The sequence below is a fragment of the Hymenobacter sp. genome (assembly GCF_031398885.1).
GTDB lineage: Bacteria > Bacteroidota > Bacteroidia > Cytophagales > Hymenobacteraceae > Hymenobacter.
The window spans coordinates 1-57,671 of the sequence record NZ_JANNOD010000049.1 but is presented as its reverse complement, the minus strand read 5'-3'; the positions used below and the strand labels follow the sequence as shown (position 1 = coordinate 57,671).

Sequence of the window (57,671 nt, the reverse complement as noted above, 5' to 3'; positions counted from 1 at the left end):
GCGGCCGGACGGTCAACTTCAACCAGGTGGCCGCGCTAACCTACCGGCTGCCGCTCGACAAATTTCCCCTCACCGACTGGCTCAGCGCCGACACCCGCTACGCCGCCAACTACACCTGGCAGGCCGCGTCGACGGGCCAGCGTGCGCCCGTGTTCCCGACGGGTATCGACCCAACCAAGATTACGCCCGACAACCCCACGGGCGCTGACACCACCACTTACCAAATCAACCTGGGCAACACCGTGCAGAACAACCGCGAGCTGAGCGCCAACGGCCGCATCGACCTGGTGAAGCTGTACAACAAGGTGAAGTTTCTCAACATCATCAACAATGCCCCGCCGCCCACGGGCCGCCCCAAAGCCGTCCGCCTGGACCCCAAGCGCCTGATTCGGCCCGGCCAGGACTCGGCGCGTGCGAAAGCCGCCGCGCCCGCCGACACCACCCGGGAAAAAAACCGCTTCGTAAAAGCCGTGTTCCGCTCGCTGATGACGGCCCGCTCGCTCAACTTCACCTACGTGCGCTCCGATGGCACGCTGCTGCCCGGCTACCTGCCCCGCACCCACCGTTTCGGCCTCGACCAGGACCTGACTGCCCCGGGCCTGCCCTTCGTGCTCGGCGACCAGCCCGGCCTCCAAACCCTGTACGAGCGCGCCCGGGACCGCGGCTGGTACACCGGCAGCAGCGAATACCTCAACACTGCGCTGAGCGCCCTGCGCACCGAAACGCTCACCCTGCGCACGGCCCTGGAGCCGTTTCGGGGTTTCAACATCCAGGTGGACGCGCGCCGGCAGCTGGCCCGCAACCAGGAAGTGTACTACCGCAATCAGCTGGATGAAACCACGCTGCTGCCCTTTCCCGACCCTGACAACCCGGACCGCTTGAAGCTGGCGCTCAACCCGCTTATCGGCACCGGCTCGTTCCAAACTTCCACCATTACTATCCAGACCCTTTTTGGGGACTTGGGCGCTGACGGCCAGACGTCCAAAGCCTTTGACCAGTTCGTGAAGAACAGAGAAGCAGTGCAGCAGAAATTGACCGCAGCCAACAGTAGCACACCCGGCACGTACGGCTTCAACTCGCAGGAGGTGCTGGTGCAAAGCTTCATCGATGCCTACCGCGGCCGGAATTCCAACGGCTACAAGGCCAAGCCCTTTGACCCCTTCGCCCTGCTGCCCCTGCCCAACTGGCGGGTGGACTACAACGGCTTTGCGGATTTGCCCCTCGTCAAAAAGTACTTCACTTCCTTCACCCTCAACCACTCCTATTCTTCCACCTACAATGTGGGCGGCTACACCACCTCCACACAGTACGAATCTAATTTCAACCCCGATAATAATTTCCCCAATTTAACTAACAATTCGGGCCAGTTCATTCCCTACTACGTGGTGGGGCAAGTGGGCATCATCGAGCGCCTCTCACCACTAGTTGGGGTCAATTTCCAGACCGTGAGCCGGGCCACGGGCCGCGTTGAGTACCGCACCGACCGGTCCGTTATCCTGAACACCACCAACGCCCAGGTCACGGAGCTTTACACCAACGAAATCATCGTGGGCGTGGGCTACGCCACCAACAGCCTCAAGCTGCCCTTCCGGGTGGGCGGCGAGCAGCGGGTGCTGAAAAACAGCCTCACCGCCCGCCTCGACCTGAGCATCCGCGACAACATCACCATCCAGCGCAGCATTGAGGGCGTGGTGGACCCTGTCTCCACGGCTGCCGGGGAGGTGGGCCGCCCCGTGGGCCTGCTTACCAACGGCTCCAAAACCCTGCAACTGCGCCCCACCATCGACTACCTGCTCAATACCCGGCTCAACCTGCAGCTTTACTACAGCCAGACCGTTACCGAGCCGCGCGTCAAAAGCGCCTACCGCAACACCAACACCGAGGGCGGCGTGCAGTTGCGCTACAGCCTGACCCAGTGAGTGAAGGGGTGAATGAGCGAATGAAAGAACATATTTTTCCTGAATAAAAGTTATCAATAAAGGCCGTCATGCCGAGCGCCGCGAAGCATCTCGCGTGGGGTAGTGACTCAATCAATTGGTTTATCATGGCACGCGAGATGCTTCGCGGCGCTCGGCATGACGGCCTTTGTTTATTCAGGAACAAGTGTAATAACCACAGACCCGCAAGTAGCCAGCAGTTGCGCCGGGATGCCTACTTTTGAACCTCGGCGAAAGCCAGGAATTGTCCCCACGCCTCATTCACCCACTCACCCGTTGACAAAATGAACCTACCCGCCACGCTGCATTACACCAAGGACCACGAATGGATTCGCGTCGAGGGCGACGTTGCGTACGTGGGCATCACCGACCATGCCCAGAAAGAGCTGGGCGACATCGTGTACGTTGACATCGATACGGTCGACAAAGAAGTGGCCCAGCACGACGTGTTCGGCACCGTGGAAGCCGTCAAGACGGTGTCCGACTTGTTCAGCCCCATCACCGGCACCGTGCTGGAGGTGAACGCCAAGCTGGCCGACGCCCCCGAAACCGTCAATTCCGACCCCTACGGCGACGGCTGGATGGTAAAAATCTCCATCGCCAACCCCGCCGAGTTGGAAGGCCTGCTTTCCGCCGCAACCTACGGCGAGCTGGTCGGGGCCTAGCCCAACCGGGGCGGTCGTCCGCCCCCACGCCGCCCGATGCTGACTCCCGGCAAGCCCGCGCCGCTGGCCCGTCGCACCCTGTGGGCCCTCCCGCTGGGGTGGGCCCTCGGGGTGCTGGTGCTCACCCTCACGCCCGCCCAGGCCATGCCCGTTACGCCCGTGTGGGAGCTGCTGTCGTTCGACACGGCGGCCCACGCGGGCGTCTTTTTCGTGCTGGCGGGCCTGAGCTGGTTCTCGCTGCGCCGGCAGCGTGGCCGGCCTTGGCCGGCCGGGCGCGCCGGGTGGGCCGTGTTCGGAGGCAGCGTTCTGTTTGGCGGGCTGATTGAGGTATTACAGCATGCCATGCGCCTGGGCCGCCACGGCGACTGGACCGACTTGCTGAGCGACGGCCTCGGGGCGGCCCTGGCAGTAGGGGCAGCTACGGCCTGGACGGCCCGCCGGGCACGACAGGCGCGGACGGTGGTTTTCCTCGCGCTGTGGAGCACGCTGGCCCCCGGTGCTTGGAGGCCGCTCCGCGCCCAGGATACCGCCCGGGCCCGGCGCACCATTGAGCAATTGGCCGCGCCGGCCATGCACGGGCGGGGCTACGTGGGCCAAGGCGAGCGCAAGGCGGCCGCCTACCTGCGCGGTCGGTTTCGGGAGCTGCGGCTGGAACCGCTGGTGCCGGACTACACCCAGCCGTTTACGCTGGACGTAAATACGTTTCCGGGGGCAGTTGAGCTGCAGCTTGGTGCGTCTAGCGGAACTACTCTCAGCCTTGGATTACGCGCCGGTCAAGACTTCATTACCGCGCCCGAATCCAACTCCGGCAGCGTCGAGGAAGCCCAGGTTCTTTGGCTTGATTCGGCCGTTTTCACCAATTCTGAAGCGGCCCAGCAGCTACTAAGGGAGCCGGTCCGGCAGCGGGTAGTGCTGCTGCGGGCCCGCGATGCGCGGCGGCTGCCCTTGCTGGCCCCGGCCCTGCGCCAGCACCTCGACTCGGCGGCGGCCTGGATTACGCTCGTCCCCAAGCTCACCGCTGCCCTGGCCGGAAGCCAGGCGCCGCAGCCCCGGATAGAGCTGCTGGCGCCCCGGTGGGAGGAAGCCCGGCGGGCAGCCGCGGCCCCGCTGCGGGTGCGGTGCCGGGTTGACGCCGTCTTGCAACGCAATTACCAAACCCAGAACCTCGCCGCCATTGTCCGCGGCACCGCGCAGCCCGATTCTTTCCTCGTCGTCTCGGCGCACTACGACCACCTGGGCGCGATGGGCGCCAACACGTACTTCCCGGGTGCCAACGACAACGCCAGCGGCGTGGCCCTGCTGCTGGAGCTGGCCGCCCACTACGCCCGGCCCGAGAACCGCCCGGCGTATTCCGTGGTGTTCCTGCTCTTCGGGGCCGAAGAAGCCGGCTTGGTTGGCTCCCGCTATTTTGTGGCCCACCCGCTGGTACCGCTCCCGCGCATCAAGTTTCTGGTCAACCTCGACCTGCTGGGTACCGGCGAGCAGGGCGCCACCGTTGTGAACGGCCGGGTGCTGGAAGCGCCCTACCGCCGCCTCCTGGCCCTCAACGCCGCGCACCACTACCTGCCGCAACTGGCCCCGCGCGGTCCCGCCGCCAACTCCGACCATTTCCCGTTCTCCGAAGCTGGCGTGCCCGCGTTCTTCCTCTACACTCGCGGCGGCAGCCCCGCCTACCATGACATCCACGACCGGCCCGCGGCGCTGTCACTGGCGGGCTTTGCCGGCGCCTTCGGGTTGGTGCGCGACTTTTTGAACGACTTGGGCGCGGCACCCACCTCAAAAAAATAGTCGGCAGCCGAACACAGGTTCGGCTGCCGACTATTTTTGGTTGTCAGTTGTCAGCGCTCATCTATCTAAGACTGACAACTAGCAGCTGCTAATGGACAACTTGTTTTCCTTAACCTTTGGCCTTCAGCGAAAGCATGATTTGCTTGGCGATGGGCTCCCATTCGGGCTTCTGACGGTCGGCGCAGTTGAAGGTGCAAATCATCAGCTTACCTTCCACGTCGGTGAAAAATACCAGCGTGTATACCTCGTGGCCCAATTCGGGCTTCATGAATTCCATGTAGCCCACCTTGCGGTTGTTGATGTTCTTCACGCCGTCGCCAAACCACGTGGCGTCTTTGTACTGCTTGTGGTAGGTCTTGCTGAACGAACCGGCGTAGATGTCAACCATGTCCTGGTCGGCGTCGTTGTCGCTGTAGTTGAAAGCGAGGCTGATGAGGTTGTTGTTCGTGAAAATAACGCTCGGCCGGCTTTGCGCCTTGGCGTAGGCGAAGTCCATTTGCTGTTCGGTCATCACCTCAAAACCCTTGGGAATGAGGATTTCCACCCGCTCGCTGAGCACGCGTTTCTTAACGAGTTCGATTTCGGATGCGGGGCGCGCGGCCGTGAGCAAGAGCCCCAGAATACAGAGTAAAAATGTAAATTTCATGTTAGCGGGGGATAAGAGTGGGTAGCTAAACCAACGTTCGTCAACCCAAGTTAGACACAATATCTAAGCATCCAACTTTAGGACCACAAATATTACGATTTATTTTTAAACTTCAGGCTGAAACTGGCCTTGGCAGCTAATAACACCCTATCAATGGGAATGTTGTGGGCATCGGCCAGAGATGTGAGCATACAGTTCAAATATTCGACCAAAAAGCCTCTTGCAACGATAGGACTTTAAAGTTTATAGGAATAATATTATTGAATGAATATTTAATGCTGGAATTGAAGGTGTCGGGCGGTGGGTGGCACTGCCTAATCAGGCCGCAAGGCCGACTACTAAAGAATATTATTTAATTGCTCCTTTATTTTTTCCAGCTCTTCCTTCATGCCCACTACCAGGTGCTGCACTGCGGCGTCGTTGGCTTTGGAGCCGATGGTGTTGATTTCGCGGCCAATCTCCTGCGCCAGGAAGCCGAGCTTTTTGCCTGCCGCTTCGTCGGGCTGGTGTACGGCCTGCTCGAAGTAAGCCAAGTGAGCCGCCAAACGTACTTTTTCTTCGGCAATGTCCAGCTTCTCAATGTAATACAGCACCTCCTGCTCGAAGCGGGTGGCACTGAACTGCTCGTGGTTGGTGAGCTCGGCCAGGTGGGCGGCCAGGCGCTGGCGCACGTGCTCGATGCGGGCGGGGTCGTGCTGCTCCACGGCGGCCAGCTGCTGGCGAATGGTGGCCACGTAGCCCAGGATTTCGGTGCTGAGGGCGTGGCCTTCGTCCTGCCGGAACTGCTGCATGGCCGCTAGGGCCTCGGCGAGCAGCGGCTGCAGTTCGGGCCAGGCCAGCTCCTCGGCTGCGGGCTCGGCATCGCGCGCTTCGGCCGCGCTGGGAATCACACCCGGCAGGCGCAGCGCCGCCAGTAGGGTGTTTTCGCCGGCGGGCAGGCCCAGGCTTTGGGCTACGGCCCGGAGTTCGTGAAAAGCCGCCACCAACGCGTCCTTGTTCAGGGTGGCCGCGGCGCGCGCCGCGGCGGGCCGGGTAAAATCAAGGCTGAGGTTGACCTTGCCGCGCAGCAGGGCCTTGGCCACCGCGTTGCGGATTTCCAGCTCGTTTGGCAGCAGAAACCGCGGCAAGCGCAGGGTCAGGTCCAGGGTCTTGGCATTAATGGACCTGAGTTCGAGGGTAGCTGTGTAGCTGTCGGTTTCGCGGTGGGCTTGGCCGTAACCGGTCATGGAAAGGAGCATAGCGGGGGCAATTAGCGGCGCATTTCGGGCCGGGCGCGGCGCCTTGTTTTGATTGGTGCCCGCAAATAAATGGCAATTCCGCCCACCGGGCCGGGTGAACTAAGAACACGGGCAGCAGCGGTTGGCACTCACGGGCCCCGAATGGTTCCTTGGGCAACGGTTTCTCTCGTTGGTTGAAGCAGCGTGCGCCGAATTAAAAAAAGGACGCAAAAGTACTCACTGTCAATGAGTAGAAAAACACCTGGCGAGTGGCGTAACAATAGGGCAACATGGCGGCTACCTTCTCATAATAGGCCCCCGATAATTTTGCGGCATCAAACCAAGTCACTATTGTATGCGCCACATTTTACTGGGCTTTTTATTGCTGCTGACGAGTACCCTGGCCTTTGGGCAGCAGGGGACGCTGGTGGGCAAGGTAACGGATAAAAAAACCAAAGAGGGCGTCATCGGGGCCACCGTGCTGGTGACCGGCACCACCCAGGCCGCGCCAGTCGACATAGAAGGCAATTACTCCCTGTCCCTCGACCCCGGCACCTACAACATCACGGTGACCTACGTGGGCTACAAGCCGCTCACGTTCCCCGGCATCGTCATCGCCAGCGGCCAGCCCACCACCCTCAACGGGGAGATGGAGGCCAGCTCCACCAGCCTCGGCGACGTAGTGGTAACCGGCGTGAAGCAAACCGGCACCGAAGTCGCCCTAATTCAGGATTTGAAAAAGAGTGAAGTGGTGGTGAGCGGGATGAGTAACGACCAGATTGTAAAGACGCTGGACCGCGACGCCGCTGAAGTGGTGAAGCGCATTCCGGGCGTCACCATTCAGAATAATAACTTTATCGTCATTCGAGGCTTAGCAGAACGGTACAACACGGTGCTGCTCAACGATGCGCTGACACCTTCAGCTGAAGTGGACACCCGTTCCTTTTCGTTCGACATTTTACCCTCGTCAGTCATTGATCGGGTGCTCATTTTCAAGTCGGGCGCTCCAGAGTTGCCGGGTGAATTTGGCGGCGGGGTGGTGAAAGTTTACACCAAGAATAGTGTGCTCGAAAACACGACTAGCCTGACAATATCAGGCTGGAGTAGGAGCACAAATACCTTCCAAAGTGGTTATTTGTCTTCAAAACACAGTTCAACTGATTTTTTAGGTTTTGACGACAACCTGCGTGAAATACCCGGCGCGTTGAAGACTTTGACTCCTGCTACCCCTTCCGATGCCACGCAAACCCAGGCCTTGCGTAGTGGTCTACGGAACGAATTTCTTCCCAGTACCGGTACCTCGCGGCCTGATTTGCGCATCTCCCTTGGCATCAACCGCAAGTTTGAGATTGGTAAGACGTATGTAAGTAACGTGACTTCCGTATCCTATTCCAACACGCAGGAGCAGAATACGTCGGTCCGTCAACGATTTGACGCCTATAACGTCCAGACGCCTGGCGTACTACCCGACCCTGATTTGACTTACACTGACACCCGCAGCCTGTCAGCGGCCCGCCTGGGGATAATTCATAACTATCAAGTGCGGCTCAATGATCGTAACCGAGTGGAGTTCCGCAACTTTTTCAACCAGTACGGAACCGATGAGGTAGTGCGTCGCCAGGGCCTGAATTTTGAAAATTCTGACCCGCAAGAGCGGAACGACTATTCGCTGCATTATCAGAGTCGTAGTATTTACTCGGGTCAGCTTGGCGGTTCTCACGAAACGGGAAAAACCAACCGGAGCACCATTACGTGGGCAACCGGCTACAATTATGTGAACCGTGACGAGCCCGACTACCGGCAGAACCAGCAAACTCGCGACCAGACGCCAAACAATCCTGCGGACCCTAACCCCTTCCGGGTCGCCATCGACATTGTTCCGCAGACCAGTTCACGCTTTTACTCCTCGCTCAACGAAAACACTTACATGGCCAGCGGTCAGTTCGAGCGTCGTTTTGACGGCCGCGATACGCTTAGCGTGAACAAATACAAGCTGCGAATTGGCTTTTACGCCGAGGAAAAACGCCGCGACTATAGCAGCCGCTACTTCAATTACACCCGGTCCCGCAATTTCGATTTTAAACTCGCTGACTTGCCGTTGGAAACCATTTTCGACAACGCTAACCTGAATCCGGATGGGGGCTTTGTGATACGGGAAGGCACGCTGCCCCAGGACCGCTACAGGGGCGAAAACCGGTTGGTGGCCGGCTATGTCGGAGCAGTGGCGCCTTTATCAGACAAATTCAACTTGACCGGCGGCGTACGAATCGAATACAACCGCAAATACCTCGCCTCTGGAAATGTAGAAACGACTTCTTCAACGCAGGAGCCCTACGAAGAAATTCGCACGTTTGTACTGCCTTCGCTGAACGCAACTTACAACTTCAACGAACGCCACCTGTTGCGGGCCGCCACTAGCGTATCTATCAACCGGCCGGAATTCCGGGAGATTGCTGACTACACCTACTACGATTTTAGTACAACCTTCTTTGTTGCAGGTTCAGCTGCATTACGTACCGCCAGTATTTATAACGCCGATTTACGTTATGAATTTTACCCCACCCGTTCCGAGCTACTGTCGGTAGGAGTTTTCTACAAGTATTTTACCGACGCCATTGAGCAAGTAACCCGCTCTTCCTCCAACGTAATCCTAACCTACCAGAACGCCGACAACGCATACGATGTGGGCGTGGAACTGGAAGCCCGCAAATCACTCGTTGGCCTGTCTCAGAGCGCCTTCTTGCAGCGCTTTTCGTTCGTAGTTAATACTTCACTGATTCGGAGTCGGGTGCAGCTCGACACCCTCAGCGCGCTGAACAAAGGCTTCGCCCTCACTGACCGGCCGCTGCAAGGACAATCGCCTTACGTGGTGAACGTGGGGGTATTTTACCAGGATGATGAAGGTCGCTGGCAGGTATCAGCGCAATATAACGTGGTTGGCCCACGCATTGCCTTCGTTGGCGACCGCACCCAAACCTACAGCGTGTTTGACCTCCCCCGGCACGTGGTCGACCTGGCTTTGACCAAAGGTGTTGGTTCGCATTTTGAAGTACGAGCCGGGGTGCAAAACTTGCTGAACCAGGAGGTAAGGCAGTACTACGACATTGACCGCAACGGTGAAGTCAACGGGTTTGAAAGAGGCGCTTCTTTCGCCCGTTACCGGCGTGGCGTTTACTCGACTCTCGGGCTCACCTACCGCTTCTAAAGGTCTGCGCCACGACAGCGTTGCCAACGAAAGCGTAACATTAAAACCGACGAACCATAACATCGCCCCTGCTTGAAGGGCGTATAACGGTTCCGAACCTTTGCACCACCCTAACCAACCCATTCTTTTTCATGAAAAAGCTTGTACTCACGACTCTGCTTGCGGTAGCCGCAGCGGCTTCACCCTTGGCGTCTTACGCCCAGACCCCTTGCCCAACCACGTCCACAAATGTAATTCGGGTGGGCACGGGTACGCCCACTAAAGACCCAGGATTTCAAATTACCGCCGACGTTACCTGGACTCGCGGGAACATCTATATACTTGATGGCGTGGTCTATGTCAACAGCGGTGCCACTCTAACGATTGAGTCGGGCACCCTCATCAAGGGCAGCTTTGCTAACCAAGGCGCGCTGGTCATCCGTCCGGGTGGGCGCATCCTCGCCGCTGGTACGGCCGCTCAGCCCATTGTCTTCACTTCGGAGAAACCTGCTGGGCAGCGCGCGCCGGGTGACTGGGGTGGCATCATCATCACGGGTAACGCCCCCACTAACCGCACCAGCGCCACACAAATTGAAGGCGGCGTTCAGGCTTTTTACGGTGGCCCCACTGCCACGGTCGCCAATGATAACTCGGGCGTTTTGCAGTATGTGCGCATCGAGTATCCGGGTATTCCTTTCCTGCCTACCAATGAGATTAACGGCCTTACCTTGGGTGGGGTAGGCAGCGGTACTACCATTGACCACATCCAGGTAACGGGTTCCGGAGACGACTCCTTTGAGTGGTTTGGCGGCACGGTGAACGCTAAGTACCTGATTGCACTGGCCGGTACCGACGATGACTTTGATACCGACTTTGGCTTTTCGGGCCGGGTGCAGTACGGTGTAGCGGTACGCGACCCCGCGCGCGGCGACTTTGGCACCAACGGCGTTTCCAACGGCTTCGAAAGCGACAACGATGGTCAGAACAGCACGCTTACGCCCCTGACCTCGGCGGTTTTCTCCAACTTCAGCGTGTTTTTGCCCACGGTGCCGGCCGCAGCCACTCCTTTCGCCAATTCCGCTGGCGCACTGATTCGCCAAAATTCGTCGCAAAGCATCTTTAATAGTTTGTTCGCCGGCCGCCGTTCGGGCCTCGAAATCAATGGCGGCGGCGCTGGCACTACGCAGGCCAACGCTACATCGGGGGGGCTCGCTTTTCAGAATAACGTGTTAGCCGGTTATAGCCCCCGCGCTGGTCGGCTGGGCGGAACTACTGCTACCACCCCGGCCTTTGATATCAAGGCCTTCGTGGGTGGAAATGGCAACGACACGACTCGCACAGTAGCGGCCTTGGGCCTGAACGCTGACAACTTCAACTTCGAAGGTAATTGTTCTGGTAACAAGCAGTGCGTGCCGGATTTTGCCTTGACGACCGGCTCTATTCTGGCCACCGGTGCTGCCTTCACCAATGCCAAGCTGACTGGCGCCGGCAACGGCGGTCCGAACAGCACTTTCGACGTGGTGACTTACCGCGGTGCTTTTGGTGCCACTAACTGGGCTGCCGGTTGGACTAACTTCAACCCCCAACTCACGTGCTACAACGTGGCTGGCGATGTACTAGCCACCCGCAACGCCATCAATTCCCCCCTGCAGGCCCTCTCGGTGTCGCCGAACCCGACCGAAGGCGCCGCTGCCCGCCTGAACTTCGACGTGAAAACCGCTACCACCGCCACCGTGCGCGTGGTGGACGCCCTGGGCCGCCAAGTGGCCACGGTGCTGAACGCTGGCAAGCTGGCCGCCGGCTCGCAGAGCCTGAGCCTGCCCACCACCCTGACTCCCGGCGTGTACGTGGCCACGGTGACCACGCGCGACGCCGTGCAGTCGGTTCGCTTCGTGGTGACTAAGTAAGCGGCGGACTCGCTTCGTACCCAAGGAAAGCCTGCTCCCGCAACGGGGCAGGCTTTTTTGTGTCTCAGAGGTTCCGCCAAAAGGAAATAGATTACGGCGAATACTTGAGTAGTTGTGTACAAGTAAGCGTGCAGGGGGCCGAGCCGCCGGTCCGACCGTCCTAAGCGGTCCGACCGGTTGTCGCACAGGCGAAATCGGTTCGACAGCGGCCGGTCGGACCGCCCAAGGTAGGCGGACCGGAGGATGCAATTACTTACTTAAAAATAACGTTCCAGTTGGCGCTTGTATTTTGGCTGAGCGCCCCCTCATTGTGATATGGAAGGCGGCTCGTAAGGACGTCAGAAAAGTTTTTTATGTAAGTAGAAAGGGGCAGGAACATTATTTTCAAATACTGCGGCTTGCTCACCTACTTCATGATATATAAGTAAAATTGCTATGACGGCGGATGTCACAAATTGGCATTTTGAGCCAATTTGAACAAGCTATTCAATCAAATTTTAATGAAGCATATGCTTCAAGGTCATACTTTTAGATACTTAATATAATGATAATAAAGTAAATTATAATATTATTTACTTTGTTTATTCAAGTCTAGAATAGCGCCCTTGTTTCCTTTTTCGTCTGCTGCAGCCATTTGAAATTTGTCTATCCTTTCACTAACTGCTTACACGCATGATGAATACATACAACAAGCTCATAGGAGCGCGCTACTTGGCTGTATCGGGCATTTTTGCTTGCTTACTAAGCAATCCATGGAATGCCAAAGCACAGGTTAGCCGTCCTGTCGTCCTACCTCCAACAAAGGCAGCAACTACTGCGACAACAGGAGCATCCGCTTCGACGGCAGCCCCACAAATTTCTAACAGAATTCAGTTTCACGGACAAGTTCCAGACAACCAAACTAACTACCGGGCTAATCCATTAGACCTATGCCCAAATGTGGTCGACTCCAACGGGTTCAACTACATTGTTCAAGGCCAACCATATCAATTTGAGTTTGAAAGTAACTGTCAGGGCAACAGCGGTTCGACGGAGTGCCGTTACCGACCAAATTTCATTTGGACCATCAGGTATACTACCGAGTCCGGTAACGCTTACACGGAACAGTGGCAGGACCAAACCGCTGGTGATTTCTCAAAGATTCGCCTTTACATGTATGACCGGGTGCCGGGTTTCACAACGGCTACTAATGGACAAGCAACTCAGGATGGCGGCAACTCTCAATTCTCGGCAGTGCCCTATCCCAATGCGGGCTGTTTGAATCCGCCAAACAATACGGCTCAACCTGGGGAACTGATTGTCGGAGTGAGGTTGGAATGTACCGGTTACTCTTGTGGGTTTACTGAGGCTGATGACGACGACGAAATTGAAATTCGATACTATAATCGTCGGCCTGGGTCTATTACGGTGACAAATGCCCCGGCTCAATTATGCCGCGATGCATCGTACACTCTCAGCACCGGTGCACTTTTTGATGCGAACCAATACTTGTGGTCCGCCACCAGCGGCGCGGTCGTTTCATCCAATGGCACCACTGCCACCCTTAGTCTAGCCAACGTACCCGTCAGCGCCACCAGCGTGAATGTAACAGTGGTATCCTTTAACTCGCCCGGCCGTTGCGGTAGCAACTACAGTGCGGCCCGTACCATAACCCTGCCCATCGCGCAAGGCCCTGCCCAACCCCAAAACCTTTCCTTGTCGAACGGCCCGTGTCCCACCACAGGCAATGACACGAAAACGGCCTCCATTTCTCCTGGCCCGCAGGGAACAATTTATTCCTGGACGGTAAGCGGGGCGGGAGCCGCCATTTTGGGTGCGTCAGAAGGAGCTAACCTCACCTTCGTAACGCTAACCACGCCTCAACCTGGCCAAGTGACTATCACTACCAAGGCTAAAACCTCTGAATGCGGTGGTTACAGTTCGACGTTGTTGCAGAATTTTCAAATTGGGAATACTGCTCTTACACCACCTGCTGGAATACAAAAGATTGACGGCTTCTACTCTCCTGCTAGACTATGGTGCACCGACCATGGAAACACACTCTCCGTGGTGAACCCTCAGCCGGGTCTCAGCTATTACATGTCATTGAGTGATGTAGTGCCAGCCGAAAGCCCAACGTTGCCTTCAAATCAGCGAACTGCATTGCTCCAACCTGGTGTAGGAACTCCTACCTGTGACGTTTACATTCTCAATGAGTTCGTGACAAGCTTTCGGATTAATATCACGACTGTCAGCGACTGCCCTAGGGCTTCCGATTTCCGTTCTTTCATTGTAAATATCAACCAGGCAATCAATTGCGATGCAGACTTGCGAACCAGTGGGCCAAGTACAGGGCCCGCAGGAGGAGCGTCAGCAGACGAGGCGCCTCGTCCCGTGCTGTACCCAAACCCCACCAATGGCATAGTCAACATCGCCTCACAAGGAAATACGCGTTACGAATGGGTAAAAATACTTGACGTGCAAGGGCGAGTAGTGAGCGAATCGCGTGAGAGTAATGCCCTCGGGGTAAAATCATTTGACTTGAAATCTTTGCCAACGGGTCTATATCAGGTACAGCTATTCGACGGCAAGCATCTTGTCAAGGAGCGTTTAGTAAAACAGTAAATCTTAATTTCTGACAAAAGGCCACGGGGTTACTCGTGGCCTTTTTACATTTTAGGCTATGGCAGAGGGGGCCCAGGATTTCAAAAGTCACCGAAAAGTGTGCCCCATCCAGAGGGGGGCACACTTTTTTTGCTAGGTCCACGTTCTGGGCCCCCTTCTCACCCAGTCAATTTCCTTATGAGTGAAGCCAGTGACTTACGCACCGTGCGGGCTTGGCTTGGTCTGACCCAGGCTGAGCTGGCTAAATGGCTGGGCGTGTCTCGGGAGCGGGTGGCAAAGGCCGAAATCGAGCAGCGGCCCCTGCCCTTTGCCGCTTGGCCCCGCCTGACGCAGCTCACCCTGGGCCGGGCGGCGGGGCCAGCCGTGCCGCCCGAAGCCCTGGCGGCTGCCACCGCCTACCAGGCGCCGCTGCGGGCCCGGCTGCGGGAGTGCCGCTACCAGGCGGCCCGGCTGCGCCAGGCGCTGGCCGTCCTGCGGGCCCGGGCCGAGCCGCTGACCCAGCGCCTGGCCGCGCTGCCCGGGCTGGCCACGGCGCTGCCGGCCGGGGCCGCTGGGGAAGACCGCCGCCGCTGGCTGGCCCGGCTCGTTGCCGAAGCCACCGACGGGCTGGCCGCCGAGTGCGGCCCGCTGCCCCAGGCGCTGCTGGCGGCCCGCATCGCGGCCTACGAGCACGAGGCTGCGCTGCTCGAAGCGTGGCCCGCTCCGGCCGGGGACCAGTGACGCGCACCCGGGGCGGGCCCGCCCGCTTATTTTTTAAGCGCCACAATACGCGGGGCCAAACCCCGTTCGCCTGGCGGCAAGCAGCGAGTAGACTTCTATATCGCTGCCCCGTAACATTCACCCTTCACCCTTTTTTCTGATGGCTTACTCAGTTAATTTTCTGACCACGCGGGCCGAGTGCGACGCCGCCCTCAAGCAAGCCGGGGACATCCGCGAGCGGCTTGATTTCCGCCTCACAGTATTCAGCCGCTCGCAGGACCTGCGGGCCGACTCGGCGGGCGACATCACGGCGAACCTCGCCGTGGCCAATGCTCAGATTACGGCGCTAACCGCCATTATCCCCACGCTGCCCGCCGAGAGCCAACCGGAGCGCGAGCTTGAGAAGCGCAAATATGAGCGGGAGCGGGACGCCTTGCTCGACCGGCAGCAAGCGGTTGGGTCGGTAGCCCTGCTTAGCCGCGAGCTGGAGGTGGTCCTCATCACCTTGCAACTGGCCGAGGTGGACGCGTACCTCGGCGTGGTGAATGCGCACAAAGCGACGCTGGCAGCCTAGGGCCCGTCCGCAATGTGAAGGGAGCTTTCAAGCCCCCGGGCAAAACGTGAAACGAACCCCGCGGCCACTGGCTGCGGGGTTTTTTGCTGTCGTCTGTTGCGGGCGGTATGGGTGGCGTCTGGTTTCTTTACCGGGCAATTCGGTGTACGCCCCGCGGTCGGAACGAACGGACCCCTGCTTACCATTCTTCCTAATATTGAGAACCCTGCACCTACCCAAGTGGTACCCGCACCGCTACGACGACCAGGACGGCGACTTTGTGGCGCGGCACGTGGCGGCCATCGCAGCGCACGGGGATGCGGCGGGGGCGGTGCTCTTCGCCGCCGTGGCGCGGGGGCCGTTGGTGGCCCTCATCGAGGCCGAGGAGGATTTCAGCGGCCCGTGGCCGGTGCTGCGCTACTACTACCGGGCCGCGCCTACCGGCTTGGTCCTGCTCGACAAGCCGCTGAAGCTGCTGCTGTATTTCTGGTGTCTGGGGCGGGGCTACCGGCGGCTGCGGCGGCATTGGGGTGGGCAGCGGCCCGCGCTGGTGCATGTGCACGTGCTGCTGCGCACGGGGCTGTTTGCCTGGGCGCTGCGGGCGTGGCAGGGCATTCCCTTCGTTGTTTCGGAGCACTGGACGCTGTACCTGCCCCAGCGGGCGGGGAGCATCACGGGGCTGCGGCGGGGGCTGACCCGGGCCGTGGTGCGGCGGGCGGCGGCGCTGCACACCGTGTCGGAAGGCCTGCGCGATGCCATGGCCGCGCTGGGAATTGCCAATGCCAACCCGGTTGTCATTGCCAACGTGGTGGACACGGCGCTGTTCCGGCCGGCGGAAGCTGTTGGAAATGAGAAAGTAGTGCTTGATTCTCACGGAACTCAGACCGGCCTGGTCCACGTTGCGGCTCCCCCCACGCTGTTGCACGTCTCCGCGTTTCACGACCAGGTGAAGAATTTGTCCGGGGTGCTGCGCGTGGTGGCGCGGCTGCGGGATGCTTGGCCCGGGTTGCGGCTGCGCATCGCCGGCTACGGTCCCGATGAATACCGCTTGCGCGAATACGCAGCAGAGCTCGGCTTGCTGGCCGACGGCACCGTGACCTTTCTGGGCAAGCTGCCGCACGCGGCGGTGGCCGCCGAAATGGCCCGCGCCACCGCCCTGGTTTCCTTCAGCCGCGCCGAAACGTTTGGCTGCGTGCTGCTGGAGGCACGGGCCTGCGGCTGCCCGGTGGTGGCCACCCGCACGGGCGGCGTGCCCGAACTGTTCCGGCCGGAAAATGCCTTTGGCTTGTTGGTGGAGCCCGACGACGAGCCGGCCCTGGCCGCGGCGCTTACGGCCGTGCTCAGCGGTGCCGTTCACTTCGACCCCGCCCGGCTGCGGGCCGACGCGGCGGCGCGGTGCGCACCCGCGGCCGTGGGCGCGGCCTTCGGGCGCCTATACCGGCGGGTGCTGAAAGGTGATGAGGGGATGGGGTGATGAGGACAGGGCGAATCCCCATATCGCGCGCCGCAGCTCGTCCGCGCCGCGTGTCAGGCTCATCATCTGGCGTCCGCCCCGCGAAGCATTCTCTCATGAGTGAATGGTGTTGAAGCACGAGATTACTTCGCAGGGTTAGCACGGGCCAGGTGATTAAGTTGCTGCCCCAGCCTAACGGCTTCAGCGAGCCGGCCCTGGACGAAGCACAGCGTTCTTTCCCCATCACCTCATTCCCCCATCACCCCATCACCCCCCCCATGATAAAGCGCATTCTCCTCCATTTCGCGGCGCGGGTCCTCACGGCGGGGCTGAGCTTTGCGGTGGTGTGGCTCACGGCGCGGTACCTGGGGGCGGCGGGGCGCGGGCAGGTCAGCCTGTTCTTTACCGACACGGCGGCGCTGGTGCTGGTGGCCGGGCTCGTGGGGGGCTCGTCGCTGATATACCTGGTGCCGCGGCGCAACGCGTGGCACCTGCTGCTGCCGGCCTACGCCTGGGGCGCGGTGGTGAGCGTGGCCGGGGCGGCCACCGTGGCGCTGCTGCGACCCGTGACGCTGCCTTACGCCCTGCACCTGGCGGGCATCGCGCTGGTCCAGATACTGCTGTCTGTCAACGTATTTCTGCTGCTGGGACGGCAGCGCGAGCGGGCCTACAACGCCCTGACCACGGCGCAGGCAGCGCTGCTGGCCGGGGCGCTGGCGCTGGCCTTCGGCCCGTTGCGCTGGCCCAGCATCACGGCCTATTACTACGCCAACTACCTGGCTTGCGGCCTGCCCTGGCTCATCAGTTTGGTTCTGCTGTTGCGCTTGCCCGATGCCCGGGGCGGCCGCTGGGCCCGGCGTCGGGTGGTGGGCCGCGAGCTGGCCCGCCACAGCCGCGGGGCTCACTTCGCCAACCTGCTGTCCTTCGCCAACTACCGCTTCGGCTACTACGCGGTGGCCTACCTGGCCGATGCCCGGGCCCTGGGCATCCTCTCGGTGGGCGTGGCCCTGGCCGAAGCCGTGTGGCTGATTCCGCGCAGCACGGCCCTCATTCAATACGTAGCCCTGGTGAACGCGGCCGACAAGCGCGGGCAGACCCACGCCGCCCTGCGCGGGAGCCGGCTCACGCTGCTGGCCACGGCCGGCGCCGTGCTGGTGCTCGCGGCGGTGCCGGGCACGTGGCTGGCCGCCATTTTTGGGCCAGACTTCGGCGCGGCCCACGGCGTGATTCTGGCGCTGGCGCCCGGCATTCTCCTGGCCGGGGCGGGCATGCAGGCCAGCACCTACTTCGGGGCGCTGGGCCGCTACGGCGTGAACAACCGCGCCGGCCTGCTGGGCCTGGTCGTCACGGTGCCGCTGTGCCTGCTGCTGGTGCCGCGCCTGGGCATGGTGGGCGCCGCGCTGGGCATGTCGGCTTCCTACGCGGCCAGCGTGGCGTACTTATTCCGGCATTACCGCCAGGCCACGGGCGCCACCTGGGCCGATTTGCTGCCGGGGCCGGGCGACGCGCGCTGGCTGCTGCTGCGGGCGCGGGCGAACCGCCGGGCCGCGGACCACCCCCCGGTGAAGGCCAATTAGTCCGCTGACTGACTGGCACCGGGAAATTGAAGTTTGCTCGAAAGCCGGCCGCTACCGCTCGGCCAGGAGCGTTTGCTGGGCGCGGCCGTCGGGGGTGGTCAGTAGCACGTGGTAGAGGCCGGCGGCCCGGGTGGGGGCCGTAAATGCTACCTCGTGGGCACCGGCGGGCTGCGGCTCGTCGACGAGCAGGGCCACGCGGCGGCCCAGGGCGTCCACTACTTCCAGGCGCACGGCGCCGGGGCGGGCCGTGACGTAGCGCAGCGTGACGCGCCCGGCGAAGGGGTTGGGGTAGGCTTCCAGCCCGCGCGGCGGGCGGGCGCCGGCCGTGGCAGTCAGCACCGCGGGGGTTTCGTAGGCGCCGAGGTCGGGGTTGGGGCCGGCCACGCGGGGGTTGCCGGCCAGGTCGGTGGCCGAAAGCTGGCTGTTGAGGCCCTGGTCGATGGCCGGGCTCATGGCCTTGAGGCGAAAGTCAGCCGTGGCCCAGTCCGTGGTGGCGTTCACGAACTGGGGGTCGGCCGTGAGCGTGCTGGCGCCGGCCAAGGGGGTGCCGAGGCCGCCGAAGTGCAGGTTGTGGGTGTAGGTCAGCGTCGGAAAGGTGCCAGCCGCGTTGACTTTGCTCAGGTTGTCGGTGACGAAGATGTTGTTCTGCACCAGCACCTGGACGGCCTGGTTGAGCAAGACTTCGCCGCGGATGTTGTAGGACTCGGCGGAGGCGGTGACGTTGAGCTCGGGGCTGCGCGCGTTGCGGTAGCACGTGTTGTTGATGAGGTCGGCGCGCTCGGTCTTGAAGACCTGCACGCCGGCCCCGCCGTTGTTGACAATGAGGTTGTTGGCCACCAGGAACCGGCCCGTGTAGGGTTTGAGCACATCGCCTGTTGCATCGTCGTTGGTGTTGTTGTTTAGGTCGAGGATGACGCCGTTGCCGTCCGTGATGCCCATGCACTTGTCGGTTCGCCACGGCACGAACATGCGGTTGCCGAAGACGCGGTTGTTGCGGATGACCATGTGGTAGCCCGGGGCCGTGTCGTAGTCCACGCTGCTGTTCATGGAGATGCCGCTGTTGCCGTAGCGGCTGTACCAAGCGTTGTTGTAGACCAGGTTATTCTCGATGGTGATGTAGTCGGCCTGCCCCGTGCCGATGCCGGCCCCGCCGCACTCGAAGACCTCGTTGTTGCGGACGCGCACGTGGTGAGGGTAGTTCCTGCCCGAGCCCTCGCTGATGTTGATGCCGCTGCCGTTGTACTGGGGGTCGGAGCTGCCCGCGGGGTTGGCGCAGCTGCCGGGCTGGTTGGTGGCGGCGGCCAGGGTCACGTTGCGGTTGTTGCCCTGGATGCGGAAGCCGTTGATTTCGACGTACGCGCCGCCCTTCATGTTGATGCCCTGCCAGCCGTTGAACTGGAGCAGGGGCCTTTGGGTGTCGCCGGGGTAGTTGCGGTAAACTATCCACTTAGCCGGAGTGCCCGAACGCTTGATGTCGAGCACGGGCGGGCGCCAGGACTCGGTGCGGGTGTAAGTACCAGCGCGGACGAAGACCGTGTCGCCGGGCAGGGTGAGGTCGGCCGCGTACTGAATGGTGGCGAAGGGCAGCGCCGCGCTCAGGCCCTGGCCGTTGGTGGTTCTGTCCACGCCGGCCACGGGGGCGTTGGCCCCGGAGGCGACGTAGTAGTTGGTGGCGTGCGCCCCGGGCAGGGTGCCGGCGGCCAGCAGGCCAGTCAGAAAGAGTTTTTTCATGTGAAGAACTGGGGTGAATGGGATGGTGTGCAGACGCTCCCAAGGGAAAAATTGCGCCTGGGGCGAAAGCCCGCGCCTTGCCGGGCATGACCTGCTCAGCGTTCGGCCCACCGCGCTTGCAAAAGGCAGGCGGCGTAGTCCAGAAGCCTTGGCGGATGCAAAACGGCCGGCTGGAAGGGCGTCCAGCCGGCCGTTTTGCGTCCGCCAAGGTCGCGGGAGCGGGCTTAGCGGACCTGAAGGGTGAAGGTCTGAACCTGGCCGTCGACGGTGGCGCGCAGGTGGTAGGTGCCCGGGGCCAGGGGTGCGGGCAGGGGCAGCTCGGTGCGGCCCGCGCGCAGGCGCACGCCGAACAGGCCCACGAGCTGGCCGCGGTCGCCGCGCACGAGTACCTGGGCGGTCTGGTCCGCTTTGGCGTCGAGGGCCAGCGTAGGCCGGCCGTCGGGGCTCGGGTTGGGAAAGGCCGAGAGCGACGCGGTAAGGGAGCTGGGCGGCGCGGCCAGCTGCGCGGCGGGTGCGGCCGTGGCCGCCCGCGCGGACGCCGCCGCGCTGTAGTCGCGGCGGGAGAAGGCGCTGGCCGGAATGGCCTGCTTGGCGATGCCCGGCCCCTGGTAGCTCACGGACAGCACGTTGCCGCCGGTGCGGTCAAAGTAGTCGACGGCAATGAAGTGCGTACCGGCCTTCAGGCCGACGGTGCCGCTGCGCTCGCGGGCGCTGTGCAGGCTGTCGTTGTCGACCACCAACCCGTTGCCGATGCGCAGCTGCGAGCCGTCGTCGGAGGTGGTGAAAAAGGTGTACTGGCCGTCGGTGGGCACGGTCACGTAACCGTAGAAGTGAAAGCCAAAGTTGTCAGCCTGCGTAGCCGGCGTCAGGTCGAAGCTGCTCACCGCGCCGGTCTTGACGGTCGTCAGCGTGGCCGGGTCCTGCAGCGCGCTCCAGCTGCCCTGGTAGTAGGCGTAGTTGAGGCCGGGGACGAGGCCGGCCGGGTTCTCGGGCGTGCGCAGGGGCTGCGGGCGGGAGAGCGCGGCGGCCGGAATCAGTTGCTTGGCCAGACCCGGGCCCTGGTAGCTCACGGCGAGCACGTTGTCGCCCGTGCGGTCAAAGTAAGTCACCGTCAGCGCGTGGGTGCCGGCCTTGAGGGCAATGGTGCCGGCTTTCTCCGCGGCGCTGTGCAGCCCGTCGTTGTCGGCGACGAGCGTGGTGCCGATGAAGAGCTGCGAGCCGTCGTCGGAGGTGGTCGAGAAGGTGTAGATGCCGTCGGTGGGCACGGTCACGTAGCCCGTGTAGCGGAAGCCGAAGTTATCGGGTTGCGCGGCCGGCGTTAGGTCGAAGCCCGTGCTGGTGCCGGTACTCGTGGGCGTGAGGGCGGCGAAGGCGGGCAGCGCGCTCCAGCTGCCCTGGTAGTAGGCGTAGTCGAGGCCGGCCCGGGTGCCGGTCGGGTTCTCGGGCGTGCGCAGCGTCACAACGGGCGGCACCACGGGGCTCTCGTAGGCGCCCCGGTCGGGGTTGGGGCCCACCACGCGGGGGTTGCCAACCAGGTCGGTGGCCGAAAGCTGGCTGTTGAGGCCCTGGTTGATGGCCGGGCTCGTGGCCTTGAGGCGGAAGTCGGCCGTGCGCCAGTCGGTGGTGGCGTTCACGAACTGCGGGTCGGCCGTAATCGTGCTGGCGCCGGCGATGGGCGTGAGGATGCCGCCGAAGTGCAGGTTGTGGGTGTAGGTCAGGATGGGAGCGGTGCCCGTGCTGACCTTGCTCAGCTCGTCGGTAACGAAGATGTTGTTCTGCACCCGAATCTTGTCCACTTGGTTGAGCAGGACCTCGCCGCGGATATTGTAGGACTGGGCCGATTTGAGCACGTTGAGCTCGGGGCTGCGCGCGTTGCGGTAGCACGTGTTGTTGATGACGTCCACATTATCGGTTTGGTAGACCTGCACGCCGGCCCCGCCGTTGTTGACGATTAGGTTGTTGGCGACGAGGAAGCGGCCCGTGAAGGCTTCAAAGGTCTGGCCCGGATTGCGGTTCAGGTCGAGGATGATGCCATTGCCGTCCGTGATGCCCTGGCACTTATTGCTGTACCACGGCACTTCCAGGCGGTTGCCGAAGATGCGGTTATTGCGGATAATCATGCGGTAGCCGCTCGTGTTGTTGTCATAGTTCCGGCTGTTCAGCAGGGAGATGCCGCTGCCCCCGAAACGGGAGCGGGAAGCGTTGTCGTAGACCAGGTTGTTTTCGATGGTGAGGTAGTCGGCCTCCATGCCGGCGATGCCGACCGCCCCGCAATCGAAAATTTCGTTGTTGAGGATGCGCACGTGGTGAGAGCGGACCGTCGTGTTTCGCCCTTCTACCACGATACCGCCGCCGCTGTACTTGGCCTCGCTCGAGCCCACGCCGTTCTGGGCGCAGCCGCCGGGCTGGTTAAGCGCGTCGGCCAGGGTCACGTTCCGGTTGTTGCCCTGGATGCGGAAGCCGTTAATCTCGATGTAGGAAGCCCCCTTCCACACCTGGAACCCCTGCCAACTGTTGAACTGCAGGAAGGGCTTTTCGTTGCGGTAGTTGCGGTAGGTAATCCACTTGGCCGGCGTGCCCGAGCGGCTGATGTAGGCCACGGCGGTGTACCGGTTGGTGTAGGTGCCGGCGCGCACGAAGACCGTGTCGCCGGGCAGGGTCTTGTCGGCCGCGTACTGAATGGTGGCGAAGGGCAGCGCCGCGCTCAGGCCCTGGCCGTTGGTGGTTCTGTCCACGCCGGCCACCGGAGCGTTGGCCCCGGAGGCGACGTAGTAGTTGGTGGCGTGGGCCCCGTGCAGGACGCCGGCGGCCAGCAGGCCAGTCAGAAAGAGTTTTTTCATATAATGGGCTGGGGATGGATGGGGTTGAATGGGGACACAATTGCTGCCCCAAAGGTGGCCCCCTGACCCCGGGCGGGCCAAACGCCAAATGAGCGGTTGGGCGCAACGCCCCGAATACTTGGTTCAACGGCGGGAAGGCCGGGACCACCGACGCCAATACTTGGTTCAGCCGCGCCCGCTCCGGCGGGCCCCGGCCCGGAACCGGGGCCTGGCGCGGCAAGGCGGCCGCCCCCACGGCCGTGGCGGGGTGCCGGCCAGGCCCAAGCTAAGGCCTTGTGCTCCGGGCTCAGAGCAGGCCGAGCAGGTTGAGCCGGCGCCCCAGCTCCGGTTGGTAGGCCCGGCCCACGGGGATGCGCTGCTCGCCCACCAGCACGCCCTGGGTATCCACGGCCGCAATGCCGCTCAGGGCCACGAGGTAGGACTTGTGCACCCGGATGAAACGGGCCGGGGGCAGGCGCAACTCCAGCTCTTTGAGGCTGCTGAGCACGGTGTGCTTGGCCAGGCGGGTGTGCACGGAGGTGTAGTTGCCGTCCGCCTGCAGCCAGAGCACGTCCTCGAACCGCACCCGGGTGAGCTGCCCGCGCTCGCGCACGAAGAGGCTGTCCGGCGCCGGCGGGTCCGGTGGGGGGGCGGGGTCCGGCGCGGGGGGCAGGGCGGGCGGGGCGTCGGCCCCGGGGTCGGGGGCGTGGCGGGCAAAGGCCATTTCCAGGGCCGCGTACACGCTCTGCTCCGTGAAGGGCTTCACCACGTAGCCGTGGGGCCGCGTGTGCTTGGCCCGGGCCAGGGTGGCCGCGTCGGTGAGCGAGGTGACGAAGACGAAGGGCACCTCGTGCAGGGCCCGCAGCCGGTGGGCCAGGTCGATGCCGTCCAGCTCGCCGCTCAGCATCACGTCGAGCAGCACCAGGTCCGGCAAAGGCGCCTGCCGCAGGTGGGGCAGGGCCTCGGCCACGCTCCCCACCACGGCCCGAACCGCGTAGCCGAGGCCGAGCAGAATGCTGCGCAGGTGCTCGCCAATCACGTACTCGTCCTCGACCACCAGCACCGTGCGCGTCTCCATAAAAATTGCTTAATGCGAGGGGTGAATAACGATTACGCGGCGGATTGCTCGATTGGCTCGACGGCGTCGACGGCCTCGGCCGCTTCTTGAAAGGTGATGCGGAAGCGGGCGCCCGCCGCGCCGTTTTCGGCCCGGAAGGTGCCCCGCAGCTGGCGGGCCAGGTTGCTGACGAGGCGCAGGCCGAGCGAGGAGGCCCCGTCTACCGCGAACTGGGCCGGCAGGCCCACCCCGTCGTCGTCGGCCGTGAGCGTGAACGCGCCCGCCCGGTCCGTCGGCGCAATCCGCAGCGTGACCCGGCCGGCCCGGCCAGCCGGAAAGGCGTGCCGGTAGGCGTTCGACAGCAACTCGTTCACCATCAGGCCCACGGGCACGGCGGTGCTCGCGTTCAGGTACACCCCGGCCGCCTGCGCGTCGACGGTTACGGCCGCGGGGGCGGGGCGCGGCGGCCCGGCGGGGGCGAGCACCCCGGCCGGGGCCACCGGGAGCCGGGCGGGCCGGGCGAAAGCCCCGGCCAGGTAGGCGCTGAGCTGCTGCAAAAACTGGTGAAAGTCGACGCGGGTCAGGTCGGCGGACCGGTAGAGCAGCTCGTGGATGAGGGCAATGGCCTGGATGCGGTTCTGGCCCTCCTGCAGGGCGGCCGTGAGGGTGGGAAGCTGTGGCTGCTCAAGCACTTGCAGGGCGAAGAGGCTGGAGATGATTTGCAGGTTGTTCTTCACGCGGTGGTGGACCTCCTTGAGCAGCACTTCTTTCTCGCCCAGCGACCGGCGCAGGCGCTGCTGCGTGCCCAGCAGGGCCGCGTTGGTGGCGGCAATGGCCGCGTCGCGGGTCTGCAGCTCCTGGTTGGCGGCCCGCTGGAAGTGGTAACGCCGGTACCAGGAAACGCCGAGCAGGGAAGCCAGCAGCAGCGCCCCGCCCAGGGCCGCGCCGAACCCCTGCTGCAGCCGCGCCTTTGCCTGCTGGAGCCGTGCCTCCGATTGCAGCAGGGCCGCGTTGCGGCGCAGCAGCGCAATCTGGCTTTCCTTGGCGCGCAGGTCGTAGCGGGTTTGCAGGGCGGCCAGCTGCTGGGCCTTCTGCGCGGTGAACAGGCTGTCGAATGCCTCTTCGTACTGCAACCGGTAGGCGTAGGCGGCGGCGAAGTCCCGGTTGGCGGCGCTGACGTTTGCCAGGGTATAAAAAGCATCCACTAAGTCCACGCGCGAATGACTCTGCTGAGCCAAGGCCAGCACCTGCTGGGCCGCCCGGTGGGCGGCCCACGGCTGAGCAACGGCCTGATAAGAATCGGCCATGATGCTGAGCAGCGTAAGCAAGTTTTGAGGAGTATTCAACCGGCGGAATATCACCTCCGCCCGGCGAAAGTTGCGCAGAGCCAGGGCGTGACGCCCCTGCTTGGCCTGTAGACGCCCGAGAATAGTATACGCCCGGGCCTGCTCGGTTGCGTCGCCACGCTTTCCCAACGCCCGCAACAATTGCAGGCTTTTGTCCAGACTTTGCTGGGCACTCGAATACTTATTGGTTAGGGTATAAAAGTCTCCCAAAGCCGTGAAATCAGCGGCCAGCCCAATGGTATCGCGCAGGGCCCGGTGCGTGGCCACCGCGCTCTGCAAATAGGCCAGCTCCAGTCGGTAGTCTCCTTGCCGCTGGTAGAGTCGGGCGATGTTGACCGATACAAACGCCGCTTCCGCCCGTCGACCGGCTTGCTCTGCCATTTTCAACGACTGCAAGTAAAATTGCAGGGCGGCCGGGTAGTCACCTTGTCCACTCGATATGCTTGCCAGATTATTGAACAGGCCAATCAGTTTCGGCGTGTCGTTCAGTTGGCGGCGCAGGGGCAATTCCAGTTGCGCCGCCGCCAATGCCTCCGGGAAATGACTTAGCTTGAGGTGGAAGACGCTCACCGTGCGAAGACTCTGCGCAATGTCGCGGGTCCGCCCCAGCCGCCGGGCGCTGCTCAGGGCCCGCTGAAAGTGGTCGAGCGCCCTGGGGTAGCGGCCGTAAGTCTGATAAACCAACCCCAAGTTTAGCAAGGCACTGGCTTCCAGCGTATCGACCCGCTGCCGGGCGATGGCCACCGCCCGGGTTGCGTACCGGTAGGTCCGCGTCGAGTCGGTGTTACGGAAGTACTCGCTGAGCTTGAGGAGCGCCCGCACCCGCTGCGGCTCCGAGCGGGTGCTGCGCACCACGGCCAGCAGGCTGTCGGGAGGAGTGGCGGCGCGGCTGCTGAGGGGAGATAGTCCCGCCAGGCCGGCGGCCCAGCAAGCCAGCACGAGCAGCGGCGGGCAAAGGGGCCCGCGAAAAGAAGGTGGCGGTGAAAGCATGGTGCCCTAAAACGCGAAGCCGGCCCGCACGGCGATGCGCTCGAAGGTAACGGGCTCCGGCTCCACGGCGGCGCGGGTCAGCACGGTGCGCTGGGTGCGGTAGCCCACGCTCAGCAGGAAGCCGGTGCTGCGGTTGAAGAGCACCTTCACGCCCAGGCCCGCCGCCCACAGCCGGCCGCCCTCGTAGGTGACGGGCTGGGCGAGGGCGTCGTCGCGCCCGGTGATGTTGAAGCCGTAGCCGGCGTCGAGAAAGTAAAACGGCAGGATGCTGCCCCGGCGCGTGAGGTCGCCGCGCAGGCTGGCGAACAGCGGCACGAGGCTCTGGGTGGCGTAGAGGTCGGCGCCCACGCCCAGCCCGACGAAGGTCCACTGGTTGAACTTGTAGCCGTTGACGGTCTGGAAGGAAAAGGCCGAGGTGTTGACGGTGCTGCTGGTGTTGCGGCCGGCCAGGGCGCCCAGCTCGGTATAGTGCCCGAAGCCCCGGGCCTTGTAGGGGTCGGCCGGCGGCATGGGCCGCTGCCGCAGCGAGTCCACCTCGGCCTGGCGGAACACGAACTCGCTGCGGTCGGCGGTTTGCAGGCGCAGGGGGTCGGCGGCGGGGGCGCTCAGCAGCTGGCCCCGCAGCACCCAGCCGTTTTTCAGGTAGAGCACCTGCTCGGTGGGCCGCTGGGCGGCGGCCCGGCCTAGGCCCAGCAGGAGGAAGAGCAGCGCGCTCAGCAGAATAAATCGGGCCATGGCAGCGGGGGCAAGCGGACGGAAAGGACCGGCAAATTGCCGAAAAAACCCCAGACCCCGCGGCCGGCTCAGTGGTCGAGCCAGGCCTTGAACTCGGCCACTCGCTCGCGGCTGGTGATGACTTCCGCGTACGGGGCCGGCTGCAGCAGCACCCGCAGGCGGCTGCCGGCGTAGGTGCGGATGTCGTGCACGGCGGCCAGGCTCACCACGTACTTGCGGTTGAGGCGGAAAAACTGGCGCGGGTCGAGCAGGGCTTCCAGCTGCTCCAGGGTGTAGTCGACCAGGAAGCGGCGGCGGTCCAGGCCCACGAGGTAGACGAACTTGCCGTCGGCGCAGAAGTAGGCAATTTCCTCGGTGGTCTTGAACTGCAGCCGGTCGTTGCAGCGGGCCAGAAACCGGGTTTTGTACGGCTCCCGAAACTGCTGAAACACGGCCGCCAGCTGCCGGAAGTCCACCTCCGGCGCCGGGGCGTACTCGGTGGTCAGCAGGCGCAGCTTTTCCAGGGCCCGGTGCAGGTCGGCGTAGGCAATGGGCTTGAGCAGGTAGTCGATGCTCGTGACCTGGAAGGCCTGGATGGCGTACTGGTCGTAGGCCGTGGTGAAGATGATGGGGCAGCGGATGGCCACCTGCGGGAAGATGTCAAAGCACAGCCCGTCGGCCAGCTGCACGTCCAGCAGCACCAGCCGGGGCGGCGGGTTGTTGGCGAACCACTGCACGGCGTCCTCCACCGAATCCAAGCGCTCCACCACCCGGATGGCGGGGTCGTAGCGGGCCAGCAGGGCCACGAGGCCCTCCGCGGCCACGGCTTCGTCTTCGATGAGCACAACGTCCATGGGAGGAGGGATTGATGGGGTGAAGAGGTGATGAGGCAATGAGGTGGCGAAGAACGTCATGCAGAGCGCAGCGAAGCAACTCGCCCGCTTCGTTGAACGATTGAATTACTGCCACACGCGAGATGCTTCGCTGCGCTCTGCATGACGTTCTTTTCACCTCATCACCCTATCGCTTCATCCCCTCATCACCCAGATTCAACAGCGGCAGGCGGACGCTGAAGCTGTGGGCGTCGCGCGCCACTTCCACGGGCCGCGGGCTCACGAAGCCGTAGCGCCGCCGGATGTTTTCCAGGCCCAGGTGGGTGGAGGGCTCCACGGCGAGCTTGGGTTGCAGGGTGTTGCGCACCACCAGCTGCTCGTGGTCGGGGGTGGCGAAGATTTCAATCAGCAGGGGCCGGCTGCGGGAGCTGATGTTGTGCTTGAGGGCGTTGTCGAGCAGCATCTGCAGGGCCACGGGCACGGTGTGGCGGCGGTGCAAGGCGGGGGGCACGGCGATGTCGATGCGCAGGCTGCCCCGGAACCGGGCCCGCAGCAGGTAGGCGCACGACTCCATGAACTCCAGCTCGGCGGCCACCTCCACCACCTCCTTTTCCTGGTTTTGCAGCACGTAGCGGTACACCTTGGAGAGCTGCTGCACGAACTCGGCCGCCTGGTTCACGTCCTGGTAGAGCAGGGCCGAGAGCACGTTGAGGTTGTTGAAGAGAAAGTGCGGGTTCACCTGGTCCTTGAGGGACTGGAACTGGGCCTGCAGGCTGATTTTCTTGAACTGCTCGGCTTCTACCTGGCTCCGCCGCAGCTCCTGGAGCAGCACGAAAGCGGCGTTGAGCGTGTGCAGAAACAAGTTGATGCGGAAGCCCACGGCCAGCACCAGCTTCAGGCCCAGCCGCAGCTTGTCGGGGGGCAGCTCGCAGTAGCGGCCCAGCAGCAGCGCGGGGCCGCCCACCACCACCAACGTGAGGGGCAGGCTCAGCCCGAAGCCCAGCAGCAGCGGGTGCACCCGCCGGCCCGACCCCTTGCCCAGCCCGCGGGCCAGCGCCGGGACGTAGCGCCCAATCAGCCGGTTGCCCTCCCAAATCAGCCCCACGCACACCACGAACAGCGCCAGTACGTACCCGCCCGCCACCGGCAGCCCGTAGTACGGCAGCGCCTCCATCAGCATCACGTTGGCGAAGGTGTACGCGGCCAGCCCCAGCATGTAAACGTACCGCAGACGAGTAGAAAACAGCATAGGCGGGGAGAAAACAAGGGGCAATTAACAGTGAACAATTAACAATGAGCAGTTGCCCGAACGCCAGCGAATGACGGATGGGCAACTGCTCATAACCACGTGTTGACCGCTGGGGGCTGGTTGAGTTGAATTTGCTCGGTGAAAGAAAAAAGGAATTTCGTCGCTCGAATATTTCAGCGTCTTCTCGAGTTCTGCTAACTCAAACAGCTCCCGAACAACTTGAGTGTAAAACTTTGTCATTCTAAAGTTTTTTTAAGCTGAACCGAGAAACACGTGAAAATTCTATGTGAAGCGCGTCTGAGTTAATTCAAAAAATAAAACACCCAATTTAAATCCAAACGCGCTGTTAATCAAGTTGTTGATAAAGTAATAGCAGCTATTAAAATACTGCAACAGCACTCTATAATTCTTTACTTAGGAGCGGAGACTTTCTAATAACTTTATATTAGGAGCTTACCTCGCTGCCAAGTGTAAGTTACCTGTTCTTTTCACCATCCTCAACCACTACCCAACTATGAAGCCCTTTTCTTTTCTGGGCGCTACGGCGCTCATTTCTCTTACCTGCCTAGCCTCTACCAAGGTATTGGCGCAGGTTCTGGCACCGGGAACCGCGATACAGGGTGCTCCCGTGAACGGTACTACTGTAATGCCAGGCGCTCCAACTGGCCCATTGGGTCAGCTTAAGTCGGGGGCTTTTGGGCAGTTTGCTCTTAATGACAATTGGTCGGCTTTGGGGGAGTCTCCTTTTGGCATAGGTGGTGTACTGCCTTATGGTTTGCGCTTGCAGAAAAACGGTCAGTTTGGGTTGTTTAACCTAGTTTCAGAAGGTAACGCTGAAAGCTTGATCATAGGAATAGACCAGAGACAGAACGCTAGTATGAGGTTCCGTTTCATAAGCGACCAACAAACCAACCAATTTACTGATATTCTCACGTTGACTCCGGACAATAGTTTGTTCCCTGTTCCTAGTGCTACGATTACCTCCCCATCTAGGGCAAATAGCGCAGAGAAGTTACTTGACCTTAGGGTGTCTGATGCTTTTGGAGGAGGTTTAAGCTTTTTCAACGGCACGACGGTTAATGGACAGTTTCAACCAGCTATTGGGGGTTTCAGCAGTAATAATGAGAGTTCGGCTATCACCATTGTTGGCAACGTTTCAGCTGATGTAACTAGCTCATCGGGCATTGCCGTACCAGCAGTTTCAGTCATTGGTAATAACTTCGGTGCATTCCCAAGTACAGGACTTACAAGGCGTCCAATATTTGCGGTTCAGAATCAAACCTTCGGCGGGTCAGCAACAGTCAACCCAATCAGTGTATTCGAAGTCCGTCCAGGTGGACAAGTTGTGGCATCCGGAGACTTTGTGGGCAACAATTTTTTTATTTCCTCCGACGAGCGTTTCAAAAGCGACATCAAACCGATGAGTGATGCTCTGAGTACAATTCGTAAAATGAACGGGCGGACTTATGCATTCAAGCAGAAGGACTTTCCTACCCATAACTTTCCGGAAGGACGCAGCGATGGCTTCATTGCCCAAGAGCTGCAGAAGGTAATGCCGGAAGCTGTCGTAAAGCAGCCTGATGGGTATCTCGCCGTCAATTATAGCGCTGTTATTCCCCTGCTGGTGGAAGCTGTGAAGCAGCTAGATGCCAAGCAAAACGAAACCGCTCAGCTTCAGGAGCAGCTTGGCACCTTGCAAAAGCAAGTATCTGATTTGCAGGCAGCGGTCAATAAGATTACCGGGCAGACCGGCTCTTCAACTGGCGAAACGAAGCTCGACCCTAGCCAATTCAGCTTGGGCCAAAACGTGCCAAACCCAACTTCCGCATCGACCCGGATTGACTATTTTTTGCCAACCGGTGTCAATGGCGCGACCATAACGATTTACAGCCAGCAAGGTAAGCTTGTGAAAACTTTTGCCAACCTGACCAGCGGCCAGCCCCAAACTGTGGAGCTACCGGCCGGCACACTGCCAGCGGGCATATATATCTACAAGCTCAGCATCAACAAAGCGGAAGTCATTACCAAACGCCTTCAGGTAAATCCCTAAATACCGACAAGCATTTTGAGTTGAGATTTCGCTAAAGCACTGATTCTACTTTTGGCAGCACTTAAATAGAGCCCCACGCTATGCGCGGGGCTCTATTTGTTACACTACGCTTGGCAATCTAACGAGTTTTCCAATCGGAGGTATACGGCTACCTACAGCACCGGCAGCAGCACGCGGTCAATTATGTGCACCACGCCGTTGGTGGCCAGAATATTGGCCGTGGTCACGTTGGCGTTATTGGTGCCGTTGCCGACGCCGCGTACTGTTACACCTGTCGCGCTCACGCCGACGGTGAGGCTGTTACTAGCATCAGGAGTAGTACCGCTGAGCAGGGTTGGCACCGATTGGTTGTTGGTCAAATCCGTGGAGAAGAAGCGACCGGGGGGGACGCTAACGATGTGCAGCTGTAGAATTCTGGCCAGCGTGGCGTCGGACACTTGGTCCAGGCTGGTCAGGTTAAGGTCGGTGAGCAGCTGAGCGAAAGCTGCGTTGGTCGGGGCAAACACGGTCACGTTGGCGCTAGGGTCGTTGGCGGCGGCCAGCAGAGCTGGGACGCGGCCCAGGGCCTGCACCAGGGTCGAGAGCGCGGGCGTGGCAGTAGCGGCGGCCGCTATCGTGCCCGACGGCGGCATCAGCACCCGGTCGATGGCGTGGATGATGCCGTTGCTGGCGGGCACGTCGGCCGTTGCTACACTAGCAAAGCCATTGAGGCGGATGGTAGTGCCCGTCTTCGAGGTGTACACCGTGTTGTCGTTCACGCCGGTGCTGGCGGGCTTGGCCGTGACCTGGGCGCTGGAGCCGGTGGGGAAGTCGGCAGCGGCTATGCGGCTGGGCAGCACGTGATAGAGCAGGATGTCGCGCAGTTTATTAAAGTCGGCGCTGCCTGCCGGAATGGCCGCGATGCTGGTCGCGGTGTTAAACGGTGCAGGCAGCTGGGCAAAGGCGGCGTTGGTGGGCGCCAGCACCGTGAACGGCCCGGGAGCGCTGAGGGTGGCGACTAGGTCGGCTTTGACGACGGCGGCCGCCAGGATGGAAAAGTCGGGGTTGCCCTGGGCCACCGCCACGATGTTGCCCGGGCCGGTGCTGGCCGCTGTCAGCACGTTGTCGATGGCGTGGATGGTGCCGTTGCTGGCGGCCACGTCGGCCGTCACCACGGTCGTGTTGCCGTTGAGGGTGATGGTGGTGCCGGTTTTGGTCAGGTTGATGACGTTGGTGGTGGCGCCGGCGGTTTTAAGCGTCGTTTGGGGGCCGGTGCTCAGGTCGGCGGCTTTCTTGTTGCCGGCCAGCACGTGGTAGAGCAGGATGTCGCTCAAGGCCGCAATCTGGGCCGGGTCGGTGATGGCCTTGATGTTGGCGGCGGTGTTGAAGGGCGCGTCCAGCTTGGCAAACGCGGCGTTGGTGGGCGCAAACACGGTGTACGGCCCGGTGCCGCTGAGCGTGGTGGCCAGGTTGGCTTTGGTCACGGCCTCCACCAGAGCGGCGAAGTCGGGGTTGCCCTGGGCCACCTGCACGATGTTCTGGGGCGTGGCGGGCGTGTCGTCGTCGTCGTCATCGCAGCTGGTGGCCGTAAAGCCGAGCAGAACGACCAGCAGCAGGGTCAGGTACCGCCAAAGCGGCAGGCGGAAAAAACGGGAGTGGGACATAAGCAGAGGACAGTTGGGGGTGAGAAGAATGAATTTGTATGCCTCCCGAACTGCTGCTGGGCTCATCTGGATTCACGGCCGGGAGCCAGCCGGCGAATTTTGGGAGTGAACCGGCCAAAGAAGGGAGTGCGCCGGGCCGGCCGGCTGCCCCCGCACCCGGCCCCTGCGCCGGCTCCTCCCGCAGCCGGCTAGCGCACCACTTCCACCCAGCCCTTGGCGCGGTGGCCGTCGGGGTAGGTGAGCAGGTAGTAGTACACGCCGGCGGGCTGGTCGGCGGCGCTCCACTCGTCGCGGTAGGCCGCGGCCTCAAACACCCGCTGGCCCCACCGCGAGAACACCTCCAGGCGCGGGGCGCAGTCGGAGCCCAGCCGGAAGGTCTGGTTCTGGTCGTCGCCGTTGGGGGTGATGATGTTGGGAATCCGGCGCTCGGTCACGACCACCAGCGGCGCGGCGGCCGTGGTTTCGCAGCGGTTGTCGTTGTAGCGCAGCCGCAGCCGGGGCTGGTAGGTGCCCGGCCCGGCGTAGGTGTGGGTGGGGCTGGCCTCTGTGGACTGGCTGCCGTCGCCAAACTCCCACACCAGCGTCGGGTTTGAAAAATTAATGGAGCTGATTAGCGTGAAGCGCAGCGCGAGCGGAGCCAGTCGGGCTTCGGGGCAGGCCACGGGCGCCCACGCCGGCAGCAGCGCCGGCTCCGGCGCCACCGACACCCGCCGGGTGGCCGAGCCCAGGCAGCCGCCGCTGCTCACCGCGTACGTCAGCGTCACCGGGGCTGCGAAGCCGGCCGGGGGCGTGAACACGAAGCCCGCGGCCGCGCTGCCGCTCACCCCCGGCCCGCTAAACGTGCCGCCCGCCGGGCTGCCGCGCAGGGCAAATGCCTGAGTGCTGCCCGGGCACAGCGCCGTGTCGGCGCCCGCGCTGGCCACCAGGCGCGGCGCCACGGTCACGGCCCGGGTGGCCTGCACCACGCAGCCATCAACATCCAAGGTGTACACTAACTGCACGGTGCCGGGCGAAATGCTACCGGGTGCAAACACGAAGCCCGCCGCCACACTCCCGCTCACTCCCGGCCCGCTGAAGGTGCCGCCCGGCGGCGTGGCCGTGAGCGGCACCGCGGGCAGCGGGGGTGCACCGGGCCCGGGCGGGCAGTAAGCGGTTTGCAGCAGCGGGGTGAAAACCACCGTGGGCGGGGCGCCCACCGTCACCCGGCGGGTGTCGGTGGTGGTGCAGAGGCCCGTGCTGAGCACGGTGTAGGTGAGCACCTGCCCGCCCGCCAGCGCCACCGACGGCGTAAACACGAAGCCCTGCGCCGGGCTGCCCGTCACGCCCGGGCCCGTCCACACGCCGCCGCCGGGGCTGCCCACCAAAGGCTGCGGGCCCGCCGTGGCGCACACCGCCTGGTCGGCGCCCGCGTTGGCGATGTTGGGCTGGAAGTTGAGCACGAACGCGGCGTTGTTGCAGCTCACGTTCGGGCTGGCGCCGCTGTTGTTGGTGGTCGAATAGGTGTTGGCCCCGGCCGGAATGGGAAACCCCGTGCGCGCGAAGCACGAGCACACGGCCTGGTACACGATGCCCCGCGGGTCGAAGCGCGAGGTGCCGCCGTCCACGTGCTCGGCTTCGCTGTCCGGGTTGGCATTGCCGTAGTACGTGGCGTAGGCCAGGGCCGTGAGGCCGGCCGCAAACTGCGCCAGGTAGAAGTCGCTGCCGTCGGTGGCGGGCTGGGCCGCGTCGGGCGTGGTGGGCAGCCCGAGCGTGTTCCCGTTGCCTTCGAGGTAGGGAAAGGTTGCCCCGGGCTGGCCGATGGTCCAGCCGTTTACCTGGCCGCCCCAGCCGCAGACGTACACCCGGTCGCAGCGGTCGACGAGGAAGGCCGTGGGGTTGAGGCTCCCCCGGCCGGCGTTGTCCGGGGCGGTGCTGCCGAAGGCCGTGGCCAGCAGGCTCTGCCCCAGGTTGGCGTCGAGCTTCTGAATGAACTGCGTGCCGTTCGGGGTGCCGTACAGGCCGGGCGTGACCGGAAACGCGCCCAGCGTCTGGCCCAGCAGGTACACCCCGCCGTCGGTGCCCAGCTGCAGGAAATACGCCTGGTCGTAGGCCGCCGTGCCCACGTAGCTGGCCCGTAGCAGGCTCGCGCCGCTGGCCGCGATGCGGGCCACAAACCCGTCCACGTTGCCGGGCCGGCTGCCGCGGTAGGCCCCCGGCGTCGTCGGAAAGTTGGGGCTGAGCGTGCCGCCGGCCGCGTACACGTCGCCGCTGGCGGGCTCAATCTGGAGGGAGTAGGCCGCGTCGGCCCCGGCGCCGCCCAGGTAGCTGCCCCAGGCCAGGGCCGAAAGGTCGGGCGCGAGCCGGCACACCACCCCGTCGGACGGGCCCCCGTTGTAGCTGCCGTCGAAGCCCCGCGCCACCGGGAAATCGGACGAGGTGGTGTGCGAGGCGATGTACACGTTGTCGGCCGCGTCCACCAGAATGTCGCCCCGGAACGGGTCGCCGTAGTTGTGGGCCAGCTGCGGCGTCGCGCTGAAAGCCGACGTGTCGGGGGCCAGCGGCAGCAGCCCGTCGTTGCCGCGGCCGCCCAGGTAAGTCGAGCCCACCAGAGCCGTGCCGGTGGCATTAAGACGGGTGATGACGAGGTCGGAACCGCTGGGCGAGTCGTAGGGCGTCCCGTAGCCGAGCGGCTCCGTGAGGGTACCGCCGGCAAAGGCGGGCTGCAGCGCCGTGGCCGTGGTGGGGTAATTGGCCGAGCCCGACGAGCCCAGCAGCAGCAGCTCGCCCTGGTTGTTCACCACCAGGCTGTGCGGAAAGTCGGCCCCGCTGCCGCCCACGTACGTGGCCCAGGCCCGCGCCGCCGGCCCGGTAGCGGCGGTGTTGTACTTGATGATGGCAATGTCAATCAGGGCCGCGAACGTCGTTTGAAAAGCCCCCGGGCTGGCCGGGTAGCCCACCCCGAAAGCAATGCCGCCGGAGTACAGGTTGCCCGCCTCGTCGTGGGTCGCCGTGAAGCCCCAGTTGTCGGCCGTCGAGCCCGAATAGGTAGCAAACACCACCACCGGGTCGATGGTGAGCGGGCGCGCGGCGTCGTAGCGGCCCAGGGCGAAGCGCACGATGCGCCCCGCCAGCTCGTAGCGGCAGGCCACGGGCTGGGGCCGGCCGGCGGCGTCGGTTTGCCAGGCCCGCGGGGCGCGTTCCACCACGGTGCCCACGCTGGTGCGCACCAGCAGGTTGCCGGCCGCGTCGAGGGCCAGGCCGTCGGCCCCCTCGTGCCGCAGAGCAATGGCGGCCGGCCGGGCGCCGGGCGCCAGCTCAAAATCGTACTCCAGGTGCTGGTCGGCGCTTTCGTAGACCCGGGCATTCACGCCGGGCCAGAGGCCGGCGTAGCGCAGCGCGCGGAAGCTGCGCGCGTCGCGGGCCCAGCGTTTGGAATCGGCCCCGAGGAAGTAGCTGCGGTGCTCGGCCGTGGGCGTTTCGGCCGTGATGGTAGCCGGGCGGGCGCCCTCAAAGTGCAGGGTCAGCGCGTGGCCGCGCACCGCGCGGCTGGCGGCCGGCTCACCGCCGGGCGGCGCCCCGTGCCCGCGCTGGGCCGGCCCCCCGTCGGCCAGCAGCGCCAGCGTCAGCCCGTCGGCTTCGGCAAAGAGCCGGCCGCCGCCGGGCAGCGGGGCGGCGTAGCGGGCCCGCTCGTTCCACTGCCCCTTGTTCTCAATAAATTCCAGGGTGCGGGTGGTCGGGGCGGGGCGGGCCACGGGTTGGGCCGCTGGTTGAGCCGCGCCGGAAGCGGCCACCAGACCCAAAAGTGTCGCAACGGTGCAAACGTAAAGTAGCGGTTTTTTCATCGGCGGTCAGCAAATCTGGGGTTCATTGTAGAAGGAATCTGGCGCAATTCTCACCCCCGAGCCCCCGCCGCTGGAGGCGCGGAATCCTCCGGGAGGGGGGCGTTCAACGATGCATGGTCGCCTGGCTCTCCCTCCCGGAGACTGGGAGTGGGGTCCTGAAATCCGTCAGCGGCCCGTCGCACCAGCGAAGGTTTCGGAGCAAGCCCACCCTCCGTGGCGCTTGGCTATCGGCTCACTTCCACCCAGCCCTTCACGCGGCGGTTGTCCGCGTCGCGCAGCAGGTAGTAGTAAACGCCGTTGGGCAGGCCGCCCGCGTCCCAGTTGTTGCGGTAGTCGGCGGTTTTGTACACGCTCTGGCCCCAGCGCGAAAACACTTCGAGCGACGTGGGTTGGCAGCTGAAGCGGGGCCGAAACGTCTCGTTGAGCGAGTCGCGGTTGGGGGTGATGATGTTGGGCACGAACACCTCACCCACCACCAGGGGGGCAAAGCCGGTGAGCACCTCGCAGTTGCCGTAGCGGGCCGTGAGCCGGATGGTGTAGGTGCCGGCCTCCAGGTAGCGGTGGGTGGGCTGGGCCTCGGTGCTGACGGGGCTGCCGTCGCCAAAGTCCCACCGGTATACGGCGCCGGGCGCGAGCAGCACCGGCTCCAGCAAGCAGTCGAAGGGTGCCAGACCGGCGTACTCCGGCGCCGCCGCGCACACGGGCAGGTTCAGGTCCACGTCCTGCGCCGAAGTGGGGGCCAGTACCACCGTTCGGGTGGCGGTGGCGCGGCAGGGCCCCTGCACCACGGTGTAGGTCAACTCGAATACTCCCCCGCGGTTGTTGGTGTTCGGGGGCGTGAAAAAGCCGCTGGCCGACACGCCCGCGCCGCTCCAGGTGCCCCCGGCCGGCCCCGCGCCCCGCAGCTGAAACGGCTGCTGCTGGTCGGCGCAAAGGGTGGTGTCGGGGCCGGCCGTCGCGGTGGGGGGGCGGGTCACCACCACTTGCTGGCTGCGCGCGCCGCAGCCCAGCGAGTCGTTCACGCTGTAGGTTAAGGTGTGGGTGCCCACGCCGGCCGCGGCCGGGTCGAACCGCCCGCCGGCCACCCCCGGCCCGCTGAAGGTGCCCCCCGCCGGCGTAGCCGCCAGGGCCACGCTGCCCTGGGAGGTGCACTGCGGCGGCACGGGCGCAAAGGCCGGCACCACGGCCGGCGCCACCACGTAGCGCACGGCGCGGGTGCTCAGGCAGACGCCCGTGGCGGCCACCGAGTAGTTGAGCAGGTACTGCCCCGGCCCCACCGCCGCGGGTACGAAGCGGTAGCCGCCGGCCACGGCCTCCACGCCCGGCCCGGTCCAGGTGCCGCCGGTCGGGGCGCCGCCCAGGGCCAGAGGGCCGCCGTCCGCGCACACGAAGCGGCGGGGGCCGGGGTCGGCTATGCGCAGCTCAAAGTTCATCTTGAAGGCGCCGTTGTTGCAGTTCGCGCTGCCGTTGCGGGTGGTGTAGCTGCCCGCCCCCGGCGGCACCGGGAAGCCCTGCGCCCCGTTGCAGGTAGCGCACATGGCCTGGTACACGATGCCGCGCTTGTCGAAGCGCGAGGTGCCGCCGTCCACGTGGTCGGCGGGGCCATTCTGCTGGCCGAAAAAGGTGCCGTATTCGAGGCCCCTCATGCCGGCTTCGAACTGGGCCAGGTAGAAGTCGCTGCCGTCGGTGGTGCGCTGCACGGCGTCGGCGGTGGTGGGCAGGCCGGTGGTGGTGCCGCCCAGCCCCCTGCCGCCCAGGTTGTTGTCGACCCCGCCCCAGCCGCTGACGTACACCCGCTCGCACTCGTCGACCAGAAAAGCCGTGGGCACCAGATTGGGGCCGCCCCGGGGGCCGCCGCGGTTGCCAAAGGCGGTGCCGTAGAGGCTGGCCGTCAGGTCCGGGTTGAGCTTTTGGATGAACTGCGAGCCGTTGGCGCTGCCGTACAGGCCCTGCGTGGTGGGAAATTGCCCCAGCGTCTGCCCGAGCAGGTAGGCGTTGCCGGCCGCGTCGAGCTGCAGGAAGTACGCTTGGTCGTAGCCGCTGGTGCCCACGAAAGTGGCGCGCTCCAGCGTGCGGCCGTTGGCGCTGATGCGGGCCGCGAAGCCGTCGGTGCTGCCGCCCGGCCGGGTGCCGCGGTACGTGCCGGCCGTGGCCGGGAAGTTGGCCGAATTGGTGCCGCCGCACACGTACACCCGCCCCAGGGCGTCGCGCTGCACCGAGTACGCGGCTTCCTCCGCGCCGCCCCCGAGCAGGCCGGCCCACGCCACGGCGGTCAGGTCTGGGGCCAGCTGGCACACCACGGCATCGGAAGCGCCCCCGCGGTAGGTGGCGTTGAAGCCCCGGGCCAGGCCCGGAAAATTGCGGGAGCTGGTGGCCGCCGCGACGTACACGTTGCCCGCCCCGTCGAGCAGCACGTCGCTGCGGAAGGCGTCGCCGTAGTTGGCGTCAATGGCGTCCGGCTGGTCCACCACGCCCTCGTTGCCGGCGCCCCCCAGGTAGGTGCTGGCCCGCAGCGCGCCGCCGTCGGCGCTGAAGCGGGTGACCACCAGGTCGGAGCCGTTGGGCATCTTCAGTTGCTGGGTGCCCGTAGTGTTGCCGATGCGGAAGGGGTCGAGCGCCGTGCCGCCCCCGAAGCTGCGCTGCAGCGCCGTGGCCGTGGTGGGGTAGTTGGTGCTCGACGTGCTGCCGAGGACCACCAGCTCGTTCTGCGCGTTCACCACCAGGCTGTGCGGGAAGTCGGCGCTGTTGCCGCCCAGGTAGGTGGCCCACACCCGTGCCGCCGGCCCGGTGACCCGGGTGTTGAACTTGATGAGGGCCATGTCGACCACGCTGCTGAAAGTGGTGCGAAACGCCCCCAGGGTGGCCGGAAACGCGCCCCCGGAGTCGAACACGATGCCGCCCGAATACAGGTTGCCCGCCTCGTCGTGGGTGGCCGTGAAGCCCCAGTTGTCGGCCGTCGAGCCGGTCAGGGTCGAGAACTGCACGGTGGGGTCGATGGTGAGGGCGCGGGCGCGGTCGTAGGCGCCGAGGGCGAAGGTGAGGGTGCGGCCCGTGAGCACGTAGCGGCAGGGCACGGGCTGGCGCCGGCCGGCGGCCGTGGTTTGCCAGGCCTTGGGGGCCAGCTCGGTGGTGGTGCCCACGGTGGTTTTAACGACAAGGTTGCCGGCCGCGTCCAGGGCCAGGCCGGCGGCGCCCTCGTAGCGCAGGGCCACGCGGGCGGGGTTGGCGCGGGGCGCCAGCAGCACGTCGTACTCCAACTGGCGGCCCGCGTTTTCGTACAGCGTCAGCCCAATGCCCGGCCACAGCTCCTCGTAGCGCAGCCGCCGAAACGCGCCCACGTGGCTGGCCCAGCGGCGCGCGTCGCTGCCCACGAAGTAGTTGCGCTCGCCGGCCGTGGGCGTTTCGGCCGTGAGGCGAACGCGGGCGTTGGCCCGCTCAAAGTGCACGGTGTAGGCGTGGGCCGCCACGTCGGCGGGCACGGCGGCCGGGCCGGTGGCGGGGTCCGTCGTGCCGCCGTGGTGGTGGCTCAGCAGGACCGGGTCGAGGAAAGAATAGGTGAGGGCATTGGCTTGCACGAAGAGGCGGCCGGCGGGCAGGGCGGCCTCGTAGCGCACCCGGCCGTCCCACTGGCCCTGGTTCGGAATAAATTCCAGGCTGGGGTTGCCGGGCTCCACCGCAACGGCCCGGGCGGGCGGAACCGGGGCCGCCTGCAGCGCGCCCACAGAAGCCAATGAAGCCAAAAAAGAAAGGTAGACTGCGTGGAAAAGTGGGGGCATGCGAACGCCAGAGGCCGAAACAGGTGGAAAGGATGGGTAGTACTAAAAAACGGCACGCCGGGCAGATTCAACCCGCGTGCGTGCGTGCCGGGCCTGCGCAAAATTCGTGCAAGCCTGCGCTGGCTGCCGCGGTGAGCCCGCGGTGAGCATTGCCGCCCCGCCGGCCCCGAAGCATAAAGATAAATAACCCTTGACGCGCCGCCGCCATCGGCCGCCGCTACCTTTGCCGGCCCCGTTCCTTCTGCCGTGCGCCGCTCTTTTGCCTTCAAACTTACGCTCCTCACGCTGCTCTGGCTTCTGCTGGCCATTGGCTGCCAGCAGGTGCCGCCCAGCGTGTTCTGGCCCGTGGCCTTCGGGGCGCTCACCACCCCGGTGGCCCTGGCCCTGACGGCGCTGCTAGTGCTGTACTGGCTGCGGCGCAACTGGCGGGTGGCGGCCCTGCCGCTCGCGGCCCTGGTCCTCACCTGGCCCCAGGTGCAACGCGGGCTGGCGCTTCATTTTAATGAAGAATTAGGAACCGAAGGACGGCGCCAGCCAATGAGAAATGAGGAATTGGAAGGCGCAAAAAAACCAGGCAAGGCAAAAATTCCTCATTCCTCATTCTTCATTCCTCATTCGCGAAACGAAGTGAGCCTGCTTTCGGCCAACGTGCGCATCTTCAACGTGTACGCCGAGCTGCGCGAGCCGGACAACGCGTCCTCCGTGGGCTTCATCCGCTGGCTGGCCGAGAGCCCGGCCGACGTGCTCTGCCTCCAGGAATTCTACAACGAGCCGCGCGGCTCGCGCCAGGACGGGGACGTGTTTCGCAGCGTGGCCCGGCTCGGGGCCGGCAGCGGGCGCCACGCCTTCTCTTCCAATACCTTCACCAACAGCATCGGGGCCGAGTTTGGCCTGGCCATTTTCTCGCGCTTCCCCATCGTGCGGCGCGGCAGCGTCTGGTTCAGCCGCCGCTCCCAGAACCACGCCATGTGGGCCGACCTGGCCCGCCCCGCCGCCGCCGGCCGCCGGGCCGACACCATCCGGGTGTTCAACCTGCACCTGCAAAGCATGGCCATGGCCGACGCCGACCTGGCGGCCGCCACCACCAGCCGCGCCGGCCTGCGCCGGAAGGCCCCGGGCCTGCTGCGCCGCTTCCGCAACGGGGCCGTGGCCCGCGCCGCGCAGATTGACACCATCGCGGCCCGGGTGGCCCGCTCGCCCTACCCCGTGCTGCTGGCCGGCGACCTCAACGACCTGCCCTACTCCTACACCTACGACCAGTTGGCCGACCGCCTGCAAAACGCCTGGGCCACCGCGGGCACCGGCATCGGGGCCACCTACAACGGCCGGCTGCCGCTGCTGCGCATCGACCAGCAGTTTGCCGGGCCGCAGTGGCGGGTGCGGGGCTGCCGGGTGCACCGCGAAATCCGGTGGAGCGACCATTTCCCGGTGGAAGGGCTTTATCAGTTATCAGTTAACAGTGAGCAGTGAGCAGTTGGGGACGTGCTGCCGAGTAGTTTTGAATTATGGAAACGTCGAAGCATGAGGCCGGGCCGCTGCTGCAAAAATCTTTCGCCTTTGCGGTGAGAATGATGAAATTCTACCGGCATTTGCAGACTAGCGAGCGGGAATTTATCGTTTCTAAGCAACTGGTGCGCAGTGCCACTTCTATCGGGGCAAATGCGGAAGAGGCCACCGGAGCAATATCAAGCGCGGACTTTAGCAGCAAAATTTCTATTGCGTACAAGGAAGCCCGCGAAACCAGCTATTGGCTGCGGGTGCTCCACGCAGCAGGGTACATTGAGAATAAATTATTCTCATCGCTCCACGACGACTGTCAGCAGCTTTGCCGTATTCTTTACTCCATCCTGCGGTCAAGTGGCCGCGCGTAATAGTAGTGAGCAGTTAACAGTGAGCAGTTATTAGTCTTTTAATTGATAACTGCTCACTGTTAACTGCTCACTGCTAACTGATTCCATGCTTAGTCTCTACAACACGCTTACCCGCCGAAAAGAAGAATTCCAGCCCGTACACCCGCCCGTGGTGGGGCTGTACCTGTGCGGCCCCACCGTGTACAACGAGGCCCACCTGGGCAACGCCCGCGGCCCGGTGGTGTTCGACGTGCTGACCCGCTACCTGCGCCATCTTGGCCACACGGTGCGCTACGTGCGCAACATCACCGACGTGGGCCACCTGCAGGGCGACGCCGATGCCGGCGAGGACCCCATGGAAAAAGCCGCACGGGCCCAGCAACTGGAGCCCATGCAGGTGGCCCAGTACTACACCACCCGCTACCGCCAGAACATGGCCGCCCTCGGCTGCCTGCCGCCCGACATCGAGCCCCAGGCCAGCGGCCACATCACCGAGCAGATTGCCATGGTGGAGGAAATCCTCGCCAACGGCTTCGCCTACGAAGTCAACGGCTCGGTGTACTTCGACGTGCCCAAGTACAACACCGAGTACCGCTACGGCCAGCTTTCGAACCGGGTGACCGACGAGCTGCTGGCCGGCACCCGCGACAACCTCGCCGGCCAGGACGAAAAGCGCAGCCCGCTGGATTTTGCCCTCTGGAAAAGCGCCGGGGCGACGCACCTCATGCGCTGGCCCTCGCCCTGGGGGGCGGGCTTCCCCGGCTGGCACCTGGAGTGCTCGGCCATGAGCCGCAAGTACCTCGGCCCGGAGTTCGACATTCACGGCGGCGGGCTGGACCTCATGTTTCCGCACCACGAGTGCGAGATTGCCCAGAGCCAGGCCAGCCACAGCCACACCCCCGAGGCCCGCATCTGGATGCACAACAACATGCTGACCGTGAACGGCGCCAAGATGAGCAAGAGCCTGGGCAACTTCATCACCCTGCCCGACCTGTTTGCCGGCACCACGGCCACCCTCAGCCAGGCTTACTCGCCCATGGTGGTGCGCTTCTTCCTGTTGCAGGCCCACTACCGCTCGCCCATCGACCTGAGCGACGACGCCCTGCAAGCCGCCCGCAAAGGCTACCGCAAGCTGATGAACGGCCTGCGCCTGGCGGAGAAATTAGTTGTTAGTTTTTCGTTGTCAGTTGTTAGTGAGAAGTCCACGCCAACGGACCAAGTGCCCGCGACTAACAACGGACAACTAGCAACTGACAACGAACTCGCCAAGCTCACCGCCGACGTGTGGACCGGTCTCGATGACGACCTGAACACCGCCCGCAGCATTGCCAGCCTGTTCAACCTGCTGCGCAAGTTCAACACCTTGGCCACCGCTCCCGCCGCCCTGGCCGAGGTGTCGGGCCCGGCGCTGGCCGATGCCGTGGCGGCCTACCGCCGCCTCGTCACCGACATCCTGGGCCTGCACGACGAGCCCCGCGCCAACGCCGAGCAGCTGCTGGAACTTACGCTGGGCTTTTATTCCGAAGCCAAGGCCGACAAAGCCTACGACCGGGTGGACCTCATTCGGGCCGCCCTCAAGGGCCAGGGCATCGTGATAAAAGACACCAAGGCCGGCGTGGAATGGGCCTACAGCGAGGAGTAGTCACCGTAGCGTTTTCAAACAAACAATAATAATCATCAGGCTCCCCTCTCCACGGGAGAGGGGCCGGGGGTGAGGTTCACCGTCCGCGCCGCTTACTTCGTCGCATGAACTTTCATACCCTCCGCCTTCCCCTGGCCGCCCTAGCCGGCCTCGTGCTGCTCACCGGCTGCCCGGACAAAAAACCCGCCGAAACCGCTGACCCCGCCGCGCCGGCCGAGGCCCGGCTGCCCCGGGCGCCGGTGTTCAACGCCGACTCGGCCTACGCCTTCACGGCCCGGCAGGTGGCCTTCGGGCCCCGCGTGCCCAACTCCAAGGCCCACGTGGCCACCGGCGACTACCTGGTGGCCACGCTCAAGGGCTACGGCCTGCGGGTGCTGGAGCAGCCGTTCGCGGCCATGACCTTCGACGGCACCAACATCCGGGCCCGCAACATCATCGCCCAGTACCAGCCGCAGGCCGCCCGCCGGGTGGCCATCTTCGGCCACTGGGACACCCGGCCCTTTGCCGACAACGACCCGGTGAAGAAAAATGCCCCCCTGGACGGGGCCTCCGACGGGGCCAGCGCCGTGGCCGTGGCCCTGGAAATGGCCCGCGTGCTCAGCCAACAGCCCGACAGCCTGGCCCCCAACGTGGGCGTCGACTTCATCTTCTTCGACGCCGAGGACTGGGGCTACGACGCCGGCACCCAGGCAACGCTCAAGAACCAGCTCGACGGCGCCGGCGACTCCTGGTGCCTGGGCTCGCAGTACTGGGCTAAGAATTTGCTGCCCGCCAACTATAAGGCCGAGTACGGGGTGCTGCTCGACATGGTGGGCGCCCGCGGCGGCAAGTTCAGCCGCGAGGCGCTCTCGCGGGAGAAGGCCCGCTTCGCGGTGGACAAAATCTGGAACACCGCCGCCCGGCTCGGCTACACCGACTACTTCCTGTTCAACGACTCGGGCGGCGCCTCCGACGACCACGTGTACACCAACCAGGCCGGCATCCCCACCGTCGACATCATTGACCACCTGCCCAACAACCCCGAGCAGTATTTCCCCAACTACCACCACGCCACCACCGACAACATGGCCGTCATCGACCGCAAGACGCTGAAAGCCGTGGGCCAGACGGTGCTCCAGACACTGTATGTGGACTAAGCCGCAGCCTTATTTAGAGGCCGCCAAAACGTGGTAGAGACGCATACTTGCGTCTCGTCGTCCGCGCCGGGCGCCCAAATCGGGCAACGACGAGACGCAAAATGTTGCGTCTCTACGCCGTTCTGCCGCACGAATGGCTAATTCAAACAGCTTTTCAGCGACGAGACGCCCGCTGGCGTCTCTGCCACCAGCCGCGCTCCGGCTTCGTCCACTACTAGCTGCGCCTTGCTACCCACCACCAGCGCCCGGTTGTCGGCCTCGTGCCCCACGGGGAAGCCGTAGCCCACCGGGAAATTGTAGTGCCGGGCGTAGGAGTCGATGATTTCGTGGGCCGTGGCGCCGAAGGGCACGGCGTTGTCGCGCAGCTGCGAGAAATGGCCCACCACCAGCCCGGCCAGGCCCGCGAGCTGCCCGCTGCGGTGCAGGTGCAGCAGCATGCGGTCGACGTGGTAGAGGTACTCGTCGAGGTCTTCCAGAAACAGGATGCGGCCCGCAAAGCTGGCCTGTGAGGCCGTGCCGGTGATAGTGTGCAGCAGGCTCAGGTTGCCGCCCACCAGCTCGCCGGTGGCCGTGCCGGGCCGGTTGAGTGGGTGCGGCGGCACGGCCAGCGGCAATGCGGCTTCGCCAAAAAGAGCGCGGCGCAGGCTTTCCAGGGCCATTTCGCCGCCCGGCTGCCCAAACAGCACCGGCATCACGCCGTGGATGCTGGCGTGCTGCCGGGCGAGCAAGTGCGAGTTGAGCACGGTGATGTCGGAAAAGCCGGCCACCCACTTGGGACGGGCCGCGAAACCCGAAAAATCGAGGCCGTCCACGATGCGGGCGGTGCCGTAGCCGCCGCGCGCGCACAGAATGGCCCGGATGCCGGGGTCGTCGAGCTGCTGCTGAAAGTCGCGGCGGCGCAGGTTGTCGTCGCCGGCAAACTGGTGGTGGTCGCCGGCAATGCTCGCGCCCAGCACCACCTCTAGGCCCCAGCCGGTGAGCACGGCGATGGCGGGCGCCAGCTCGGCGGCGCTGATTTTGCGGGCGGGGCTGACGATGGCCACGCGCTGGCCGGGCTGCAGGGCGGGCGGAAACTGAACGGGCATAGGAGCAAAGCAACGGGGCCGCAAATAACGCCGATTGGGCTTCCGCAATCGGAACCGCGCCGCCCGAAACCCCGTACCCATCTTCCGTGTCCAGGTCGTCGGCATCCCGTCAATTAATTATCTGGCCACCCAGGCGCTGGCGCCCCACTTTTTTTCTGTCGTACATGAAATCAACCTTCCTCCTTATTATGGCCCTGCTCCTCGCCGGGCTGCACGCCGCCACCGCCCAAATCGACACCACCCGGGGGCGCTACTACCAGCCCATTTTTTCGAACGTGACCGTGACCTCGGGCGTCGCCTACGGCTCGGCCGTGACGTTCAACGGCGCCACTCAAACGCTGCTGATGGACGTTTACCAGCCCACCGGTGATTCGGAGCCGCGCCGGCCGGTCATCATCTTTGCCCACCAGGGCGGCTTTGTCACGGGTTCGCGCACCGACGCGTACATGGTGGACGTCTGCACCCGGTTTGCCCGGTTGGGCTACGTCACGGCCAGCATCGACTACCGCTTACTGTTTTTCCCGTTCGACACGGTGAACGTGGCCAAAGCCGCCATCCGGGGCATGCAGGACCTGCGCGCCGCGGTGCGGTTTTTCCGGCAAGACGCGGCCACGGCCAACGCCTACCGCGTCAACCCCAGCTACATTGCCGTGGGCGGGTCGTCGGCCGGGGCGTTCATGGCCCTGGAAGTCGGGTACCTGGACAAAGCCGCCGAAGTGCCGGCTTACGCCGACATCGCCACCCTGGGCGGCGTTGAGGGCCAGAGCGGCAACCCCGGCTACAGCAGCGCCGTGCTGGCCGTGCTCAACCTGAGCGGCGCCACCGAAACCCCGAACTACATCGAGCCTGGCAACGCGCCCCTGCTCAGCGTGCACGGCACCGCCGATGCCACCGTGCCCTACCTGCAGGGCCGGGTGGGCTCGCCGCTGCCTCCCAAGTACGTGTACGGCAGCGGCCGGCTGCACCCGCGGGCCGCGGCCCTGGGCATTCGCAACACCCTGCGCACCTTGCGCGGGGCCGGCCACATTCCTTTCGAAAACAACGCTACTTACGCCGACACTACGTTTCGCGACATCCGCGACTTCCTGCGGCCCAGCCTGGGCGAGCGCGGCACGGTCATCACCGCCACGAAGCCGGGCGCCGCCCCGGCCGCCCCGCGGGCCCAGGCCTACCCCAACCCCGCCGATGACGCGGTGCGCCTGCTACTGCCCGAGGCCTGGCGGTTGCCCGCCGAAGCCCAACTGTTCGACGCCGTCGGCCGCGTGGTGCGCACCCTCAACCCGCAAGGGCGCGAGCTTGCGGTGCCCCGCGGGTCGCTGAAACCAGGCGTCTACACCCTGAAATTCCCGGGCCAGGCCCCGGTGCGCATCGAGTTCAGGTAGTGACCAGCCGGGCCGCGGCCGGCGCCAGCGGCGGCGGCTGGGCCAACCGCACTTCGCCCAGCCAGGCTACGAACACGCCCGCAGTCCGCAGGGCGTCGCGGTGCCGGTGCAGTTGTTCCAGCGGTACGGGAATGGTGGTGTGCGCGCCGCCGGCATCGGTCGTCAGCGCATCCGCGGGCACTTCTAGCAGCTGTAGCACCGTTTGGAGCGTGGTTTCGTCGGGGTGGCGCAGGTAGAACGTGGCTGCCAGTCCGGCGGTCAGCTGCGTGGCGGGCGCGGCGGCCCGCTTGGCGTAGCCGTAACGGAAGCTCCGCCGCAGCGCCAGCACGTCGGCCAGCACGGCCGAGCCGGTGGGATGGCCGCCGGCCCCGCGCCCGCGCAAAAACTGCGTACCGGCGAATTCCGCCTCCAGCACCACGCCGTTGAATTCGTGCTCCACAGCGTAGAGCGGCGAGTCGGAGCCCACGAACTGCGGGGTTACCAGCGCCGTCACGCGGCCGTCGGGCAGGCGGTAGAGGCCGGCCACCACCTTGATTTTCTGGTTCTGCGCGGCGGCGTACGCAATGTCGGCCGCGCTGACGCCCTCGATGCCCAGGTTCAGCACGTCGTCCGGGTTCAGGAAGACGCCGTAGGCGTGGGCGGCCAGAATCACGGCCTTGGAGCGCGGGTCGAAGGCGCCCATGTCCAGCGACGGGTCGGTTTCGGCGAAGCCCCGGGCCTGGGCTTCGGCCAGGGCCGGGCCGTAGTCGGAGCCTTCCTCGCTCATGCGGGTGAGCACGTAGTTCGACGAGCCGTTGAAAATGCCGCTCACCGCGCGCAGCGGCTCGTGGCTGAAGTAGCCGTCCAGGGTGCGGATGACGGGAATGCTGCCGCACACGGCTGCCTCGTAGAGCAGCGTGCCGCCAAATTCCTGCTGCAAGGCTACCAGCTCGGGCAGGTGGCGGGCCAGCATGGCCTTGTTGGCCGTCACCACCCGGCGCCCCTGGCGCAGCGCGGCGGCCACCAACCGAAAAGCCTCGGCCGGGTCGTCAATGACTTCAATGAGCAAGTCCAGCTCCGGGTCGGCCAGCAGCTCATCGGCGTGGAAGCTGAACCGCTCGGTGGGCAGCGTCCGGGGCTTGTCGGGGTTTTTCACCGCAATGCGCGTCACCGCCAGGCCCAGGCCGGGCTGCTGCTGAAGAATGTCATAAAACCCTTGTCCCACGCAGCCAAAGCCAATCAGGCCAATGCGCAGGGGTTGTTTGTCAGAATCCATAAGTGGTAATTGGGTGGTGCGTTGAATGGGAGGAGCAATGAATGAAACGTTGCAGTGAAAAAACGTCATGTCGAGCTTGCCGAGACATCTCGCGTGGAGCCACACAGAGGCGCAAATGCAAGCAAGCGAGATGTCTCGGCCAGCTCGACATGACGTTTCCAGTTCCGCATCTCCTAAAAACTGCTCAAATGGCTACTTCGGCCCGTACGTCCAGCGCCTCCAGCAGCCGCTGCTTGTACGCCTGAAAATCGGCGTCGGTACGGCGGCGCGGGCGGGGCAGGTCCACCAGCACGGTTTCGTGGATGCGGCCGGGGTGGCCGCGCAGCACCACGATGCGGTCGGCGAGTACGAGGGCTTCTTCCAGGTCGTGGGTTACGAGCACCAGCGTGGGCCGGTCGTAGGCCCAGATGTGCAGCAGGTGGTCCTGCAAGTCCATTTTGGTGAACGGGTCGAGGGCGCTGAAGGGCTCGTCGAGCAGCAGCAGCGCCGGCTGGGCCACCAGCGCCCGCGCCAGGGCCACGCGCTGGGCCATGCCGCCCGAGAGCTGCCGCGGCAGCGCGTCGGCGAAGCGGCCGAGCCCTACGCGTTCCAGCACCACGTCGGTACGCGCCTCCTGCTCGGCCCGGGGCAGGGCGGCCAGGCCGAAGCGCACGTTTTGCCGCACAGTGAGCCAGGGCATCAGGCGCGGCTCCTGAAACACCACGCCCACGGCCGGGTGCGGCCCATTCAGCGGTTCTTCGTTGATGAGCACGCGGCCGGCAGTGGGCGCCTCCAGGCCCGCCGCGATGCGCAGCAGCGTGCTTTTGCCGCAGCCGCTGGCGCCCACCAGCGCCACAATCTCGGCGGGCTGCACGCGCAGGCTCACGTCCGCCAAGGCCACCGTGCCGGAGTCAAACTGCTTGCTGATGTGGTCGAGGAGGAGCACTAAAGGAAGTTTTGATTAATTGAATGTCATGCTTCGCTGCGCGCTGCATGACCGTTTTGTGCATTCGCTCATTCACCCATTGCCAAAGTGCGTGTCCTGCCAGCGCAGCAGGCGGCGGCTGAGGGCGGCCAGGCCGGCGTCGGTGAGCTGGCCGAGCACGGCGAAGAGCAGGATGCTGGCCAGGATGGTTTGGGGCCGACCGGTCATCTGCCCGTCCACCAGCAGGAAGCCCAGGCCGCGGCTGGCCCCCATGATTTCGGCGGCCACCACGAACATCCAACCCAGCCCCAACCCGCTGCGCAGCCCCACGAAATAGGCCGGCAGCGTGGCCGGCAGAAACACCCGCCGCACGAGCTGCGCGCCCGTCAGCCGGTACACCCGGCCCACTTCCACCAGCTTGCGGTCGACGCCCTGCACGCCGCTCATCAGGTTGAGGTACACTGGGAAGAACACGCCCACGGCAATGAGTACCACCTTGGAGGTTTCGTAAATGCCCATCCAGAGGATGAACAGCGGCACCCAGGCCAACGACGGAATGTTGCGCACGCCCTGCAGCAGCGGGTCGAGCAATTGGAACAAGCGCCGCGAATAGCCCGTGGCCGCCCCCAGCGCCGTGGCCACCGCACCGCCCAGCGCGAAGCCCGCCCCCACCCGGGCCAGCGTGATGCCCAGGTGCCCCCACAGCTCGCCGGTGCGGGCCAGCTCCCCGATGGTGGCCAGCACGCGTGAGGGCGCCGGCAGCAGGTTGGGCGGCAGCACGCCGGCCCGGGCCAGCCCTTCCCACAGCAGCAGCAGGGCCACGGGTAACACCGCGCCCGTCAGCCAGCCCCAGCGGCGCGGGTTGGGCTGGGCCGCTGGGGCTGGCCGCTGAACGGGCCGGCTGGCCGCGGTGGGCCCGGCCGGAGCCAGCCGCGGGGGCGGCGCAAAAACGGAGGTGGTTTCAGCCATGTGGTAGAAGCGTTGGATGCCGTCTGGCGCTGCGTCGTCGGGCTACTTGGCGGCGGTGGCGCCGTTGGCAGCGGCGGGAAGCTTGCCAGCAAAGCTGGCGTCAATCAATTCGTTGACCGTTTTGGGCACGTCCACGGCTTGGTCAATCACGCCGCTTTTCTTGAGCACGGCACCGGCGGCGGTGATGGTGGCCCGTTGCGGTTCGCCGAAAGTGACGTTGGAGAAATCGGTGCGCTCCAACTGCTTCGCGGCCACGGCGTCGCTGAGCTGGGCCGCGGTGGCCACGGTCTTTTTCAGCTCCGCGGGGTGCAGGATGGCCCACTGGCGGGCCTGCTCGTAGGCGGCCAGCACGCGGTCGACCAGGATGGGGTGCTCCTGGGCAAACTCGGCTCGCACGTTGAGCACGCCGTAGCTGTTGAAGTCCGCGTTGCGGTACAGCAGCCGGGCGCCCGACTCCAGCTCGGCCTTGGCCATGTGCGGGTCGAGGCCGGCCCAGGCGTCCACGTCGCCTTTCTCCAGCGCGACGCGGCCGTCGGAGTGTTGCAGCGGAATCAGCTCGATGTCCTTTTCGCTGAGCCCGGCCTGGTCGAGCGCGCGCAGCAGGAAGATGTAGGGGTCGGTGCCGCGGGTGGCGGCCACGCGCTTGCCTTTCAGCGCCGCCACCGACTTAATCCCCGACTTGGGCCCCACGCACAGCGCCGTCCACTCCGGCTTGGAGTAGATGTACACGGCCTTGAGCGGGTTGCCGTTGGCTCGGCCGATGAGGGCCGCCGCCCCAGCCGTCGAGCCAAAGTCAATGCTGCTGCCGTTGAGGAACTCCAGGGCCTTGTTGCTGCCCTGGCTCAGCACCCATTCCACCTTGATGTTGTCCTGGGCCAGGTCCTTTTCCAGCCAGCCCTGCTGCTTGAGCACCAGGCTGAGCGGGTTGTAATAGGCGTAATCCAAACGCACGGTGGCGGGCGGCGCGGTGGCGGTTTGGTTGCCAGCGCCGCCGCAGCCCGCCAGCCCAACGGTTACCAGCAGGGCGGCAAGAATACGAAAAATGGCGGTCTTCTTCATTTCGAAAAAGGAGTTAAAAGTGAAGAGTTAAAAGTGAAAAGCAGGCTGTTTTTAACTCTTCACTTTTAACTGATTTAATGCGCAAATGTGGGCGCGTAGAACAGCTCCAAAAAGTGCGTAATGGCCGCTGTTTCCAGCAGAAAGCCGTCGTGGCCGTAGCGCGAGTCCAACTCGGCGTACATCGCGCCCGGGATGTGGGCGGCCAGCTCCCGCTGCTCGCTGAGCGGAAATAGCACGTCGGAGGTGATGCCCAGCACCAGCGTACGCGCCCCGATACCGGCCAGCGCCGCCGGCACGCCGCCCCGGCCGCGGCCCAGGTGGTGGGTGTCCATGCTCCGGCTCAGGGCTACGTAGCTGTAGGCGTCGAAGCGAGCCACGAGCTTGTCGCCCTGATAGCGCTGGTAGGTGCTGGCGCGGTGTTCGCGCAGCAGCTCGTCCTCGGGGTCGGTCTGGGTTTCGGCGTAGGCCGGGTAGCTGCGGTAGCTGAGCAGGGCCACGGCGCGGGCAGCGCGCAGGCCGGCGCTGCCCCCGCCGGGCTGACCGGCGGCGTAGGTCGGGTCGGCCTCGATGGCCAGCCGCTGGGCCTCGTTGAAGGCAATGCCCCAGGCCGAGTGCCGGGCGTTGGTGGCAATTACCACGAGGTTGTCGAACAGCTCCGGCCGCTGCACCGCCCATTCCAGCGCCTGCTGCCCGCCCAGCGAGCCGCCAATCAGCGTGTGGATGTCCGTCAGGCCCAGCTCCTGGCGCAGCGCCTCGTGCGCCGCCACCAGGTCCCGGATGGTGAGCAGCGGGAACTGCTGGTAGCGCGGCCGGCCGGTGACGGGGTCGGCCTCCACGGGCCCGGTGCTGCCGTAGCACGAACCCAGCACGTTGGCACACACGATGAACCAGTCGGCCGGGTCGAAGTGGCAATCAGGCCCGAACAGGCCCGGCCACCAGGCCAGCACGTCGGCGTTGGCCGTGAGGGCGTGGCACACCCAGACGGCGTTGCTGCGCTCCTCGTTCAGCTCGCCCCAGGTTTGGTAGGCCACGCGGGCACCGGCCAGGGTTTCGCCGCTTTCCAGCGGCAGGTCGGGGAGGTCGAAAAATTGGTCTTGCATGTATTGTTTTTGCGTTATTTCTCGCTGAGGTCCGCAGAGGGCTTCGCAGAGGTTCGCAGTGGACGACCTCCGCGAACCTCTGCGTAGCCCTCTGCGGACCTCAGCGAAAAACCCTTCTACACCTCCAAAGGCTGGGCGTGCTCCAGCTCGGGCTCGCCCACTTCCGCCCCTTCCGCGGGCAGCGCAGCCGTGTTGCCGATGGCGTCGAACGCCTGCTGCAAGTCGGCGGTGATGTCTTCGAAGTGCTCCAGGCCCAGCGAGAGGCGCAGCGAGGTGGGCGTGACGCCGGCGGCCAGCTGCTCCTGCTCCGAGAGCTGCTGGTGGGTGGTGGCGGCGGGCTGGATGATGAGCGTCTTGGCGTCGCCCACGTTGGCCAAATGACTGATGAGCTTGAGGTTATCGATGAATCGGGTGGCCGTTTCCTTACTACCCTTCAGGCGGAAGGTGAACACGCCCCCGAAGCCGCGCTTGAGGTACTTCTGGGCCAGGCCGTGGTAGGGGCTGCTGGCCAGGCCGGGGTAGTTCACGCTCTCCACTTGCGGGTGCTGCTCCAGCCAGGTGGCCACTTTCAGGGCGTTTTCCACGGTGCGGTCCACGCGCAGGCTCAGGGTTTCGAGGCCTTGCAGCAGCAGGAAGGAGTTGAACGGGCTGATGCTGGGACCGAAGTCGCGCAGCCCTTCCACCCGCGCCCGGATGATGAAGGCGATGTTGCCAAACGGCCCGCCCTTGCCGAACACGTCGTTAAAAATCAGGCCGTGGTAGCCCTCGCTGGGCTCGGTGAACTGCGGAAACTTGCCGTTGCCAAAGTCGTAGGTGCCGCCGTCCACAATCACGCCGCCCACGCTGGTACCGTGCCCGCCAATCCACTTCGTGGCCGACTCGACCACGATGCTGGCGCCGTGCTCCAGGGGCCGAAACAAGTAGCCGCCCGCCCCGAAAGTGTTGTCCACAATCAGCGGCAGGTCGTGCTTGTGGGCGATGGCCGCGATGGCCTCGAAGTCGGGAACACTGAAGCTGGGGTTGCCGATGGTTTCCAGGTACAGCGCCTTGGTCTTGTCGTCAATCAGGGCCTCGAAGCTGGCCGGGTTGTCGCCGTCGGCGAAACGGGCCTCGATGCCCAGGCGCTTGAACGCCACCTTGAACTGGTTGTAGGTGCCGCCGTAGAGAAAGGCCGTGCTCACGAAGTTGTCGCCGGCCTGCAGGATGTTGTTCAGGGCCAAGAACTGGGCCGCCTGCCCCGAGCCGGTGGCCAGGGCCGCCACGCCGCCTTCCAGGGCCGCCACGCGCTGCTCGAACACGTCGGTGGTCGGGTTCATCAGGCGGGTGTAGATGTTGCCGAACTCCTTCAGGGCAAACAGGTTGGCGCCGTGCTCGGCGCTCTTGAACACGTAGGACGTGGTTTGGTGGATGGGCACGGCGCGCGAGCCGGTGGTGGGGTCGGGCTGCTGGCCGGCGTGGAGTTGCAGCGTTTCGAAATGCAGGGGTTTTGCAGACATGATGGGAATGGGGTTAAAGTTGAAAAAACCAGAAAAAGAAAATGAAATGGCGCTCAAAAGCCCTAGAAGCAAGGGTTTGGCCCGGCAACTTCCGTCCGACGAAACCGGCCTGAAAACGTGGCCCGAAATCGCCGCCGAGCCCTGCCAAAACCGGCAGTGGGCACGGTGGACCACCAAAAAAACCCAGAAAAAGGAGGATGGGACCTAAGCCGAAATCAGCTTAGCAACAACACGGGCGACAACAGCACATTCGCATCGGCGCCGGGCGCGGGGCGGCGTGCCGGCTACCGAGGGCCGCAATTATAACGCCCGAAACCGCAGCGCGCAAAGCAACCGAAGCATTCGGGACAAAAGAGGCGGAAGCAAGGGTGTTTTCCATGGCACTCGGTTCATATGCCCCGCCCCGGCCTGCGCCGGTGGAGGGTAGGAATTGGCACCTTTCGCGCGGTCGAAGGTTGCCAGCGGGTCAGGGAGCCTAGTCTCTCGCCGCTTCTCTATAAAACATAAACTACCCCGCCGCGAGCGGGGGAGTACCGGATTGGTAGGGCGAATGTACGGGAGAAATTTTTTTATGACCAAACACTCGGCAGGAATAGCGGGGAAATTAAGTAGAGAGCCCTCACGCTTAGCATGACGGTCTCATCCATTCACCGGTCGCGGCGCTCTCGTTCCCCATCGTGCAGTAGGGCGCGGGGACCAGCGCCGCGTCCTACTCGTTTTCGCGGCCCATCGCGGCGAGCGCAGACGCAAAAAAGCCACCCTGAAACAGAGTGGCTTTTCTCACCTTTTTTCTGCAAAAAAGTACCTAGAGACTAGGTAGGGTCAACACCTGGCCCACTTCAATGTGGTCGGGGTTGTTGCCGATGAGGGCCTTATTGGCCTCGTATATCTGGGGCCACTTGGCGGCGTCGCCGTAGTGGTTCTTGGCAATTTTAGAGAGAGAGTCCCCGCTCACCACGGTGTACGAATCCCCGGCCGTGGCCGGATTGCCAGCGCCGAAGAAGTCGGTGGCGCCGGCCGCTGGCTTCGTGGCGGGCTCTACGGGTTTCTGCTCGCCTTTGTCGCTAAGAAAATCAAAGAGTCCCATGGAGTTGATTCGGTTTAAATGAGAATAAAAACGGCTTGTTTGCCGATGGGCGCGTCGGTCAGGGTTGGTATACGGGACCGGGGAAGTCGGGTTTCGTTGCCAACCCTTTTGCGGCTGAACCGTAAGCCGACGAACCCGCCGCCGCGAGTGGCTTACCTCATTCTTCCATCTTTCACCTTCACCTTTGCGCCCATGAAACCTCAGCCGACTTTCCCGCTTCGTTATCTCGCCAGCCTGCTCCTGCTCCTGTCGCTATTTGCCACCGCTTGCGGCAGCGACAAAGGTAAAGTAGAAGGCGTGAACATGCTGTACGGCACCGATAGCAAGGTGTGGAAAACTGCCAAAGAAACCGACGCCACCGGCGACAAAGTGAAGCAGACCGATGCCCAGAAGCAGGAGGAGCTCCGCATCTTCGCCAACGGCACCTACAACATGACCGGCGCCGCCGGGGCTGTGTCGGGCAAGTACACCTTCGACCAGGCCGGCAAAACCGTGACCATGACCCCTGACGGCGCCACCACCAGCAACACGTTCACCGTGGAGACGCTGACCGACGACAAGCTCACGTTGAAGTCCTCGGATGGCGCGGCCCTGATGCTGGAAGCGGAATAGAGTTAGTTAAAAGTTGAGAGTTAAAAGTTAGAAAGTCAGGCATGCACGCTTCTAACTTTTAACTCCATAAGAAACCTCGTGCCCCTCCGGCGCGAGGTTTTTTTGTGTGCCACGTGGCCGCGAGGCGTCGTGGTTTGGCCGGGCGTGCGGTAGCTTGCGGCCCCGCCCCGTGGGCGGTCGCTTCGCTGCCTTACTCCCCCATTCTACTGGTTATGCTTGTTGGTTTCCGAATGCTGGTTGCGCTGGGCCTCTGCGGCGGCGAATCGGTCCGGGAATATCGCCCCACTTTCTGGGCCACCTACCGGCGCCCCACGGCCGTGGCCGAAGTACTAGCCCCAGCGCCCGCTAAACCGTAGCCGCTTTGGCGGGGCGCTTGATGAACACCCGGGCCACCCAGCGGGGCAGGAAAATGCTGCCCAGCAGCAGGTAGAGATAGTACGTGACCACGCGGTAGAGCAGCACCATGAAGCTGGTCATGGTGGCCGTGCCGATGAAGGAGCCGAAGAAGGTGGGAAACGCACCCTCGGCAATGCCCGCGCCGCCGGGCGTGATGGCAATGAGCAGGATGACCTTGTAGGTGATGTTGCGGGCGAAGATGAACAGGAAGGTGCCCGCGCTCATGGGCACGAAGGCCGCGATGAGGCAGCCGATGATGGCGTAGCGGGCCGTCCAGACGAAGGCCGTGCTCACGGCCGCGTGCCACCAGTAGCGGGCCCCGTTGCCGCGCAGCTGCACCGAGGCCGTCACCATTTCCTGGCCGTGCTTATACGCCTTGCGCCGCCAGCGCCGCAGGAGCTTAACCGAAAACAGCCGTACCAGCAGCCGCCGCACCGAGCGCGGGTTCACGAAAATGGCGTACAGCATCAGCCCCGCGTAGAGCGTCACGAACACGTAGCTCACCCCAAACGCCACCCGTAGCGTGGCCACGAAGCCGGTTTGCAAAGCCTCGTGCGGGTAGAGCCCGGCACCGGCCACCAGCACCACCAGCGGCACCATCAGCACGTAGTAAATATTGTCGAGCAGGGCCGTGACCATGATGTAGGCCAGCCCCCGGCCCAGCGGAATGCCTTCTTTTTCCAGAATGAACGGCGCCGCGCCCGTGCCGCCCTGCCCCGAGGGCAGCACGCAGGAGGCGAACTCCCAAATCATAATCACGTCCAGGGCCTGCCGGTAGGTGAGCTCGGCTTCGGCGATGTGGCGGATGCGGTAGACGTAGCCCAGGTCGCGGGCCGCCAGCACGAGCAGGGCCACCAGCAGCCAGCGCCAGTCGGCATGGGCCAGCGGGGCCAGGTCGCCGGGCCGGTAACTGCGGTAGAACAAAAACCCCACCACGGCCAGGCCCAGCAGCACCGGCAGCACCAGCCGCGAGGGCTGGAAGCGCTGCAAAAAATTCGCGTCGTCGTCGGGGAGGGTGGGCAGGAGCTTGTCGGGCATTGGGAGGAGGTGCGGCGGCCCGGCAAAAGTAGGGCGTGGCCCGCCCGCCGCCGGCTACGGCCGCCCGCCCGGGCTGCCCGCCGGCGTCACGCCGCCCGGCGTGGTGGTGCCCGGCGACGGCGCATTGGCCGGCGTGTTGACGGGATTAGTTGGGCTAGCGGGCGGGGTAATGGGCGCGGCGGGCGGGCGTTGGGTCGAGTCGGCGGGCTGCACCGTGGGGTTTGGCGGGGTGGGTGCCACGCCGGGCACCGGCACGGGCTGAGTTTTGGTTGAGTCGGTTGCGGTGCTGTCGGTAGGAACTACGGGTTGCGAGCTAGGCCGTGCCGTGGGCGCTGCACCGGCCGGTGCGGCGCCAGGGGCACCACCCGGACGGCCCCCCGTCGGTGCGCCGGGCGCGCCGC

The 57,671-nt window shown here is 64.3% G+C and carries 40 protein-coding genes and 1 riboswitch (1 of these 41 running past the window's edge); of the genes, 18 read left to right on the top strand and 22 right to left on the bottom strand.

Going from position 1 to position 57,671, the window contains the following annotated elements; translation table 11 throughout:
• From sprA to RMO51_RS08915, 3 genes are all read left to right on the top strand, one after another.
• Positions 1 to 1,919, top strand: the end of a protein-coding gene (sprA, locus tag RMO51_RS08925) for a cell surface protein SprA (RefSeq protein WP_310393926.1). It extends 4,285 nt beyond the left edge of the window; only the last 1,919 of its 6,204 coding nucleotides appear in the window; the start codon falls outside the window, past its left edge; it ends in the stop codon at positions 1,917 to 1,919.
• A gap of 302 nt (positions 1,920 to 2,221) precedes the next feature.
• A complete protein-coding gene (gcvH, locus tag RMO51_RS08920) occupies positions 2,222 to 2,602 on the top strand; it encodes a glycine cleavage system protein GcvH (RefSeq protein ID WP_310393924.1) in 381 nt (126 codons plus the stop codon).
• 36 nt (positions 2,603 to 2,638) lie between these two features.
• Positions 2,639 to 4,390 carry a M28 family peptidase gene (locus tag RMO51_RS08915; RefSeq protein WP_310393923.1) on the top strand — a complete coding sequence of 584 codons (1,752 nt, stop codon included), beginning with the start codon at positions 2,639 to 2,641 and terminating at the stop codon, positions 4,388 to 4,390.
• Between the two features lie 109 nt (positions 4,391 to 4,499).
• On the opposite strand, the gene RMO51_RS08910 is transcribed toward RMO51_RS08915, so the two are convergent.
• On the bottom strand, positions 4,500 to 5,036 hold the full coding sequence (locus tag RMO51_RS08910) for a hypothetical protein (protein WP_310393922.1): 537 nt from the start codon (positions 5,034 to 5,036) through the stop codon (positions 4,500 to 4,502).
• A 338-nt stretch (positions 5,037 to 5,374) separates the two neighbouring features.
• On the bottom strand, positions 5,375 to 6,274 hold the full coding sequence (locus RMO51_RS08905; RefSeq protein ID WP_310393921.1) for a YicC/YloC family endoribonuclease: 900 nt from the start codon (positions 6,272 to 6,274) through the stop codon (positions 5,375 to 5,377).
• A 334-nt stretch (positions 6,275 to 6,608) separates the two neighbouring features.
• Here RMO51_RS08905 and RMO51_RS08900 point away from each other — a divergent pair, with 334 nt between their 5' ends.
• The 7 genes from RMO51_RS08900 to RMO51_RS08870 all read left to right on the top strand — a co-directional run bounded on the left by RMO51_RS08900 (position 6,609) and on the right by RMO51_RS08870 (position 18,230).
• Positions 6,609 to 9,458 (top strand): TonB-dependent receptor domain-containing protein, encoded by a 2,850-nt coding sequence (locus tag RMO51_RS08900; RefSeq protein WP_310393919.1) that lies wholly within the window; start codon positions 6,609 to 6,611, stop codon positions 9,456 to 9,458.
• A 329-nt stretch (positions 9,459 to 9,787) separates the two neighbouring features.
• Positions 9,788 to 11,344, top strand: coding sequence for a T9SS type A sorting domain-containing protein (locus RMO51_RS08895; protein ID WP_310393918.1), 1,557 nt, complete (start codon positions 9,788 to 9,790; stop codon positions 11,342 to 11,344).
• Positions 11,345 to 12,016: 672 nt separating this feature from the next.
• Positions 12,017 to 13,948 (top strand): T9SS type A sorting domain-containing protein, encoded by a 1,932-nt coding sequence (locus tag RMO51_RS08890; RefSeq protein WP_310393917.1) that lies wholly within the window; start codon positions 12,017 to 12,019, stop codon positions 13,946 to 13,948.
• A 177-nt stretch (positions 13,949 to 14,125) separates the two neighbouring features.
• Entirely contained in the window at positions 14,126 to 14,668 is a 543-nt protein-coding gene (locus tag RMO51_RS08885; protein ID WP_310393915.1) for a hypothetical protein, read from the top strand.
• Positions 14,669 to 14,807: 139 nt separating this feature from the next.
• Positions 14,808 to 15,221 carry a hypothetical protein gene (locus RMO51_RS08880; protein WP_310393913.1) on the top strand — a complete coding sequence of 138 codons (414 nt, stop codon included), beginning with the start codon at positions 14,808 to 14,810 and terminating at the stop codon, positions 15,219 to 15,221.
• Positions 15,222 to 15,417: 196 nt separating this feature from the next.
• A complete protein-coding gene (locus RMO51_RS08875; RefSeq protein WP_310393912.1) occupies positions 15,418 to 16,674 on the top strand; it encodes a glycosyltransferase in 1,257 nt (418 codons plus the stop codon).
• Between the two features lie 257 nt (positions 16,675 to 16,931).
• Positions 16,932 to 18,230 carry a lipopolysaccharide biosynthesis protein gene (locus RMO51_RS08870; protein WP_310393911.1) on the top strand — a complete coding sequence of 433 codons (1,299 nt, stop codon included), beginning with the start codon at positions 16,932 to 16,934 and terminating at the stop codon, positions 18,228 to 18,230.
• Between the two features lie 51 nt (positions 18,231 to 18,281).
• Here the strand turns inward: RMO51_RS08870 and RMO51_RS08865 are convergent, their stop codons facing one another.
• The 7 genes from RMO51_RS08865 to RMO51_RS08835 form a co-directional block, all read right to left on the bottom strand.
• Positions 18,282 to 19,961 carry a right-handed parallel beta-helix repeat-containing protein gene (locus tag RMO51_RS08865; RefSeq protein ID WP_310393910.1) on the bottom strand — a complete coding sequence of 560 codons (1,680 nt, stop codon included), beginning with the start codon at positions 19,959 to 19,961 and terminating at the stop codon, positions 18,282 to 18,284.
• Positions 19,962 to 20,185: 224 nt separating this feature from the next.
• Positions 20,186 to 22,801, bottom strand: a complete 2,616-nt coding sequence (locus RMO51_RS08860; RefSeq protein WP_310393909.1) for a PA14 domain-containing protein — start codon at positions 22,799 to 22,801, stop codon at positions 20,186 to 20,188.
• Between the two features lie 286 nt (positions 22,802 to 23,087).
• A complete protein-coding gene (locus tag RMO51_RS08855) occupies positions 23,088 to 23,858 on the bottom strand; it encodes a LytTR family transcriptional regulator DNA-binding domain-containing protein (RefSeq protein ID WP_310393908.1) in 771 nt (256 codons plus the stop codon).
• Between the two features lie 32 nt (positions 23,859 to 23,890).
• Positions 23,891 to 26,122 (bottom strand): tetratricopeptide repeat protein, encoded by a 2,232-nt coding sequence (locus tag RMO51_RS08850; RefSeq protein WP_310393907.1) that lies wholly within the window; start codon positions 26,120 to 26,122, stop codon positions 23,891 to 23,893.
• A gap of 57 nt (positions 26,123 to 26,179) precedes the next feature.
• Positions 26,180 to 26,908, bottom strand: coding sequence for a hypothetical protein (locus tag RMO51_RS08845; RefSeq protein ID WP_310393906.1), 729 nt, complete (start codon positions 26,906 to 26,908; stop codon positions 26,180 to 26,182).
• A gap of 68 nt (positions 26,909 to 26,976) precedes the next feature.
• Positions 26,977 to 27,741 (bottom strand): LytTR family DNA-binding domain-containing protein, encoded by a 765-nt coding sequence (locus tag RMO51_RS08840; RefSeq protein WP_310393905.1) that lies wholly within the window; start codon positions 27,739 to 27,741, stop codon positions 26,977 to 26,979.
• 166 nt (positions 27,742 to 27,907) lie between these two features.
• Positions 27,908 to 28,969: a histidine kinase gene (locus tag RMO51_RS08835; protein WP_310393904.1), complete on the bottom strand. Its 1,062-nt coding sequence runs from the start codon at positions 28,967 to 28,969 to the stop codon at positions 27,908 to 27,910.
• Between the two features lie 514 nt (positions 28,970 to 29,483).
• On the opposite strand from RMO51_RS08835, the gene RMO51_RS08830 reads away from it, so the two are divergent.
• Positions 29,484 to 31,019: a tail fiber domain-containing protein gene (locus tag RMO51_RS08830; protein WP_310393902.1), complete on the top strand. Its 1,536-nt coding sequence runs from the start codon at positions 29,484 to 29,486 to the stop codon at positions 31,017 to 31,019.
• Positions 31,020 to 31,171: 152 nt separating this feature from the next.
• On the opposite strand, the gene RMO51_RS08825 is transcribed toward RMO51_RS08830, so the two are convergent.
• The 3 genes from RMO51_RS08825 to RMO51_RS08815 form a co-directional block, all read right to left on the bottom strand.
• Complete coding sequence (locus RMO51_RS08825; protein WP_310393900.1) at positions 31,172 to 32,662, bottom strand: fasciclin domain-containing protein; 1,491 nt, start codon at positions 32,660 to 32,662, stop codon at positions 31,172 to 31,174.
• Between the two features lie 188 nt (positions 32,663 to 32,850).
• Positions 32,851 to 36,483, bottom strand: coding sequence for a gliding motility-associated C-terminal domain-containing protein (locus tag RMO51_RS08820; RefSeq protein WP_310393898.1), 3,633 nt, complete (start codon positions 36,481 to 36,483; stop codon positions 32,851 to 32,853).
• A gap of 224 nt (positions 36,484 to 36,707) precedes the next feature.
• Positions 36,708 to 40,205 carry a gliding motility-associated C-terminal domain-containing protein gene (locus RMO51_RS08815; protein ID WP_310393927.1) on the bottom strand — a complete coding sequence of 1,166 codons (3,498 nt, stop codon included), beginning with the start codon at positions 40,203 to 40,205 and terminating at the stop codon, positions 36,708 to 36,710.
• Positions 40,206 to 40,505: 300 nt separating this feature from the next.
• Here RMO51_RS08815 and RMO51_RS08810 point away from each other — a divergent pair, with 300 nt between their 5' ends.
• From RMO51_RS08810 to RMO51_RS08795, 4 genes are all read left to right on the top strand, one after another.
• The gene (locus tag RMO51_RS08810; RefSeq protein ID WP_310393895.1) at positions 40,506 to 41,729 is read left to right on the top strand and encodes an endonuclease/exonuclease/phosphatase family protein; all 1,224 of its coding nucleotides are present in this window, start codon (positions 40,506 to 40,508) and stop codon (positions 41,727 to 41,729) included.
• Positions 41,730 to 41,764: 35 nt separating this feature from the next.
• A complete protein-coding gene (locus RMO51_RS08805) occupies positions 41,765 to 42,130 on the top strand; it encodes a four helix bundle protein (protein WP_310393893.1) in 366 nt (121 codons plus the stop codon).
• A gap of 85 nt (positions 42,131 to 42,215) precedes the next feature.
• Positions 42,216 to 43,751, top strand: a complete 1,536-nt coding sequence (cysS, locus tag RMO51_RS08800; RefSeq protein ID WP_310393891.1) for a cysteine--tRNA ligase — start codon at positions 42,216 to 42,218, stop codon at positions 43,749 to 43,751.
• Positions 43,752 to 43,855: 104 nt separating this feature from the next.
• A complete protein-coding gene (locus RMO51_RS08795) occupies positions 43,856 to 44,887 on the top strand; it encodes a M28 family peptidase (protein ID WP_310393889.1) in 1,032 nt (343 codons plus the stop codon).
• 137 nt (positions 44,888 to 45,024) lie between these two features.
• On the opposite strand, the gene RMO51_RS08790 is transcribed toward RMO51_RS08795, so the two are convergent.
• Positions 45,025 to 45,972, bottom strand: coding sequence for an LD-carboxypeptidase (locus tag RMO51_RS08790; protein ID WP_310393888.1), 948 nt, complete (start codon positions 45,970 to 45,972; stop codon positions 45,025 to 45,027).
• A gap of 188 nt (positions 45,973 to 46,160) precedes the next feature.
• Here RMO51_RS08790 and RMO51_RS08785 point away from each other — a divergent pair, with 188 nt between their 5' ends.
• Positions 46,161 to 47,354 carry an alpha/beta hydrolase gene (locus RMO51_RS08785; RefSeq protein WP_310393887.1) on the top strand — a complete coding sequence of 398 codons (1,194 nt, stop codon included), beginning with the start codon at positions 46,161 to 46,163 and terminating at the stop codon, positions 47,352 to 47,354.
• Here the strand turns inward: RMO51_RS08785 and RMO51_RS08780 are convergent.
• From RMO51_RS08780 to RMO51_RS08750, 7 genes are all read right to left on the bottom strand, one after another.
• Positions 47,347 to 48,609, bottom strand: coding sequence for a homoserine dehydrogenase (locus tag RMO51_RS08780; RefSeq protein WP_310393885.1), 1,263 nt, complete (start codon positions 48,607 to 48,609; stop codon positions 47,347 to 47,349). The two genes, RMO51_RS08785 and RMO51_RS08780, sit on opposite strands and share 8 nt — an antisense overlap.
• 184 nt (positions 48,610 to 48,793) lie before the next feature.
• Positions 48,794 to 49,534 carry an ABC transporter ATP-binding protein gene (locus RMO51_RS08775; protein ID WP_310393883.1) on the bottom strand — a complete coding sequence of 247 codons (741 nt, stop codon included), beginning with the start codon at positions 49,532 to 49,534 and terminating at the stop codon, positions 48,794 to 48,796.
• A 72-nt stretch (positions 49,535 to 49,606) separates the two neighbouring features.
• Positions 49,607 to 50,482, bottom strand: coding sequence for an ABC transporter permease (locus tag RMO51_RS08770; protein WP_310393881.1), 876 nt, complete (start codon positions 50,480 to 50,482; stop codon positions 49,607 to 49,609).
• Positions 50,483 to 50,524: 42 nt separating this feature from the next.
• A complete protein-coding gene (locus RMO51_RS08765) occupies positions 50,525 to 51,541 on the bottom strand; it encodes an aliphatic sulfonate ABC transporter substrate-binding protein (RefSeq protein ID WP_310393879.1) in 1,017 nt (338 codons plus the stop codon).
• 74 nt (positions 51,542 to 51,615) lie between these two features.
• Positions 51,616 to 52,641 (bottom strand): homoserine O-acetyltransferase, encoded by a 1,026-nt coding sequence (gene metX / locus RMO51_RS08760; RefSeq protein ID WP_310393877.1) that lies wholly within the window; start codon positions 52,639 to 52,641, stop codon positions 51,616 to 51,618.
• A 116-nt stretch (positions 52,642 to 52,757) separates the two neighbouring features.
• A complete protein-coding gene (locus RMO51_RS08755; RefSeq protein WP_310393875.1) occupies positions 52,758 to 54,137 on the bottom strand; it encodes an O-acetylhomoserine aminocarboxypropyltransferase/cysteine synthase in 1,380 nt (459 codons plus the stop codon).
• 386 nt (positions 54,138 to 54,523) lie between these two features.
• A riboswitch (SAM riboswitch) is annotated at positions 54,524 to 54,640 on the bottom strand.
• Positions 54,641 to 54,942: 302 nt separating this feature from the next.
• Positions 54,943 to 55,224: a LysM peptidoglycan-binding domain-containing protein gene (locus tag RMO51_RS08750; RefSeq protein WP_310393873.1), complete on the bottom strand. Its 282-nt coding sequence runs from the start codon at positions 55,222 to 55,224 to the stop codon at positions 54,943 to 54,945.
• A gap of 192 nt (positions 55,225 to 55,416) precedes the next feature.
• Here RMO51_RS08750 and RMO51_RS08745 point away from each other — a divergent pair, with 192 nt between their 5' ends.
• Positions 55,417 to 55,836, top strand: coding sequence for a hypothetical protein (locus RMO51_RS08745; RefSeq protein WP_310393871.1), 420 nt, complete (start codon positions 55,417 to 55,419; stop codon positions 55,834 to 55,836).
• Positions 55,837 to 56,048: 212 nt separating this feature from the next.
• A complete protein-coding gene (locus RMO51_RS08740) occupies positions 56,049 to 56,192 on the top strand; it encodes a hypothetical protein (RefSeq protein WP_310393869.1) in 144 nt (47 codons plus the stop codon).
• Here RMO51_RS08740 and RMO51_RS08735 read toward each other — a convergent pair.
• Both RMO51_RS08735 and RMO51_RS08730 read right to left on the bottom strand, forming a co-directional pair.
• Complete coding sequence (locus RMO51_RS08735) at positions 56,182 to 57,270, bottom strand: lysylphosphatidylglycerol synthase transmembrane domain-containing protein (RefSeq protein WP_310393867.1); 1,089 nt, start codon at positions 57,268 to 57,270, stop codon at positions 56,182 to 56,184. The genes RMO51_RS08740 and RMO51_RS08735 overlap by 11 nt on opposite strands.
• A gap of 54 nt (positions 57,271 to 57,324) precedes the next feature.
• On the bottom strand, positions 57,325 to 57,510 hold the full coding sequence (locus RMO51_RS08730; protein ID WP_310393866.1) for a hypothetical protein: 186 nt from the start codon (positions 57,508 to 57,510) through the stop codon (positions 57,325 to 57,327).
• Between the last annotated feature and the right edge of the window lie 161 nt (positions 57,511 to 57,671).

Excerpts from the sequence above, each read along its gene's own strand:
- gcvH (WP_310393924.1), top strand. The coding sequence starts at position 2,222 with ATGAACCTACCCGCCACGCTGCATTACACCAAGGACCACGAATGGATT.
- RMO51_RS08915 (WP_310393923.1), top strand. The coding sequence starts at position 2,639 with ATGCTGACTCCCGGCAAGCCCGCGCCGCTGGCCCGTCGCACCCTGTGG.
- RMO51_RS08910 (WP_310393922.1), bottom strand. The coding sequence starts at position 5,036 with ATGAAATTTACATTTTTACTCTGTATTCTGGGGCTCTTGCTCACGGCC.
- RMO51_RS08905 (WP_310393921.1), bottom strand. The coding sequence starts at position 6,274 with ATGCTCCTTTCCATGACCGGTTACGGCCAAGCCCACCGCGAAACCGAC.
- RMO51_RS08900 (WP_310393919.1), top strand. The coding sequence starts at position 6,609 with ATGCGCCACATTTTACTGGGCTTTTTATTGCTGCTGACGAGTACCCTG.
- RMO51_RS08890 (WP_310393917.1), top strand. The coding sequence starts at position 12,017 with ATGATGAATACATACAACAAGCTCATAGGAGCGCGCTACTTGGCTGTA.
- RMO51_RS08885 (WP_310393915.1), top strand. The coding sequence starts at position 14,126 with ATGAGTGAAGCCAGTGACTTACGCACCGTGCGGGCTTGGCTTGGTCTG.
- RMO51_RS08880 (WP_310393913.1), top strand. The coding sequence starts at position 14,808 with ATGGCTTACTCAGTTAATTTTCTGACCACGCGGGCCGAGTGCGACGCC.
- RMO51_RS08870 (WP_310393911.1), top strand. The coding sequence starts at position 16,932 with ATGATAAAGCGCATTCTCCTCCATTTCGCGGCGCGGGTCCTCACGGCG.
- RMO51_RS08865 (WP_310393910.1), bottom strand. The coding sequence starts at position 19,961 with ATGAAAAAACTCTTTCTGACTGGCCTGCTGGCCGCCGGCACCCTGCCC.
- RMO51_RS08860 (WP_310393909.1), bottom strand. The coding sequence starts at position 22,801 with ATGAAAAAACTCTTTCTGACTGGCCTGCTGGCCGCCGGCGTCCTGCAC.
- RMO51_RS08855 (WP_310393908.1), bottom strand. The coding sequence starts at position 23,858 with ATGGAGACGCGCACGGTGCTGGTGGTCGAGGACGAGTACGTGATTGGC.
- RMO51_RS08845 (WP_310393906.1), bottom strand. The coding sequence starts at position 26,908 with ATGGCCCGATTTATTCTGCTGAGCGCGCTGCTCTTCCTCCTGCTGGGC.
- RMO51_RS08840 (WP_310393905.1), bottom strand. The coding sequence starts at position 27,741 with ATGGACGTTGTGCTCATCGAAGACGAAGCCGTGGCCGCGGAGGGCCTC.
- RMO51_RS08835 (WP_310393904.1), bottom strand. The coding sequence starts at position 28,969 with ATGCTGTTTTCTACTCGTCTGCGGTACGTTTACATGCTGGGGCTGGCC.
- RMO51_RS08830 (WP_310393902.1), top strand. The coding sequence starts at position 29,484 with ATGAAGCCCTTTTCTTTTCTGGGCGCTACGGCGCTCATTTCTCTTACC.
- RMO51_RS08825 (WP_310393900.1), bottom strand. The coding sequence starts at position 32,662 with ATGTCCCACTCCCGTTTTTTCCGCCTGCCGCTTTGGCGGTACCTGACC.
- RMO51_RS08820 (WP_310393898.1), bottom strand. The coding sequence starts at position 36,483 with ATGAAAAAACCGCTACTTTACGTTTGCACCGTTGCGACACTTTTGGGT.
- RMO51_RS08805 (WP_310393893.1), top strand. The coding sequence starts at position 41,765 with ATGGAAACGTCGAAGCATGAGGCCGGGCCGCTGCTGCAAAAATCTTTC.
- cysS (WP_310393891.1), top strand. The coding sequence starts at position 42,216 with ATGCTTAGTCTCTACAACACGCTTACCCGCCGAAAAGAAGAATTCCAG.
- RMO51_RS08795 (WP_310393889.1), top strand. The coding sequence starts at position 43,856 with ATGAACTTTCATACCCTCCGCCTTCCCCTGGCCGCCCTAGCCGGCCTC.
- RMO51_RS08790 (WP_310393888.1), bottom strand. The coding sequence starts at position 45,972 with ATGCCCGTTCAGTTTCCGCCCGCCCTGCAGCCCGGCCAGCGCGTGGCC.
- RMO51_RS08785 (WP_310393887.1), top strand. The coding sequence starts at position 46,161 with ATGGCCCTGCTCCTCGCCGGGCTGCACGCCGCCACCGCCCAAATCGAC.
- RMO51_RS08780 (WP_310393885.1), bottom strand. The coding sequence starts at position 48,609 with ATGGATTCTGACAAACAACCCCTGCGCATTGGCCTGATTGGCTTTGGC.
- RMO51_RS08770 (WP_310393881.1), bottom strand. The coding sequence starts at position 50,482 with ATGGCTGAAACCACCTCCGTTTTTGCGCCGCCCCCGCGGCTGGCTCCG.
- RMO51_RS08765 (WP_310393879.1), bottom strand. The coding sequence starts at position 51,541 with ATGAAGAAGACCGCCATTTTTCGTATTCTTGCCGCCCTGCTGGTAACC.
- metX (WP_310393877.1), bottom strand. The coding sequence starts at position 52,641 with ATGCAAGACCAATTTTTCGACCTCCCCGACCTGCCGCTGGAAAGCGGC.
- RMO51_RS08755 (WP_310393875.1), bottom strand. The coding sequence starts at position 54,137 with ATGTCTGCAAAACCCCTGCATTTCGAAACGCTGCAACTCCACGCCGGC.
- RMO51_RS08750 (WP_310393873.1), bottom strand. The coding sequence starts at position 55,224 with ATGGGACTCTTTGATTTTCTTAGCGACAAAGGCGAGCAGAAACCCGTA.
- RMO51_RS08745 (WP_310393871.1), top strand. The coding sequence starts at position 55,417 with ATGAAACCTCAGCCGACTTTCCCGCTTCGTTATCTCGCCAGCCTGCTC.
- RMO51_RS08740 (WP_310393869.1), top strand. The coding sequence starts at position 56,049 with ATGCTTGTTGGTTTCCGAATGCTGGTTGCGCTGGGCCTCTGCGGCGGC.
- RMO51_RS08735 (WP_310393867.1), bottom strand. The coding sequence starts at position 57,270 with ATGCCCGACAAGCTCCTGCCCACCCTCCCCGACGACGACGCGAATTTT.